General features: G+C 60.0%; 51 protein-coding genes and 1 pseudogene. 12 read left to right on the top strand and 40 right to left on the bottom strand.

Translation table 11 applies throughout. The annotated features are described in order from the left end of the window. Nucleotides 1-147: 147 nt before the first annotated feature. From DBR00_RS21425 to DBR00_RS08330, 6 genes and pseudogenes are all read right to left on the bottom strand, one after another. Nucleotides 148-654, bottom strand: a pseudogene (locus DBR00_RS21425) (DDE-type integrase/transposase/recombinase); the annotation flags it as partial. A 168-nt stretch (nucleotides 655-822) separates the two neighbouring features. Next, nucleotides 823-939, bottom strand: a complete 117-nt coding sequence (locus DBR00_RS21420) for a transposase (RefSeq protein WP_371920626.1) — start codon at nucleotides 937-939, stop codon at nucleotides 823-825. Between the two features lie 9 nt (nucleotides 940-948). After that, nucleotides 949-1260: a hypothetical protein gene (locus DBR00_RS08345; protein ID WP_108486728.1), complete on the bottom strand. Its 312-nt coding sequence runs from the start codon at nucleotides 1258-1260 to the stop codon at nucleotides 949-951. A 317-nt stretch (nucleotides 1261-1577) separates the two neighbouring features. Further along, a complete protein-coding gene (locus DBR00_RS08340; RefSeq protein ID WP_108486727.1) occupies nucleotides 1578-3017 on the bottom strand; it encodes a sodium:solute symporter family protein in 1440 nt (479 codons plus the stop codon). A gap of 360 nt (nucleotides 3018-3377) precedes the next feature. Continuing rightward, complete coding sequence (locus DBR00_RS08335) at nucleotides 3378-6458, bottom strand: efflux RND transporter permease subunit (RefSeq protein ID WP_108486726.1); 3081 nt, start codon at nucleotides 6456-6458, stop codon at nucleotides 3378-3380. Nucleotides 6459-6463: 5 nt separating this feature from the next. Continuing rightward, nucleotides 6464-7585: an efflux RND transporter periplasmic adaptor subunit gene (locus DBR00_RS08330; RefSeq protein ID WP_108486725.1), complete on the bottom strand. Its 1122-nt coding sequence runs from the start codon at nucleotides 7583-7585 to the stop codon at nucleotides 6464-6466. Nucleotides 7586-7675: 90 nt separating this feature from the next. Between DBR00_RS08330 and DBR00_RS08325 the strand changes: the two genes are divergently transcribed. Next, complete coding sequence (locus DBR00_RS08325) at nucleotides 7676-8314, top strand: TetR/AcrR family transcriptional regulator (protein WP_108486724.1); 639 nt, start codon at nucleotides 7676-7678, stop codon at nucleotides 8312-8314. An 18-nt stretch (nucleotides 8315-8332) separates the two neighbouring features. Here the strand turns inward: DBR00_RS08325 and DBR00_RS08320 are convergent, their stop codons facing one another. Further along, a complete protein-coding gene (locus tag DBR00_RS08320) occupies nucleotides 8333-9121 on the bottom strand; it encodes a class I SAM-dependent methyltransferase (RefSeq protein ID WP_108486723.1) in 789 nt (262 codons plus the stop codon). 106 nt (nucleotides 9122-9227) lie between these two features. On the opposite strand from DBR00_RS08320, the gene DBR00_RS08315 reads away from it, so the two are divergent. Beyond that, on the top strand, nucleotides 9228-9992 hold the full coding sequence (locus DBR00_RS08315; protein WP_146180676.1) for a hypothetical protein: 765 nt from the start codon (nucleotides 9228-9230) through the stop codon (nucleotides 9990-9992). A gap of 32 nt (nucleotides 9993-10024) precedes the next feature. Here the strand turns inward: DBR00_RS08315 and DBR00_RS08310 are convergent, their stop codons facing one another. The 6 genes from DBR00_RS08310 to ppc all read right to left on the bottom strand — a co-directional run bounded on the left by DBR00_RS08310 (nucleotide 10025) and on the right by ppc (nucleotide 16855). Next, nucleotides 10025-10885: a DUF72 domain-containing protein gene (locus DBR00_RS08310; RefSeq protein ID WP_108486721.1), complete on the bottom strand. Its 861-nt coding sequence runs from the start codon at nucleotides 10883-10885 to the stop codon at nucleotides 10025-10027. Between the two features lie 148 nt (nucleotides 10886-11033). After that, entirely contained in the window at nucleotides 11034-11375 is a 342-nt protein-coding gene (locus DBR00_RS08305; protein WP_108486720.1) for a hypothetical protein, read from the bottom strand. Between the two features lie 130 nt (nucleotides 11376-11505). After that, on the bottom strand, nucleotides 11506-12186 hold the full coding sequence (tsaB, locus tag DBR00_RS08300) for a tRNA (adenosine(37)-N6)-threonylcarbamoyltransferase complex dimerization subunit type 1 TsaB (RefSeq protein WP_108486732.1): 681 nt from the start codon (nucleotides 12184-12186) through the stop codon (nucleotides 11506-11508). Between the two features lie 160 nt (nucleotides 12187-12346). After that, nucleotides 12347-13132 (bottom strand): 5'-nucleotidase, lipoprotein e(P4) family, encoded by a 786-nt coding sequence (locus DBR00_RS08295; RefSeq protein ID WP_108486719.1) that lies wholly within the window; start codon nucleotides 13130-13132, stop codon nucleotides 12347-12349. 191 nt (nucleotides 13133-13323) lie between these two features. Beyond that, a complete protein-coding gene (adk, locus tag DBR00_RS08290; protein WP_108486718.1) occupies nucleotides 13324-13971 on the bottom strand; it encodes an adenylate kinase in 648 nt (215 codons plus the stop codon). A gap of 247 nt (nucleotides 13972-14218) precedes the next feature. Beyond that, nucleotides 14219-16855, bottom strand: coding sequence for a phosphoenolpyruvate carboxylase (ppc, locus tag DBR00_RS08285; RefSeq protein ID WP_108486717.1), 2637 nt, complete (start codon nucleotides 16853-16855; stop codon nucleotides 14219-14221). A 160-nt stretch (nucleotides 16856-17015) separates the two neighbouring features. On the opposite strand from ppc, the gene DBR00_RS08280 reads away from it, so the two are divergent. Further along, nucleotides 17016-17357 (top strand): pilin assembly protein, encoded by a 342-nt coding sequence (locus tag DBR00_RS08280; protein ID WP_108486716.1) that lies wholly within the window; start codon nucleotides 17016-17018, stop codon nucleotides 17355-17357. Between the two features lie 3 nt (nucleotides 17358-17360). Here DBR00_RS08280 and DBR00_RS08275 read toward each other — a convergent pair whose 3' ends face one another. The 7 genes from DBR00_RS08275 to prfB form a co-directional block, all read right to left on the bottom strand. After that, on the bottom strand, nucleotides 17361-17666 hold the full coding sequence (locus DBR00_RS08275; protein WP_108486715.1) for a hypothetical protein: 306 nt from the start codon (nucleotides 17664-17666) through the stop codon (nucleotides 17361-17363). Nucleotides 17667-17759: 93 nt separating this feature from the next. Continuing rightward, a complete protein-coding gene (locus DBR00_RS08270; protein WP_108486714.1) occupies nucleotides 17760-18506 on the bottom strand; it encodes a TIGR00266 family protein in 747 nt (248 codons plus the stop codon). 138 nt (nucleotides 18507-18644) lie between these two features. Then, the gene (locus tag DBR00_RS08265) at nucleotides 18645-19940 is read right to left on the bottom strand and encodes a flavohemoglobin expression-modulating QEGLA motif protein (protein WP_108486713.1); all 1296 of its coding nucleotides are present in this window, start codon (nucleotides 19938-19940) and stop codon (nucleotides 18645-18647) included. A gap of 2 nt (nucleotides 19941-19942) precedes the next feature. After that, nucleotides 19943-20494 carry a hypothetical protein gene (locus DBR00_RS08260; protein WP_108486712.1) on the bottom strand — a complete coding sequence of 184 codons (552 nt, stop codon included), beginning with the start codon at nucleotides 20492-20494 and terminating at the stop codon, nucleotides 19943-19945. A 42-nt stretch (nucleotides 20495-20536) separates the two neighbouring features. After that, nucleotides 20537-21250, bottom strand: a complete 714-nt coding sequence (locus tag DBR00_RS08255; RefSeq protein WP_108486711.1) for a TetR/AcrR family transcriptional regulator — start codon at nucleotides 21248-21250, stop codon at nucleotides 20537-20539. Between the two features lie 126 nt (nucleotides 21251-21376). After that, entirely contained in the window at nucleotides 21377-22894 is a 1518-nt protein-coding gene (gene lysS / locus DBR00_RS08250) for a lysine--tRNA ligase (RefSeq protein ID WP_108486731.1), read from the bottom strand. A gap of 62 nt (nucleotides 22895-22956) precedes the next feature. After that, a protein-coding gene (gene prfB, locus DBR00_RS08245) for a peptide chain release factor 2 (RefSeq protein WP_108486710.1) occupies nucleotides 22957-24052 on the bottom strand; the annotation gives its coding sequence in 2 pieces (ribosomal slippage) (nucleotides 22957-23979 and nucleotides 23981-24052; 1095 coding nt in all). Nucleotides 24053-24228: 176 nt separating this feature from the next. Here prfB and DBR00_RS08240 point away from each other — a divergent pair. Further along, complete coding sequence (locus tag DBR00_RS08240) at nucleotides 24229-24489, top strand: hypothetical protein (RefSeq protein WP_108486709.1); 261 nt, start codon at nucleotides 24229-24231, stop codon at nucleotides 24487-24489. 193 nt (nucleotides 24490-24682) lie between these two features. Here DBR00_RS08240 and DBR00_RS08230 read toward each other — a convergent pair whose 3' ends face one another. Together DBR00_RS08230 and DBR00_RS08225 are read right to left on the bottom strand one after the other, a co-directional pair. After that, nucleotides 24683-25441: a hypothetical protein gene (locus DBR00_RS08230; RefSeq protein WP_146180675.1), complete on the bottom strand. Its 759-nt coding sequence runs from the start codon at nucleotides 25439-25441 to the stop codon at nucleotides 24683-24685. A gap of 134 nt (nucleotides 25442-25575) precedes the next feature. After that, nucleotides 25576-26301, bottom strand: coding sequence for a tellurite resistance TerB family protein (locus DBR00_RS08225; RefSeq protein WP_108486706.1), 726 nt, complete (start codon nucleotides 26299-26301; stop codon nucleotides 25576-25578). A 264-nt stretch (nucleotides 26302-26565) separates the two neighbouring features. Here DBR00_RS08225 and DBR00_RS08220 point away from each other — a divergent pair, with 264 nt between their 5' ends. Next, the gene (locus tag DBR00_RS08220; protein ID WP_108486705.1) at nucleotides 26566-27237 is read left to right on the top strand and encodes a transglutaminase-like cysteine peptidase; all 672 of its coding nucleotides are present in this window, start codon (nucleotides 26566-26568) and stop codon (nucleotides 27235-27237) included. A 5-nt stretch (nucleotides 27238-27242) separates the two neighbouring features. Here DBR00_RS08220 and recJ read toward each other — a convergent pair whose 3' ends face one another. Both recJ and DBR00_RS08210 read right to left on the bottom strand, forming a co-directional pair. Continuing rightward, nucleotides 27243-28955 (bottom strand): single-stranded-DNA-specific exonuclease RecJ, encoded by a 1713-nt coding sequence (gene recJ / locus DBR00_RS08215; RefSeq protein ID WP_108486704.1) that lies wholly within the window; start codon nucleotides 28953-28955, stop codon nucleotides 27243-27245. Nucleotides 28956-29156: 201 nt separating this feature from the next. After that, nucleotides 29157-29696 carry a YaeQ family protein gene (locus tag DBR00_RS08210; protein WP_108486703.1) on the bottom strand — a complete coding sequence of 180 codons (540 nt, stop codon included), beginning with the start codon at nucleotides 29694-29696 and terminating at the stop codon, nucleotides 29157-29159. 98 nt (nucleotides 29697-29794) lie between these two features. Here DBR00_RS08210 and DBR00_RS08205 point away from each other — a divergent pair, with 98 nt between their 5' ends. Then, nucleotides 29795-30994: a CaiB/BaiF CoA-transferase family protein gene (locus tag DBR00_RS08205; RefSeq protein WP_108486702.1), complete on the top strand. Its 1200-nt coding sequence runs from the start codon at nucleotides 29795-29797 to the stop codon at nucleotides 30992-30994. Nucleotides 30995-30997: 3 nt separating this feature from the next. Next, the gene (locus DBR00_RS08200) at nucleotides 30998-31636 is read left to right on the top strand and encodes a 2'-5' RNA ligase family protein (RefSeq protein ID WP_108486701.1); all 639 of its coding nucleotides are present in this window, start codon (nucleotides 30998-31000) and stop codon (nucleotides 31634-31636) included. A 57-nt stretch (nucleotides 31637-31693) separates the two neighbouring features. Here the strand turns inward: DBR00_RS08200 and thrC are convergent, their stop codons facing one another. The 4 genes from thrC to xerD form a co-directional block, all read right to left on the bottom strand. Beyond that, on the bottom strand, nucleotides 31694-33103 hold the full coding sequence (gene thrC / locus DBR00_RS08195) for a threonine synthase (protein ID WP_108486700.1): 1410 nt from the start codon (nucleotides 33101-33103) through the stop codon (nucleotides 31694-31696). A gap of 65 nt (nucleotides 33104-33168) precedes the next feature. After that, nucleotides 33169-34473 carry a homoserine dehydrogenase gene (locus DBR00_RS08190; protein WP_108486699.1) on the bottom strand — a complete coding sequence of 435 codons (1305 nt, stop codon included), beginning with the start codon at nucleotides 34471-34473 and terminating at the stop codon, nucleotides 33169-33171. A 113-nt stretch (nucleotides 34474-34586) separates the two neighbouring features. Beyond that, a complete protein-coding gene (gene dsbC / locus DBR00_RS08185; RefSeq protein WP_108486698.1) occupies nucleotides 34587-35312 on the bottom strand; it encodes a bifunctional protein-disulfide isomerase/oxidoreductase DsbC in 726 nt (241 codons plus the stop codon). 92 nt (nucleotides 35313-35404) lie between these two features. Further along, nucleotides 35405-36301 carry a site-specific tyrosine recombinase XerD gene (xerD, locus tag DBR00_RS08180; RefSeq protein WP_108486697.1) on the bottom strand — a complete coding sequence of 299 codons (897 nt, stop codon included), beginning with the start codon at nucleotides 36299-36301 and terminating at the stop codon, nucleotides 35405-35407. Nucleotides 36302-36513: 212 nt separating this feature from the next. On the opposite strand from xerD, the gene DBR00_RS08175 reads away from it, so the two are divergent. Then, nucleotides 36514-37191, top strand: coding sequence for a hypothetical protein (locus DBR00_RS08175; protein WP_108486696.1), 678 nt, complete (start codon nucleotides 36514-36516; stop codon nucleotides 37189-37191). 18 nt (nucleotides 37192-37209) lie between these two features. Here DBR00_RS08175 and DBR00_RS08170 read toward each other — a convergent pair whose 3' ends face one another. The 6 genes from DBR00_RS08170 to ffh all read right to left on the bottom strand — a co-directional run bounded on the left by DBR00_RS08170 (nucleotide 37210) and on the right by ffh (nucleotide 41292). After that, nucleotides 37210-37614, bottom strand: a complete 405-nt coding sequence (locus tag DBR00_RS08170; RefSeq protein WP_108486695.1) for an acyl-CoA thioesterase — start codon at nucleotides 37612-37614, stop codon at nucleotides 37210-37212. 171 nt (nucleotides 37615-37785) lie between these two features. Next, nucleotides 37786-38136 carry a 50S ribosomal protein L19 gene (rplS, locus tag DBR00_RS08165; RefSeq protein WP_108486694.1) on the bottom strand — a complete coding sequence of 117 codons (351 nt, stop codon included), beginning with the start codon at nucleotides 38134-38136 and terminating at the stop codon, nucleotides 37786-37788. Nucleotides 38137-38176: 40 nt separating this feature from the next. Continuing rightward, on the bottom strand, nucleotides 38177-38929 hold the full coding sequence (gene trmD / locus DBR00_RS08160) for a tRNA (guanosine(37)-N1)-methyltransferase TrmD (RefSeq protein WP_108486693.1): 753 nt from the start codon (nucleotides 38927-38929) through the stop codon (nucleotides 38177-38179). A gap of 5 nt (nucleotides 38930-38934) precedes the next feature. Next, the gene (gene rimM / locus DBR00_RS08155) at nucleotides 38935-39471 is read right to left on the bottom strand and encodes a ribosome maturation factor RimM (protein WP_108486692.1); all 537 of its coding nucleotides are present in this window, start codon (nucleotides 39469-39471) and stop codon (nucleotides 38935-38937) included. A gap of 5 nt (nucleotides 39472-39476) precedes the next feature. Beyond that, entirely contained in the window at nucleotides 39477-39728 is a 252-nt protein-coding gene (gene rpsP / locus DBR00_RS08150; protein WP_108486691.1) for a 30S ribosomal protein S16, read from the bottom strand. Nucleotides 39729-39918: 190 nt separating this feature from the next. Further along, nucleotides 39919-41292, bottom strand: a complete 1374-nt coding sequence (gene ffh, locus DBR00_RS08145) for a signal recognition particle protein (RefSeq protein ID WP_108486690.1) — start codon at nucleotides 41290-41292, stop codon at nucleotides 39919-39921. A gap of 178 nt (nucleotides 41293-41470) precedes the next feature. Between ffh and DBR00_RS08140 the strand changes: the two genes are divergently transcribed. Continuing rightward, nucleotides 41471-42271, top strand: a complete 801-nt coding sequence (locus DBR00_RS08140; protein WP_108486689.1) for an inner membrane protein YpjD — start codon at nucleotides 41471-41473, stop codon at nucleotides 42269-42271. A gap of 16 nt (nucleotides 42272-42287) precedes the next feature. After that, on the top strand, nucleotides 42288-43577 hold the full coding sequence (locus tag DBR00_RS08135; RefSeq protein ID WP_108486688.1) for an HlyC/CorC family transporter: 1290 nt from the start codon (nucleotides 42288-42290) through the stop codon (nucleotides 43575-43577). Here the strand turns inward: DBR00_RS08135 and DBR00_RS08130 are convergent. The 5 genes from DBR00_RS08130 to DBR00_RS08110 all read right to left on the bottom strand — a co-directional run bounded on the left by DBR00_RS08130 (nucleotide 43549) and on the right by DBR00_RS08110 (nucleotide 46968). Then, entirely contained in the window at nucleotides 43549-44283 is a 735-nt protein-coding gene (locus tag DBR00_RS08130) for an SGNH/GDSL hydrolase family protein (protein ID WP_256582952.1), read from the bottom strand. The two genes, DBR00_RS08135 and DBR00_RS08130, sit on opposite strands and share 29 nt — an antisense overlap. Continuing rightward, nucleotides 44280-45461, bottom strand: coding sequence for a formate-dependent phosphoribosylglycinamide formyltransferase (gene purT / locus DBR00_RS08125; protein ID WP_108486687.1), 1182 nt, complete (start codon nucleotides 45459-45461; stop codon nucleotides 44280-44282). Before purT ends, DBR00_RS08130 begins: the two co-directional genes overlap by 4 nt. 170 nt (nucleotides 45462-45631) lie before the next feature. Further along, nucleotides 45632-45820: a DUF1289 domain-containing protein gene (locus tag DBR00_RS08120; RefSeq protein WP_108486686.1), complete on the bottom strand. Its 189-nt coding sequence runs from the start codon at nucleotides 45818-45820 to the stop codon at nucleotides 45632-45634. Further along, nucleotides 45820-46344 carry a gamma carbonic anhydrase family protein gene (locus tag DBR00_RS08115; protein WP_108486685.1) on the bottom strand — a complete coding sequence of 175 codons (525 nt, stop codon included), beginning with the start codon at nucleotides 46342-46344 and terminating at the stop codon, nucleotides 45820-45822. The genes DBR00_RS08120 and DBR00_RS08115 overlap by 1 nt, the downstream gene beginning before the upstream one ends. Before the next feature lie 18 nt (nucleotides 46345-46362). Beyond that, nucleotides 46363-46968 (bottom strand): CoA pyrophosphatase, encoded by a 606-nt coding sequence (locus tag DBR00_RS08110; RefSeq protein ID WP_108486684.1) that lies wholly within the window; start codon nucleotides 46966-46968, stop codon nucleotides 46363-46365. 173 nt (nucleotides 46969-47141) lie between these two features. Here DBR00_RS08110 and DBR00_RS08105 point away from each other — a divergent pair, with 173 nt between their 5' ends. Both DBR00_RS08105 and DBR00_RS08100 read left to right on the top strand, forming a co-directional pair. Continuing rightward, the gene (locus DBR00_RS08105) at nucleotides 47142-47699 is read left to right on the top strand and encodes an NUDIX hydrolase (protein WP_108486683.1); all 558 of its coding nucleotides are present in this window, start codon (nucleotides 47142-47144) and stop codon (nucleotides 47697-47699) included. Between the two features lie 15 nt (nucleotides 47700-47714). Continuing rightward, the gene (locus tag DBR00_RS08100) at nucleotides 47715-48218 is read left to right on the top strand and encodes a murein L,D-transpeptidase family protein (RefSeq protein ID WP_108486682.1); all 504 of its coding nucleotides are present in this window, start codon (nucleotides 47715-47717) and stop codon (nucleotides 48216-48218) included. A gap of 43 nt (nucleotides 48219-48261) precedes the next feature. Here the strand turns inward: DBR00_RS08100 and DBR00_RS08095 are convergent. After that, nucleotides 48262-48505, bottom strand: a 244-nt coding sequence (locus DBR00_RS08095) for an NGG1p interacting factor NIF3 (protein WP_256582951.1), incomplete at its 5' end; no start/stop codon positions are given.

Here is a 48505-nt window from a genome sequence, read left to right as displayed (position 1 = left end):
CGGACTTCGTACTGGATGCCCTGGAGCAAGCCCTGTATGCCCGTCAGCCGCATCGCACGGGTGGCCTGATTCATCACAGTGACCGTGGCAGCCAGGGCTGCCTTGGTCTGAGTGAAACATCAGTTGCTGCGGGCAACCACGGGACTCAAACGCCACGCGCAAAGCGCGCGTCGTAAGTTGCGAGTCTGGTCGATTGGATAGCGCCCAGCCCACGATGCGGCGCGCATACAGATCCATCACCGCCGCCAGGTAGATCCAGCGATTACCCGCCCAGATGTAGGTCACGTCGCCGCACCACACTTGGTTAGGGCCGCTCACTGTGAACTGCCGATCTAGCTCATTCGCCGCGATAGCATTTTCACCATCAGCTCGGCGATAACGATGCTTGCGCGATTGCGAACTGAACAGCCGAGCCTCTTTCATCAGGCGTCCGGCAAGGAAACGACCCACAGCGACACCCTGTATCCGCAGCGCCGCTGACAATGTTCTTGCTCCAGCTGAGCCTCGACTTTGTAGATGAAGCTCAGTGGCCAGCTGACGCAATGCAATCCGCCGATGATCTATCCGGCGGCGTCGCTTGCAGGCGTCATAGACACTGCTGCGGTGTATGCCAAATACGCGGCACAGCTCGGCTCGTGGATACCGCTCGCCCAATGCCTCGATCAGGCTTATTGATCGAGGGAGTCCGACATCAAGAGAGCGGTAGCCTTTTTTAGGATCTCTTTCTCCCGCTCCAAACGCCGAACCTGGGCCTCAAGGTCTTGTATGCGTTTCTGCTCGGGAGTCATGGCCTTGCTGCGCGGCGGGGTTGTGCCACCACGCTCACTGCGCAGTTGCTCCACCCATCGACTTGCAAGCTTCGGGAATTGAATAGCCTTGATCCAGAACCAGGCCGGCTGCTTCGAGTTTGAAATCTGTACTGAATGATCTTCTGGTCACGTAAGCACCTCATTGCTGGGCGAAGCTTAACGCCCTATCGGGGTGTCCAGAATCATTGAGCCACAACAGTTTGTTGTTGACCGGGTTGATGAGGAAGCCGACCGAGGTTTTCACTTGATCGACTACGCCGGTCGGGGGGCTGGTTTCAGCCTGGGCGTTCGCGGCAGCTTGCTCGGTCTGTTTGCCAGTTTCGTAGCGTTCGTAGGCGCGGTAGACCATGAAGACAGCATCGGCGATGACTAGCACAGCCAGAATGAACTTGGTCGGTAGCTTGGTCTGGAAATGGTGCTGAGCCGTCTCATCATTCGGCCAATGAAACAATCAAACGACCGCATGGGTATCGCTCTGCTTCACACGCCCTACAAGGTCCTTGCTTGGCCTTTTTGTCACTTACCCACAATCTCGCAGACGACACCAAACGCCCATCAGGAGTCCGAACTACAGCTAGCAGGCTGGCCTGCAGGGCGAGCGATGCGTGCCAACCGTTCGCCCAATCAACAATTAAGCGATGCAAACAAAGCCCAGCCCAAAAACAGCAAAGCTCGCGCCAACACCACTACAACGGACTGACAGCCCTCGTCAGACCCGGAAAACAAAACCCCGCCAATCAGCGGGGTTTTGTCAGCAAAATGCCAGGCTTATTCCGCCTGCGCCACCAGCGTGCCGTTGTGATTACGGCTCCACTGTGGCAGCAGCGTACCAATCAGCATACCGGCCATGCTGAACAGCAGGCCTGCCAGTTGCGGCGGCCAGAAGGCGGCTTCAGTCCAGGTGTATTCCAGGTAGATCCACGACACCAGGCCAAAGGCGATGGCAACCAGCGCACCCTGGGTGGTCGCACGCTTCCAGAACAACCCGGCAAACAACGGGACTACAGCCGCCACCAGGGTCACCTTGTAGGCATTGCCGACCATCTCGTAGATGCTCGCATCCGAATACAGGGCAAAGCTCAGGGTCGACGCCGCACAGAACACGATGGTGACACGCATCAGCAGCAGGAACTGCTTGTCGTTAAGCACCGGCAAAAAGCGCTTGAGCACGTTCTCGGTCAAGGTCACCGACGGTGCAAGCAAAGTGCCGGATGCGGTGGACATGATCGCCGAAAGCAGCGCACCGAAGAACATGATCTGGGCGAACAGCGGCGTCTTGTCGAGGATCAGCAGCGGAAGAATCATCTGCGAGTCTTCGGTCAGCCACTTCTCGACCAGCGCCGGGTCGATCATCGAGGCGGCGTACACCAAGAAGATCGGCAGCATGCAGAAGCCCAGATAGAACACTGCGCCGGCCATCGAGGCACGCGCCGCAATGTTCTCGCTCTTGGCCGACATCACGCGCTGGTACACGTCCTGCTGCGGGATGGAGCCGAGCATCATGGTCACCGCCGCACCGATAAAGGCAACGATGTCCTTGGGCTCGAAGGCATGCATAAAGGTGAATTTGCCATCGCTGGCGGCCTTGCTGATCACCAGATCGGCGCCACCGGCCATGTCGCTGAACAGCCAGACCAGGTAGATCAAGCCGACCACGATGATGATCATCTGGAAAAAGTCGGTCAGAGCAATCGACCACATGCCCCCGAACAGGGTGTACAGCAGCACGATAAAGGTGCCGAGGAACATGCCCTGGGTGGTACTGATGCTGCCGTCGGAGATGACGTTGAACACCAGGCCCAGCGCAATCAGCTGCGCGGCGATCCAGCCCAGATAGGACATGACGATGACCAGGCTGATGATCAGTTCAACCTGCGAGCCGTAGCGCTTCTTGAAGTAGTCGCCGATGGTCAGCAGGTTCATCCGGTACAGCGGGCGAGCGATGATCAGGCCGACCAGGAACAGGCAGCCGAAGGAGCCGAACGGATCTTCGACAATGCCGGCAAAGCCTTCTTCAAGAAAGGTGGCGGGGATACCCAGTACCGCCTCGGAGCCGAACCAGGTGGCGAAAACCATGGCAGCGACGATGGGGAAGCCCATGCTACGGCCACCGGAGGCGAAATCGCGGGTGTTGTGCACCCGGGTGGAGGCATAGAAACCGATGGCGACAGTCACCAGCAGGTAGAGCGCAACGAACCAGATCAGCATGCTTTCCCGTTCCAAAGACGTCAGCCCACCGCATGCATGGCCCGCACAGACTGCGCAGGACGGAACGATGGGCTACAGGTTTTTGTTATGACCATTCATGACGGGTAGCGCACGCGCCCATCAAGGTCGCGCAGTCTGGCAAATACGTAAAATATGTCAAACAAAAACGACGAAACGTAAGCAGATAATTCGACGAAACGCTCTACACACCTCTGCAACAGACTGTAATCGAAGTAAAAACCAGCCTCACCACACCATTGGCAGTTGTATATTTTTGACAGCAGACCGGCAAACGACTGATCCGAACGACATAAAAAAGCCAGGCACTGGGCCTGGCTTTTCACATCGTCTGCCGCCGAATCAGGCTGGTTTCGCTTCCACTTCCTTGACTCGGAACCATGCCGCATACAATGCCGGCAGGAACAGCAGGGTCAGCGCGGTAGCAACGATCAGCCCCCCCATGATGGCGACGGCCATCGGCCCAAAGAACACACTGCGCGACAGCGGAATCATTGCCAGTACCGCCGCCAGAGCGGTCAGCACGATAGGCCGGAAGCGCCGCACGGTGGCTTCGATGATCGCGTGCCAACGATCCATGCCGGCTGCGATGTCCTGCTCGATTTGATCAACCAGAATCACCGAGTTACGCATGATCATCCCCGACAGGGCGATAGTACCGAGCATGGCGACGAAGCCGAACGGCTGACGGAAGATCAGCAAGAACAGGGTCACGCCGATCAGCCCCAGCGGCGCGGTGAGAAACACCATGGCCGAACGTGAGAAGCTCTTCAGCTGCAGCATCAACAGGGTCAGCACCACCACGATAAACAGCGGGACACCTGCGTTGACTGACTTCTGCCCGCGGCTGGAATCCTCCACGGTGCCGCCGACGTCCAACTGGTAGCCGTCCGGCAATTGTGCACGCACCGGTTCAAGGGTTGGCAGAATCTGTTTGACCAGGCTGGCCGGCTGTTCCTGGCCGTAAACGTCGGCGCGTACGGTGACCGTTGGCAGGCGGTTGCGGTGCCAGATGATGCCTTCCTCGAAGCCGTACTCCAGGGTGGCGATCTGCGACAGCGGCACGCTGCGGCCATTGTCGGTCGGCACCGCCAGACTTGGCAGCAGGCTGAGCTCCTGACGTTCGCTCACAGTGCCACGCAGGAGGATTTCGATCAGCTCGTTGCCTTCGCGGTACTGACTGACCGGCGAGCCGGTCAGTGAGCTTTGCAGGAAGCGCGACAGATCCGCGGTACTCACACCAAGGGCGCGGGCACGTTCCTGATCGATGTTCAGGCGCACCACCTTGCTGGGCTCTTCCCAGTCCAGGTGCACGTTGGTCACGTGGCTGTTTTCACGCACTTTGTCGGCCACCTGACGAGCCAGCTGACGCACCTCATCGATATGCTCACCAGAAACGCGGAACTGCACCGGATAGCCCACGGGCGGGCCGTTCTCCAGACGCGAGATACGGGTGCGCAGGGTCGGGAACTCTTCTCGCAGCACGTCAATCAGCCAGGTGCGGATCTTCTCGCGGTCGTCGATGCTTTTCGCCAATACCACAAACTGGGCAAAGCTGGCGGCCGGCAGTTGCTGGTCCAGCGGCAGGTAGAAGCGCGGCGAGCCGGTACCAACGTAGGCAACGAAGTTGTCGATGCCTTCATGGCCACTGAGCAACTTCTCCAAACGCTTGGCCTGCTCTTCGGTGGCGGCTAGGGAGGCGCCCTCGCTGAGCTTGAGGTCGACCATCAGTTCCAGGCGGCCGGAGGCCGGGAAGAACTGCTGCGGCACAAAGCGGAACAGCACAATGGAGCCGACAAACAGCGCGATAGTCAGCACGATCACGGTTTTACGGCGGCGTACGCACCACTCTACCGCCGTGCGCACGCGGCGATAGAACGGCGTGCCATAGGGATCGTGCCCGTCGGCGCTGCCGCCATGCTTGGCCGCATGCAGCTTGGCCAGATCGGGCAGCAGCTTGGCCCCGAGGTACGGCACAAACACCACGGCAGCGATCCACGAGACCAGCAAGGCAATCGCCACCACCTGGAAAATCGAGCGGGTGTATTCGCCGGTGCCAGACTGCGCGGTGGCAATCGGCAGGAAGCCGGCGGCGGTAATCAGGGTGCCGGTGAGCATGGGGAAGGCGGTGCTGCTCCAAGCATAACTGGCCGCCTTGATGCGGTCGTAGCCCTGCTCCATCTTGATCGCCATCATTTCCACAGCAATGATCGCGTCATCCACCATCAGGCCCAGCGCCAGCACCAGTGCGCCAAGGGAAATCTTGTGTAGGCCAATGCCGAGGTAGTACATGGCGGCAAAGGTCATCGCCAACACCAGCGGAATCGACAGCGCCACCACCAGACCGGTGCGCAGGCCAAGAGAGAAGAAGCTCACCAGCAGCACGATGATCACCGCTTCGGTGAGCACGCGAACGAACTCGCCGACCCCGGTTTTCACCGCTGCGGGCTGGTCGGAGACCTTGCTCAGCTGCATGCCGGCCGGCAGGGTTTCCTGCAGGCGCGCGAACTCGCCTTCCAGCGCCTCACCCAGCACCAGAATGTCGCCACCGGCTTTCATCGATACAGCCAGGCCAATGGCGTCTTCGCCCATGTAGCGCATGCGCGGTGCGGGGGGATCATTAAAACCGCGTTTAACCTCGGCCACATCGGCGATACGGAAGGTACGGTCGGCCACGCGAATCGGGAAATTGCGGATTTCTTCGACCGTTTCAAAACGCCCGGTGACGCGCAGTTGTACGCGATCAGAGGTCGTTTCAAAGAAGCCCGCCGCCGCTACCGCGTTCTGCTCTTCCAGCGCCTGTTGCACCGCGGCCAGCGGCAGGCCGAGGGTGGCCAGCTTGGTGTTGGACAGTTCGATCCACACCTTCTCGTCCTGCAGCCCGAGCAGGTCGACCTTGCCGACGTCCTTGACCCGCTGCAGCTGCAGCTGGATGCGGTCGGCATAGTCCTTGAGCACGGCGTAATCGAAACCCTCACCGGTCAGTGCGTAGATATTGCCGAAGGTCGTGCCGAACTCATCGTTGTAGAACGGACCCTGAATGCCCTGGGGCAAAGTATGGCGAATGTCGCTGACCTTCTTGCGCACCTGGTAGAACAGCTCGGGGATGTCCTTGGAGTGCATCGAATCACGGGCGATAAAGGTCACCTGGGACTCGCCGGGACGCGAGAACGAAACGATCTTGTCGTAGTCGCCGGTTTCCATCAGCTTCTTTTCGATGCGCTCAGTCACCTGGCGCGAGACTTCCTCGGCGCTCGCCCCCGGCCAGTTGGTGCGCACCACCATGGCCTTGAAAGTGAAGGGCGGGTCTTCGCTCTGGCCCAGCTTGGTGTAGGAAATAGCCCCCACCACAGCCAGCAACAGCATGAGATACAGGACGATCTGGCGGTTTCGCAACGCCCAGGCGGACAGGTTGAAATCCATCAGGCTTACTCCTCGACCGCCAGGTTGGCCTTGGCCGTCAGCTGGACAACCCGGTTATCGCGGTCAACCGGACGCACCTGCTGACCTTCGCGCAGCACCTGTCCTCCGGCCGCCACCACCCAATCAGTGGCCTGCAGGCCTTCGAGTACCGGCACGGTCTTTTCGCCATAAGCGCCGATGCGAACATCGGTGCGTTTGAGGGTTGAATCCTTCGGATCGACTACCCAGACGTAGGGCTGGCCCTTCTCCGCCGTCAGTGCCGACAGCGGCACGGCCAGCGGCACATCACCGTTGTGGGCAATAAACACACGGGCGCTCTGGCCCAGCTCCGCCGGCACCTTGCCTTCGACAAAGGCCACTCGAGCAGCGAAGGTGCGCGATTGCGGGTCGGCCGATGGCGACATCTCACGGATGCGCCCCGGGAAACGCTGATCCGGCTGCGACCACAGCTCAACCGCCACTTCCTGACCGACCTTGAAGCGTTCAAAGGCCTGCTCCGGCAGGTTGATCAACACTTCACGCTCGCCATCCGCGGCCAGGGTGAACACAGTCTGCCCAGCGGCGACCACCTGGCCGACCTCGACCATGCGCCGCGCCACCACGCCATCCTGGGAGGCGCGCAGCACGGCATAACCGGCTTGGTTGTTGGCCACATTGAATTCGGCCTTCACCTGTTTCAGGCGCGCCTCCCCGGAGCGGTAGGTATTTTCGGAATTGTCATACTGCGAGCGGCTGACCAAGTTGCGCGCCAGCAGGGTTTTGTAGCGGTCACGCTCGGCGCGCACCAGTTGCAAATTGGCTTCGGCCGCTGCCACCTGAGCACGGATGGCTTCCAGCTGCAGACGCACGTCTTGCGGGTCCAGCTCGGCCAAGGGCTGATCCTTCTTCACCCGCGAGCCGACATCGACCAGGCGCTTGGCCACCTTGCCACCAATGCGGAACGCCAGCTCCGGCTCCAGGCGCGCACGCACCTCACCGGGGTAGGCATCCATCAGGTCGCCAGCCAGTTGTGGCTGCACCACCATGGCCGGCCGCACGGCAACCGCAGCGGGCTCGCTATTGCCGCAGGCAGCGAGCAGCAGAATAAGACTGGCAGGCACAGCAACAGACAGGGCATGACGAAACATGATGACTAACCTTTGCGGAGGCTTTTGAATATTTATACTGCCGGGTATAGTAAAAATAGCAAACTCACTAGTCCAGTATTAAAACGACCAATGCCAAACAAAGTGTTGCCAACCAACGGCCCCGGTCGCCCGAAAGATCTGGCCAAGCGCAAAGCCATTCTGGAAGCGGCGAAAACCCTGTTTCTCAGCAATGGCTATGACGGTAGCAGTATGGATGCGATTGCCGCAGAAGCCGGGGTTTCCAAGCTCACGGTTTACAGCCACTTCACCGACAAGGAGAAGCTGTTTGCCGAAGCGGTGAAATCCAAGTGTGAGGAGCAATTGCCCGAACTGCTGTTCGAGCTGGACGACGAGGTGCCGTTGGCGCAGGCGTTGCTGAACATCGGCCGTGGCTTCAACCTGCTGATCAACAGCCGCGAGTCGGTGGAGCTGCATCGGGTGATGGTGAGCCTGGCCGCGCAGGATTCCAAGCTCTCGCGGGTGTTCTATGACGCCGGCCCACAGCGCGTGCTGCATGGCATGGAAGAACTGCTGCGTCAGGCCGACCAGAGCGGCAAATTGCGCGTACCCGACCCACTGAGCGCGGCGGACCAGTTCTTCTGCCTGATCAAGGGCGGCGCCAACTTCCGCCTGCTGATCGGCTGCGGTGAGGCGCTGCAAGGCGCCGAGGCCGAAGCGCATGTGCGCGATGCGGTCGAGGTATTCCTGCGTGCCTTCCGCGCCGACTAACGCAAGGCGGCGCCAGCGTTACTCGCTGGCGACTTGCAGCTTCTTCTTCGGGTAGATGTCGTAGCGGCTGGATTTACCTTCCAGGACATAGCCCGGCTTGGCGCCCTCAATCAGCGGCGCCTTACGCGGGCGCTTGACCACCACGCGATGGCTGGCCAGCGCCAACGCTGCGTCCAGCAGCGCCGGGGCATCCAGATCATCGCCGACAAACGGCCGGAACAAGCGCATCTCTTTCTTTACCAGCGCACTCTTGTCGCGGTGCGGGAACATCGGATCGAGGTAAATCACCTGCGGCGACTCGCCCTGCCAGGCGCGCATCAGTTCGATGGCATTGCCATTGAACAGCTGCATCTGCGCGGCAATCGGCGCCACATCGCGGTCCAGTGCAGCACGCGCCAGGCCATCTTCCAGCAGCGCAGCAATCAGCGGTTGACGCTCGATCAAGGTCATGCGGCAACCCAGACTGGCCAGCACAAAGGCATCTCGCCCCAGGCCAGCCGTGGCATCCAGCACCGTCGGGCGCACCCCGGCCTGCACCCCCACCGCCTTGGCGATCATCTGCCCGCTGCCACCACCGAATAACCGGCGATGCGCCACCGCACCTTCAACAAAATCCACTTTGACCGGCCCCGGCGCCTGCGGGCCCAGCGCCACCAGCTGCAAGCCGCCCTCGCCCAGCTGCATGGCGAACTCGCTGTCGCCGTCCAGCGGTAAACCCAGACGCGCGGCCCAGGCTTCAGCCGCCGCCTGCAGATGGGGAGCCAGGGCCTGCATACGAATTCTGGCTATTAGCCGCTCATCACTCATCAGAAAATGTGCTCAAAAATTACTCAATTGACCGTTGCAGCGGCCGACAACCTGCTTGAGCGGCATTTTGCCAGACCCGGCAGCATCCAGCCGCACCGAGTTCGTCATGTTCGATGTAATTTCCGCCCCACGCAGCGCCACGCCATCGGCCGCCAACACCAGCTCGATCAGCGAGACGCTGGATGAAGGCAAGCGCGCCTCGCTGGATTACCAGATTCTGCGGCGCACCCTGATGCCCGATGAGGTGGAGGCCGAAGCGCCTGCCAGCCGACCGGAAACGCCCAGCGAACCGCCCGCCATCACCGCCCAGGCCAGCGATTTTCAGGCACTGGCTGCCCAACGCGAACTGGAGCTGAACGTCAGTATCAACGCAGAACCGCAGAAAACCGACCCACTGGTGCTTGATCTGGCCGGCAACGGCTTCAGCACCAGCGGCATCAACCGCTCGGTGCGTTTCGACCTGGATGCCGACAGCACGCTCGACCAGATCAGCGTGCCCACCGGTGACGACGCCCTACTCGCCTATGACCGCAACGGCAACAGCCGCATTGATAATGGTCGTGAGTTGTTCGGCGACCAGAATGGGGCTGCCAACGGCTTTGCCGAACTGCGCAAATACGATGGCAACGGTGATGGCCGCATCGACAGCCAGGATGCGATCTTCGAGCGCCTGAGCTTGCTGCGTTTCGATGCTCAGGGCCGGCAGTCGAGCCTGTCGCTAAGTCAGGCCGGCGTCAGCGCCATCGACCTGCACGCACGCGACGTGAAGATAGCCCTGGGTGCCTACGACGAAATCGCCCAACTCGGCCGCTTCGAATTCGCCGACGGCCGCAGCGGTCAGGCTGCAGACCTGCTGCTCGCGCAACGCTGATCAGCGACCCGCAGCGATGTGTTTAAACCGGTTCAGAGCAGACCCAGCTGCTCGACCGACTCTTCTGCCTGCACTGCCGACAATGCAGGCAAGCCTGGCAAACGCCGCATCAGCTGCTGATGAAAACGCTGCGCCAGCTGTGGCGCTAGGCGGTTGTCCGAGGTGTGCAGAAAGACGTAGGGTGTACGCCCCTCTTCAATCCAGCTCGCCACCTTGTCCAACCAGGGTGCCATAAACGGATCATTGGCCAGCAGCTCGGGATGGCCAATAAAGCGCAGCTGCGGGGCCTGGCTAAAGGCCGTTGGCCGCAGCGGCAGGCGCGGCTTCTTGGCCTGCGCATGCAACACCGCCGGTGCCATGGACACACAGCTGAACAGCGCCCGCGAATCCAGGCAGATGCGCTCGATACCACGTCCATGTAGCAGACGATTGAGGCTACGCTCCTCCTCGCCCTTGGCAAAGAACGCTGAATGACGGACCTCGACAGCCAATTCCGCGCCCTGCCAGGGCTCGATAAAAGCACGCAGTTCAGCCAACCGCTGCGGACCGAAGCTTGCCGGCAGCTGCAGCCAGAACGGCGCAACCCGCTTACCCAGCGGAGCCAGCAAGCGGCGGAAATCCTCGGCGGCGCTCAGCTGGTCTCGCAGATCGCCGTTATGGCTGATCTCTCGCGGCAGCTTGGCGCAAAAACGCAGATGCGCTGGCATGCGCTCGGCCCAACGCGCCACAGTCTCAACAGAAGGCGCGGCGTAGAAGGTGGTGTTGCCCTCAACAGCATTGAACACCTGCGCATACAACGGCAGAAAATCGGTATTGCGACTGCCCTCTGGATACAAGGAGCCGCGCCAGGCGGGCTCGCTCCATGACGGGCAACCGAGGTAGTAAGGCAACATTAGTTTGCAGACCGTTGGCAAAGGTAGCGAACGAAGACCAGGCAAGGCGAGATCGGCTGAGGGAGCGCAGTGTACGAGTGGTGCATGAGCACGACGAGACTGATATCAACGCGGCGTGGCCAAGTGCAGTAGTTTCGCAAGGGGCTTCTTAGGCGTAGAAGTCGAGGCCCATAACCTGCTGGGCATCCGTCTCGCTGGCGAAACTGGCGGTGGTGCTGTAGCTGGCCAAGGCCTGGGCGGCGCGGTTGTTCAGCGGCGGCTGGTACAGCTGGTCTTGCAAGCGCGATGGCAGGTTGTCGCTGCTGGCATTGCTGGCCTCAACCCGGCGCGGTTGAGCAATGGTTTCTAGGCCCTGGGTGCTGGCGGGTGCCGTTGGCTGCTCACGACGCTCCTCAACTTCGCGCTGCGCTTCGCGAAATGGCGTAACCGCAGAGCCCGGGCGGGCACTGCGGTCTGGCGAATAGGAGGAAGTAAAACCGTCGATACGCATCAATTACTGCTCGGCTACTTGGCCAATGATGGACATAGGTGATGGCAATTTAGCCCCAGCCGGGCAGCTTGGCAATCAAGCAACCGCCACGCGGCAATAAGCACGACAGAAGGCGCCGCCGAGGCCAGCCTCAGACCGCCGTTTTCGGCGTGGCCACCTGATCACGCAGGTAAACAGGCTGTGCCTGATCTGCGCCCACTGCTTCACCACGGGCCCAGGCAAAGCGCGCCAGACTGAGCAGGTCTTCGGCGTGTGGCAGCATGGCTGCATCCTGCCCACTGACTGCAACCGGGAGGCGTGCAGCAAAGGTTCCCCAGCCCGTACCCGCACCGAACCAGTCGCCCGCCGCATCACGCGGCAGTCCGGCCCGCTCGGGTGCCACTACGGCTTCGATACCGGCTAGGCGCATTTCGCCCTGCTCCGCGCGGTAGCAACCCCAATAGACTTCATCCATGCGCGCATCGATGGCTGCAGCCACCTGCTGGACGCCGTGTTCACGCAGGCTGCGCTGCGCCAGCACGGCCAGGTTGGACACCGGCAGCACCGGGCGCTCCAACGCAAAGGCCAGGCCCTGCACCACACCAATGGCAATCCGCACACCGGTAAAGGCGCCCGGACCACGGCCAAAGGCAATCGCATCGAGCGCTGAAAGCGATACCTCAGCATCCGCCAGCAGCTGCTTGATCATCGGCAGTAGACGCTGAGCATGCAGGCGCGGAATGACTTCGTAATGACTGAGCACCTGGCCGTTATGCAGCAGCGCAACAGAGCAGGCTTCGGTGGCGGTATCCAGGGCCAGGAGAGTGGTCATTGCATTCGGACAGGTGACAAAATGGACGGGCATTAGACCGGCTTGAGGCATTTTTTTCCAGCGCAATCACTGCCGCTCGCGCCTGTAATACCGTCAAAATGTTTGCGCCAAGCGGCTGCAGCGAGCCGGATCCGGCCCGCTGCAGCCTGAACAGCCGGACTTACCAGGCCTCGATCACGGTCTTGGCGTCCCAACCCTGTAGCGGCGCCTTGGACCAGGTACCGTAGCTGGCATTAGGGAAGACGATCCACTCGGTGCCCCACTTACCGGCTTCAGCAGCGACAGTGGCACGCTGATCGGCCAGTGGCGTCTTGCGGAAACGCGCATCGAAGTCATGCAGGGTGTCGCCCAGCAGCAGCACGATCTGATGATCAGCACTGACGATAGCGCGACGCTCCACCTTGGGTGGACCCAGCAGTAGCACGCTGTCTTCGGAAATCTGCGGCAACCCCAGCTTGCTCAGCGTGGCCAGGGTGTACTTCTTCTGCTTATCGGCGCGATCGGAGATGTAGCGAATGGTCACCCCAAGCTTGTCGGCATGCTCAAGAAATTGCTTCGCCCCCGGAATCAGCGCGGGGGTACCGTCACGCTCCCAAGGCAGCCAGGTGTCCCAGGCGTCATAGGTGTGACAGTTGGCCAGATCACGCGCCAGCAGCGCGCTGTTATCAATGACGGTTTCATCCAAGTCGGTGACAATGGCCAGCTTGGACGGATCTTTCGCCGCCGCCACCGCCGCATCCAATTTCAGGGTAGCGATGTTGTAGGCCTGTAACTGCAGGGCCTGAACTTCCGCCGATTGCTGCTGGAAACGCAGGCCCATGGTGAACTCGGCAACACTGCAATCGGTCTTGGGCTTCACTGCAGAGTCGGCAAAAGCTGCAGGACTCCCCACCAGTGCTAATGCAAGGCCCAACCAGATGGCACTCTTTGCTGTTTTCTCGGTCATTGGACGCGCTCTCTTCCTTAGTTTGAGTCAAGGCTTGATGTCTACCCCTTCAGCCTGGTATAGACCAATCGGATGCTAACTCAGGCGAGCAAGGTTACTGTTCTATGAACGACGCTCAGCGAGTCCCGCGCGCCAAGCGCAGAAACGACAACGGCCCGCATAAGCGGGCCGTTGACTGACTGCAGCAAGGCTTAACTGAGCGCAGCGAGCACCTTAGCAGTGATCTCGTCGACCGACCCAACGCCAGCGATGGCACTGTACTTCGGCGTGCCTTCAGCGGCGGCGAGTTTCTGGTAGAAATCTACCAGCGGCTTGGTCTGCGAATGGTAGACAGACAGGCGATGACGCACGGTTTCTTCGGTGTCGTCCTTGCGCTGCACCAGATCTTCGCCGGTCGCATCGTCCTTGCCTTCGACTTTCGGCGGGTTGTAGACGATGTGGTAGACGCGACCGCTGGCCTCGTGCACACGGCGACCAGCAATGCGACCGACAATTTCTTCGTCGTCAACAGCGATCTCAACCACATTGTCGATGACCACGCCCGCTTCTTTCAGGGCTTCAGCCTGAGGAATGGTGCGTGGAAAGCCGTCGAAGAGAAAGCCGTTAACGCAATCTGCTTGAGCAATGCGCTCTTTGACCAGGTTGATGATCAGGTCATCAGACACCAGGCCACCGCTGTCCATCACGCTTTTGGCTTTGAGGCCAAGCTCGGTGCCCGCTTTCACGGCCGCACGCAGCATGTCACCCGTGGAGATTTGCGGAATGCCAAATTTCTTGGTGATGAAACCAGCTTGGGTACCTTTACCGGCACCGGGCGCCCCCAGCAGAATCACGCGCATCGATGTGCTCCTCAAGATTTAAGTAAAAATCGTCGGACTCGCCTCGTGGGGCCAATCTCAGAATTGTCCGGGCAACGCTGCCAGCATGGGCCAGAGTGCCGAAAGGCCGCTCAAGATACACAGCACACCCATAGCGCACAAGCCACCGAAAGTCGGATACGCCCATGAGCAAGGTAAGCCCCAGGCAGCGCTGCCAGTGACTTGCCGGGCCTGCTGCGCCACACGCTGGCATGCCCGGCTATGCGCCTCAACCCGTGTTGCGCAACCCAGCCGCGATACCCGCCACACTGACCAGCAGAGCCTGTTCCAGAGGGCTGTCAGCCTGATTATCACGTGACCGTGAACGCGCCAGCAGTTCGGCCTGGAGCAGGTGCAACGGATCCAGGTAGGTGTTGCGCACACTGATCGACTCCAGGGTTTCCGGACTGTGCGCCAGCAGCTGCGACTGACCGGTCAGCCCCAGCACCGCGACCACTGCCTGCGACAATAGGCCGCGCAGATGCGCCCCCAGCGGCTGCAGGGCCGACTCGACCAGGCGCTGGTCATACAGCAAGGCGATGGACTCGTCGGCCTTGGCCAGCACCATCTCGAGCATGTCGATACGGGTGCGGAAGAACGGCCAGTGCTCACGCATTTGCCCGAGCAACTCGCCTTCGCCGCGCTGAAAAGCGTTGCCCAGCGCCGCCTCCCAACCCAGCCAGGCAGGCAGCATCAGGCGCGTTTGCGTCCAGGCGAAAATCCATGGAATCGCCCGTAGGCTCTCGACACCGCCCTCACGGCGCTTGGCCGGACGGCTACCCAGCGGCAATCGACCCAGCTCCTGCTCCGGCGTTGCCTGGCGGAAATAGGCGACAAACTGCGGATGCTCGCGCACCACCGCGCGGTAGGCACTGACGCCATCGCTGGCCAGTTTGTCCATCAGCTCGCGCCAGGCCGGCTCCGGACTGGGCGGCGGCAACAAGGTGGCTTCCAGCACCGCCGCTAGATAAAGATTGAGGTTCTGTTCGGCGATATCCGGCAGGCCGAATTTGAAACGAATCATTTCACCCTGCTCGGTGGTGCGGAAACGCCCCATCACCGAGCCCGGCGGCTGCGACAGAATCGCCGCATGGGCCGGACCACCGCCGCGCCCCACCGTGCCGCCGCGGCCGTGGAACAACAGTAACTCGACATCCTGCTCGCGGCACGCCTGCACCAGGGTCTCCTGGGCACGGTACTGCGCCCAGGCTGCTGCGGTGGTGCCGGCGTCCTTGGCCGAGTCGGAGTAACCGATCATCACCTCCTGCGGCCCATGCAAGCGCGCACGATAGCCATGCAGCGCCAGCAACCGGCTGATCACCGGGCCGGCGTTGTCCAGATCGGCCAGGGTTTCGAACAATGGCACCACGCGCATCGGCCGTTGCAACCCGGCTTCCTTGAGCAACAGCTGCACCGCCAGCACATCGGAAGCCGCACCGGCCATGGAAATCACGTAGGAACCCAGTGATGCCGCCGGCGCCCGCGCTACTTCACGACAGGTGGCCAGCACCTCCTCAGTTTCCCCGCTAGGTTTGAAATGCCCCGGCAGCAGCGGCCGGCGGTTCTCCAGCTCTTTCAGCAAAAACACCAGGCGCGCCTCTTCATCCCACTCGGCGTAGCGCCCCAGACCGAGGTAATCGGTGATTTCGCTCATGGCGGCGGCGTGGCGGCTGGAGTCCTGCCGCACATCCAGACGCGCCAGGAACAGGCCAAAGGTCGCCGCGCGGCGCAAGCAATCGAGCAGCGGGCCATCAGCAATCACGCCCATGCCGCATTCATGCAGCGACTGGTAGCACAGGGTCAGTGGCTCCAGCAGCTCACGGTTGTCCTGCAACACGGCTGCAGGTGCTGGGATCTGCTCATGCAGAGCCGCCTGAGCCCAGCTGCGGGTGGTGCGCAGGCGCTCACGCAGTTGCTTGAGCAGGCTGCGATAGGGCTCGGCGCTCTCGCCTACCCGCGCCAATAATGCCGGGCTGGCCTGTTGCATGGACAACTCGGCAGCCAGATTATCGACATCGCGCAAATACAAATCCGCCGCCATCCAGCGCGCCAGCAGCAGCACTTCGCGGGTGACAGCGGACGTGACATTCGGGTTGCCGTCACGGTCACCGCCCATCCAGGAGGCAAAACGAATCGGCGCAGCATCCAGCGGCAGGTGCAACCCAGTGGCGCTGTGCAGCACCTGATCGGCCTTGCGCAGCACATTAGGGATGGCATGCCAGAGCGAATGCTCGATCACCGCAAAGCCCCATTTGGCTTCATCCACCGGACTCGGCCGGCTGCGGCGGATTTCCTCGGTATGCCAGGCTTCGGCAATCAGCCGTTGCAGGCGCTGTTTGACCTGCTCACGCTCGCCTGCCGAGAGGTCGCTGTGGTCGCCGGCGGCCAGCTGTTCGGCCATCGCATCGTATTTCTGGATCAGCGTGCGCCGCGCCACTTCGGTGGGGTGCGCGGTCAGCACCAGCTCAATATCCAGGCGACCAAACTGGCGAGCCAGCGCCTCGCCCTTGTGGCCGTTGCTGGATAGCCGCTGCAGCAGTTCTGCGAGGATATTGTCCTCAAACGGCTCCGGCTCACCCGGCGCGCGGCGCCGCACGCGATGGTACTGCTCGGCAATATTGGCCAGATTAAGGAACTGGTTGAATGCCCGCGCCACTGGCAGCAGTTCGTCATCATCCAGCTGGTTCAGGGTTGCACTGAGTTGCTCAGCGCCCTGTGAGGAGCCGCGGCGCGAGGCCTTGGCGCCCTTGCGAATACGCTCAATCTTGTCGAGAAAAGCTGCACCGTGTTGCAGGCTGATGGTGTTACCCAGGAGCTCGCCGAGTTGGTGAACGTCCTCGCGCAGGCGCGCGTCGATTTCTGCCATGACTATTGCCTCCACTGATCCTGCATTCAGAGTGCCCAGCGCGCCAACTTCTTACAAGTGCGCGACGCTTTTGCCGCACGGACCGGAGCAGGCACTAGTCTCAGTTAAGCAAGCCTGGCCCAGACTTACTGGGCGAATACGGAACAGAGATGAGGTCATCATGAAGATTCGCGAGCTTGTTCAGCACTGGCAGGAAAACGCCCGCGGGCGCCTGAGCGTCACGCCCTATCAAATACGACTCGACCTGGAAACCGCTGCACGCCTGGCAGCATTGCAGGAGATGTACCCCAAACATCACGTGGAGGAACTGCTCGGAGAGTTACTGGGTGCCGCACTGGACGAGCTGGAAGCCAGCCTGCCCTACGTCAGGGGCAGTAAAGTGGTGGCCACCGATGAACACGGTGATCCGTTGTATGAAGACATCGGCCTGACACCACGCTTCCTCGCGCTGTCGCGCCGGCATCTGCAGCGCCTCAACGAACAGCAGAGCCGCGCGAGCTAAGCGTTACTGAGCCGGGTTGCAGCGCACAGCCTGTTTGCGCTGATCGACCAGTACACCACTAAGGCCCTTCTGCTCCAGATCAAACAGCACCAGCACGCCATCGATGCACTGGGCGACCTGGCTAGCGGGTTTGACCGAGACCTTGTAGTCCTCGCCCGGTACGGTCTTGAGCATGGTGAACTCGGCCAGCAGCAGGGCATCTTCCGGCTTGGCCACATGCAGGTAGCCGTAGTAACCGAGCACAGCCACCGTGGCGCAGATGCTGCCAATAGCGGTGAGGATCAGCGGGATAGGATTTACTTCACTCATGACGGGCTCTCGGAGTTATCGGTTGGCGGGCTGAGCAACAGGCGGCGCAGCTTGCTACAAACCCATGCGCCTGCAAAGCCCCAGATTGCCGCATCACTTGCCGCCGGCGCGGACTTCTTCGCGGGCCTTGAACGTGGCCTCATAGATGCGCTCGGCCAGCCGCGAGAACGGCAGGCTCTGCACCCATACGGTGCCCGTGCCCTTGAGCGTGGCCAGCAGGATACCTTCGCCACCGAACAGCATGCTTTTCAGGCCACCGGCCAGGGCAATGTCATATTCAATGCCCTGGGTAAAGGCCACCAGGCAGCCAGTGTCCAGACGCAAAGTTTCGTTGTTCAGTTGCTTGCGAATCACCGTGCCGCCGGCATGCACAAAGGCCAGGCCGTCGCCTTCGAGCTTTTGCAGGATAAAGCCTTCGCCGCCAAAGAAACCGGCCCCCAGACGCTTGTTGAAACTGATGCCCACCGCCGTGCCGTAGGCGGCGCAGAGAAAGGCGTCTTTCTGGCAAATCAGCGTACCGCCATGCTCAGCCAACTGAATCGGCACCACGGTGCCGGGATAAGGCGCGGCAAACGCCACCCGCGCCTGGGTTTTACCGGCATTGGAGAAGTGCGTCATAAACAGCGACTCCCCAGTGAGCATGCGTTTTCCGGCACTCCACAATTTACCCAGCACGCCGCTGGCGGCACCATCACCCATGCGCGTTTCAAAGCGAATGCCGTCAGTCATGTAGTTCATCACTCCGGCTTCGGCGATCACCGTTTCGCCCGGATCGAGAATGACCTCCACGCTCTGCGCGCTGGCGCCGAGGATTTCGTAATCGAGTTGATGGCTGGGCATATTGGCTCCTGGCAATTAGGCGACGACTCGGTGAAGGCTCCCCGGACTTCATCCGGGCTACGAATCGTCTATTTAAAGGGTTAGGCGCGTCACGAGCGAAGGTCGTGCGCAACGCTGCATACCCGAGCGCAGTAGCGCCTAGAGGATGTTGGCGTAGTCGGCTTCGATCCGATCAAGACTCAGATGATTGAGGAAGTTGGAGAAGCACATCCAGGCCGACAGCGAGTTGAGGTCACTGAACTGCGGTGGCAGGTACTTGGGCGCAACAACCAGCCCTTCATCCACCAGTTTGCGCAGGGTGCGCATGTCTTCCAGGGTGGTCTTGCCACAGAACAGCAGCGGGATCTGTTCCAGTTTGCCTTTGCGCACGGCCAACTGGATGTAGTTGTAAATCATGATAAAGCCTTTCAGGTAGGACAGGTCCTTGGTGAAAGGCAAGCCATTGGGGGTCGAACCGCGAAACACCCGGTTGGCGTTGCTGTAGCTGTCTTCCTGGGTAAAACCCTGCTCGCGGTAGAAATCGAAGACCTGCAGGAAATCTGCGCCCTCCTCGGCCATATGGATGGCACGGGTGCGGTTGGTCAGTTTGCGCAAACGGGTTGGATAAGAGGCGAAGGTGATCACTTCCATCAAAATCGCCAGCCCCTCCTGGGTCACGGTGGATGAGGGCGGGCCCTTAGCCAGAAAGGTGCAGATCGGCTGATTCAGCCCATTTAGGGTGGTAGCCACATGCACCAGGCCCTCATGCACTTCCAGGGCGCGCACATCGCGCTCGTTAAACATCGCGTCGCTGCGAATCTTGATGTAGTCAGCACCGGCGGCAGCGTCAGCGAGGATACCGTCGGACTCGAACACGCGAATGGTGCTCTCCGCCTCACCAAACACCTTGTTCAGGCGCTGCTGCAGCAGGTTGACCGCATCTTTGGCGCTGAGGTTCTTGGCCTCGTCCTTGAGGTCGCCACGTTTGTCGATGTTGTTGAGAAAGTCGGAAAACATCATGCCCAGGTCGGCCAGTGTCGGGTCGCCGGCATGGAAGGCATCGGAAGCCGCGCCATACAGTTCCTGGCTGATCATGCCGAAATCCTCGGTGCCGCGTGCCTCGAGCATGCGGATAACCATGCGGTACTCGCGACACATACGCCGCATGATCTGCCCGACCGGATTGAACTGACCGAGCTGGCGAGTGATATCCCGCTCGATGTTCTGGAACTCCAGTTTCTTTGCGGCAGCATCGAACGCCAGGGGCCGACTGGCGTAATAACCACGCTCTACTTTGGGCAGCTGCTTGCCCTTGTGCTTGAGAAACTCACTGCGGATCGAGTCGTCCCACTTCACCGCATCAAGGACACGGATGGGCGTCTGCGCCTCAACAATCCGGTCAGACAGAGCACGTACGATTAGTTGATAGCCGTCCAAACCGGTATGGCTGTTCATCATTAATCACCCGCGCGCTGATAACGCGCCACTTCGATAAAAACATCCGAGTTGGCCTGATCATCGAGGTAACCGAACACCTGCTCCAGCGGGCTGCTGATCAACACACCATCGCCTTCCGCGGCCGCAATCACTTCGCCCTCAAGCGTGCCCAGCTCCAACTCCTGGAGAATCCGGTCGACATCCAGGTTGTAAATAACCAGTTCATTACCGGTGGTCAGCTCAAAGCCGGCGATAGCAAAGTTGGCCCCCATACGTTTCGGCAGACCGGCTGACAGATACCAGCGGCGACCATGATGAGCCACGGTAAAACCATATTCCTCAACGCTGTCGAGGTTATCCAGGCTGTCGACATAGGCCCGCGCCTTGTACACGTTGGAACCGGCGCGGGTGATCTGCAGGTAAAGCTGCTCACCCCACTCGTTCTTACGCGACCACTCGCCAAGCAGGGGGATTGGGGCTGCTTCATTGGCCGGTATCGGGTCCTTGAAGGTCACCAGACAGCCACCCAGTAACAGAAAGGACACGGCAAGCAGCGCGCGCCAGGCGTTCATTCAGCTCTCCTTGTGAACGGATTGAGCGGGCCGACAAGTCTGTCAGAGGCCCAGTACCAGATGCATATAACGTTTAAGCATGGCCAACATATCTTCACTGTCCAGATGGTCGATACCATCGAGCAGCCCCTGATACTCCATGCGCACAATAATCGCCGTCAATAGCTTGGCATCCTGTTCGGCCTGCTGCGAGCCCAGCACCTCGAAGAAGTGCGTCACGCCTTGCAGCAGAATCTGCCGATGAGCCCGCAGCAAACCATGCAATCGCGGGTTGAGCAGTGCTTCCTGCTGGAAGGCCTGTTCGGCCAGCAGATACTCGCGTCGCGTAAGTAATTGTTGGCGCACATATTCCACGGCCAAGCGGGCGATTTCATTGGCCAGGCGACGACGCGCCTCGGCGCTACCATCCAGACGGCTTACCTGCTCGCGCAGCAAGCCTTCGGTACCACTCCAGAACTGCCCCATGTGCGCAGCACTGCGCTCGACAAACTGGGCAAAGGTGTCAGTGATCAGGTCGTTGATGTCTTTGAAGTAGTAGGTCGTCGCCGACAAGGGCACATCGGCCTCCGCCGCCACTGCACGGTGACGAACGGCACGCACACCGTCACGCACAATAATACGCATGGCAGCATCGAGAATGGCCTGGCGCCGTTGCTCACTGCCCTGACGGCTGGCTTTGCGCCCCTGATACTGCACGCTCTCGACTACAGCATTGGCAATCAGGGTGGCACTCTCTGGCGCGGGTTTGGCTGTCACAACAAGACAATCCTCTGTCGATTCATCACGTTACTTATCACTTAGTCAGTCAGCGGGGAAAATAATCCACTGGCTGATCATAAAAAACCAGGCAATAAAAAGCCGCCCGGAGGCGGCTTGTAGGTATCAGGCCTGCGGGCGCATGTGCGGGAACAAGATCACATCACGAATCGATGGTGAATTGGTCAGCAGCATCACCAAACGGTCGATCCCGATGCCCTCACCCGCTGTCGGCGGCATGCCGTACTCCAGGGCACGGACGAAGTCGGCGTCGTAGTGCATGGCTTCATCGTCACCAGCGTCCTTGTCAGCCACCTGCTGCATAAAGCGCTCGGCCTGGTCTTCCGCATCGTTCAGCTCGGAGTAGGCGTTGGCGATTTCACGGCCACCGATAAACAACTCGAAACGGTCGGTCACGCTCGGATCATCGTCACTGCGACGCGCCAGTGGCGAGACTTCGAACGGGTAACGGGTGATGAAGTGTGGCTGCTCCAGCTTGTGCTCGACCAGCTCTTCGAAAATCATCACCTGCAGTTTGCCCAGGCCTTCAAAGCCGAGCACCTTGGCACCGGCTTTTTTGGCGATGGCGCGAGCGGTGTCGAGGTCGTTGAGGTCGGCCGCGCTGATGTCCGGGTTGTACTTGAGGATCGAGTCGAACACCGACAAGCGCACAAACGGCTCGCCGAAGTGGAACACCTTGTCGCCGTATGGCACGTCGGTGGTGCCCAGCACCAGCATGGCCAACTCACGGAACAGTTCTTCGGTCAGGTCCATGTTGTCTTCGTAATCGGCGTAGGCCTGGTAGAACTCGAGCATGGTGAACTCGGGGTTGTGCCGGGTCGAAACACCTTCGTTACGGAAGTTGCGGTTGATCTCGAAGACCTTCTCAAAACCACCGACCACCAACCGCTTGAGGTACAGCTCCGGGGCGATGCGCAGGAACATCTGCATGTCCAGGGCGTTGTGGTGCGTCTCGAACGGTTTGGCGGCTGCACCACCGGGGATGGTTTGCAGCATTGGCGTTTCCACTTCAAGGAAATCGCGTTTCATCAGGAAGCTGCGGATGTGCGCAATCACTTGCGAACGCACGCGGAAGGTGTGGCGTGTTTCCTCGTTGACCATCAGGTCGACGTAGCGCTGGCGATAGCGCTGTTCGGTGTCGGTCAGGCCGTGGTGTTTGTCCGGCAGTGGGCGCAGCGACTTGGTCAGCAGGCGCACGTCGGTCATTTCCACGTACAGGTCACCCTTGCCGGAACGGGCCAGGGTGCCAACCGCGGAGATAATGTCGCCCAGGTCCCAATGCTTGATCGCTTCCAGGGTTTCGGCCGGCAGAGTCTTGCGGTTAACGTAGACTTGGATACGCCCGGTCATGTCCTGCATCACCATGAACGAGCCACGGTTGAGCATGATGCGCCCCGCCACCTTGACGGGAATGGCCGCCTCAGCCAGCTCTTCCTTGGTTTTCTCGGCGTACTGCTTTTGCAGATCAGCACAGTAGTGCTCACGACGGAAATCGTTCGGGAAGGCGTTGCCCTGCTCACGGATAGCGGCAAGCTTTTCCTTGCGCTGGGCAATCAGCTTGTTTTCTTCGTGCTGCCCGTCTTCGTGGGAAGAGGCGTGCGGGTCAAGTTGTTGGTCGCTCATGGTCATCGGTTTCCGTCACAGGGTCGTTGCCGCCCTCTGCTGGAGGGCGGAATCGAAAGGTATTACAGGCCTTGTTTGAGGCTGGCCTCAAGGTACTGGTCGAGGTCGCCATCGAGAACCTTCTGGCAGTCGCTGCGTTCAACGCCGGTACGCAGATCCTTGATGCGCGAGTCATCAAGCACGTAGGATCGAATCTGATGGCCCCAGCCGATATCCGACTTGGAGTCTTCCAGCGCCTGGGACGCCGCGTTGCGTTTCATCATTTCCAGCTCGTACAACTTGGCCCGCAGCATCTTCATGGCGGTGTCCTTGTTGGCGTGCTGCGAGCGCTCGTTCTGGCACGCCACCACGGTATTGGTCGGTACGTGGGTGATACGTACCGCCGAGTCGGTGGTGTTGACGTGCTGACCACCCGCGCCGGAGGAGCGGTAGGTGTCGATGCGCAGGTCGGACGGGTTGATCTCGATCTCAACCTTGTCGTCGATCTCAGGCGACACGAACACCGCCGAGAACGAGGTGTGGCGACGCGCGCCAGAGTCGAAGGGGCTCTTGCGCACCAACCGATGCACGCCAATCTCGGTGCGCAGCCAGCCGAAGGCGTACTCGCCCTTGATGTGCACGGTGGCACCTTTGATACCGGCCACTTCGCCTTCAGAAAGCTCGACGATCTCGGCGCTGAAGCCGCGCTTATCAGCCCAGCGCAGGTACATACGCAGCAGGATGTTGGCCCAGTCTTGCGCCTCGGTGCCGCCGGAACCGGCCTGGATATCCAGGTAGCAGTTGTTCGGGTCCATCTCGTGGCTGAACATGCGGCGGAATTCCAGCTTCTCAAGAATTTCGCGCAGGCGTTCGATTTCGGCAGCGACGTCGTCGACCGCGCCCTGATCGTCTTCTTCGACGGCCATGTCGAGCAGATCGCGCGAATCGGCCAGGCTGCCGGTCAGATCATCGATAGTTTCGACGATCTGCGCCAGCGTGGCGCGCTCACGGCCCAGGCTCTGGGCGTATTCGGGCTTGTTCCAGACGTTCGGGTCTTCGAGTTCGCGGTTTACTTCGACCAGACGATCATGCTTGTGATCGTAGTCAAAGATACCCCCGAATAGTCTGGGTGCGCTCGGACAGGTCCTTGATGCTATTAAGGATCGGGTTGATTTCCATGGCTGGCAGCACTCGTAGGTCAAACTTTCGGAAAAGCCGGTGAGTATAACGCAGTCACTAGACACCTGGCAGCCCGCAATCGCCTGCCTCACACCGCGGCACAGACCAACGGCGCTCTATACACAACACCAACCACAGCTAAGCCTTTTGCCGCAGGAGTCGTCTCATCGCAGAGCATGCGCAGCCGATTTGCCATTCTGATTGCACTGCTGGTCGCAGGGCTGAGCTGGCTGCAGGGCACCTTGATCGGGTATGACACCAGCCAACGCAGCCGCCAGGAAGTGGGACTGCACCTGGCCGAAATCTCCTACATGGTGATTGCGCGCCTGGATCATGATGTACAAAGCCGAGCGGCCAGGCTGCAGGTCATTGGCCACCTGCGCGTTCTCAGGCAGCCCTACAATGTGGCCGATGGCGTCCATTTCTGGAGCGCTTGAAGAGCGAGTTGCCCAGCATCGCCTGGAGCGGATTCAAGGCCCCACAGGGTGCAGTGATTGCCTCCAGCAACGGTGGCGCCCCGTGGCCGCCGGACAGCAGCAATCTGGCTGAAGCTCTGGAACAGGTAGATCAAGCCCTTTACCGTACCCAACACGCCCGCAAGAACTGCGCAGTTTTGCATGGCGCCTAAGGTTATTGCGCGTGCAAGCGCTGTAGTTGGCCAGCCAATTCAGCCGCGTGCCGCTCGATAACCAGCGGCACCAGGTTTTCACTGTAATCCAGCAGACGTGGGTAGATGAATTTCCAACGTGTCGTAGCACGTTGCAGCCGCTGACGCGCTGGCTCATCGGCCAGTTCACCATTCAAGCTGAGCAGCTCGGCTTCGACTTGCTTGGCCAGCACGTCAATATCCTGATTCAGGTAGTGCTGCTGTTGCTCCGGCAGAGTTTCTATATCACCGACATAGGCACGAGCGGTGTAGCGCGCAGCCAGGTATTGCACCTTGGCCGGCAGACTCTGCAAGCGCTGGTCGGCAGCCGATAGTGGCTGCGCCAGACCTTTGAGCAATTGCTGCTCGAGTGATTCCAGAGCCGCAATCAGTTCACGCTGAGCCTTGCTGTACTGAAAGTTGAATTCCCACGGCAGGTCCGGTTCGCCGGGCTTGTAGGCCAAGGTCTGCTCGACCAGAGCGGTAAAGGCCGCCAGAGGTGCCTGCAGCTGCTCCATAGCCAACCGAGCCGAATCGGACTGGGCCTGCGCCTGCAGGGTAGCCAGGCTTTCGCGCAGCTTGCCCAGATCAGCCTGCACCTTGGCCGCCAGTTCGGCATGCCCACCCTCACCGCGATGAATGAACAGGTCCGTACTGGTGCGGAATACCTGCACCTGGGCCTGCTGCACCTGGACCAACGCCACGCCGGGCGAAGCCTGCAACATCGAACTGAAGAGAACCATCGCCAGGCTCAGCAGACAATTTGTGTAGGTGCAGCGCATCGGGCATCCATCCATTGCGGGGAAAACGCCGATTATAGGGGGGGCCGCAGGGCAGCGGCCAGAACCCTTAACCCAGGTGTACAGGCTTCACAGACTCAGCCTTGTACCAGTTCCTGGCGCACCTGTGCCTCGAGTTCGCTCTTGAGCGCTGGATCCAGCTTGAGCTGACGAGCCAGCTCTTCCAGGTAGGCACGCTCCATAAAGTGCTCTTCATCCACCATCAGCACGCTGGCCACATACATTTCCGCAGCCATTTCCGGCGTACTCGCCGCCCGGGCAATGTCAGCCGGGTCCAGCGGCTTGTTCAACTCAGCCTGCAACCAATGCTGCACATCAACATCATGGGTAAGTTTGATGAGCTCACCTTCGATTAACTCGCGCTCACGGGCATCCACATGGCCGTCAGCCTTGGCTGCGCCGACCAGCGCCTTGAGAATGGCCTGGCTGTGCAACTCGACCTGCGGTGCTGGCAGACGATCCAGGGTTTGCGGCTCGGCCTGAGGCGCGCTGGCCTGCTGCGCCTGCCAGTTGCTATAGGCCTTGTAGGCCACCACGCCAAGCGCCGCCAACCCACCATAGGTGAGGGCTTTACCGCCCATCTTGCGCGCACTCTTGTTACCCAGCAGCAGTCCCAATGCACCTGCCGCCAACGCACCACCACCTGCTCCTTTGAGCAAGGTGCCGAGATCGCCGCCTTGCCCGCCTTTGGCCACCCCACCCAACAGACCGCCCAGGCCGCCAGGGGAGGCACCACCGGACTTCTGCTGCAGCAGGTCCTGGCCCGATTTCAGCAACTGATCAAGCAATCCACGGGTATTCATCACGCGCTCTCCATCAACATGGTGTGGCAAGACAGACCGATTCTAGAGAGCAAGGTTTCCGCCCACCTAACGCCAGATTGCTTCGAAAGATTGCCAAACGCTGACAAAAGCGACTGTTCGTCGGTTAGTCGTCACAAACCTGTCAAAGAGTGGTCGTGATCACACTTTCACCGTAGTCGTTCTATATTTGACGCCGATAGGATGGCACTTCAGAAAAACGCTACGGTAAAAGGCTATCAAGAGCCTACGCCAGAGACTTCGCCCATGGCGCATGCCACATCTCAGCCCGCGCATCGCCTGCTGCTCAGCCTGCTCGCTTGTTGCTGGCTGTACAGCCCGTTTCTGATTGCCGACGCAAGTGCGCCCCCACACAGCGCCTTGGCAACAGCGCTCAGCGACACGCGCCTGGCCAGCTGGCTCAACCTTCTCGACAACTCAGCCAGCGATAATGACCGCGCACAGCTGGAGCGGGTCAACCACTTCATCAACCGCTCAGTGAGTTTTGTCAGTGACCAGCAAGCCTGGGGAGCCGACGATTACTGGGCCACGCCGGCGCAGACGCTAAGCCTGGGCAAAGGCGATTGCGAAGATTTCGCCATCGCCAAATACTTCAGCCTGGTGCGTATGGGTGTGCCAAGCGAGAAGCTGCGCCTGACCTTCGTCAAGGCCATCCAGCAGAACCAGGCGCATATGGTGCTGGCCTATTACCCATCGGCCAGCGCAGAACCACTGATTCTCGACAACCTCGACCCGCGCATCCGCCCGGCCAGTGAGCGCAACGATCTATTGCCGGTGTATTCCTTTAATAATCACGGCGTGTTCCTGGCGAAAAACCCGCAGCGCGTTAGCCAGCCGCCGGAATTTCTCGCACGCTGGAATGAGCTGAGCGAGCGGGCACTGGCCGATGGCTCGGCCACCCCCGCAGCAAAGAGCTAAACCAATCAGCGCGGGCGGATATGAGCGATCAGCAACTGCACGCTTTCCTGCCCGCGGTATTCATTGACGTCCAGTTTGTAGGCCAGCTCGACCCAACGCACGGTCGGGTTCGGCCAGATTTCACGATCCACGCCAAACGCAATGCCATCGAGTTGCACGCTGCCGCACTCACTTTTCAGCACCACTTTAAGGTGGCGTTCGCCGACCACGCGCTGCTGCATCAACTGAAACACGCCATGAAACAGCGGCTCCGGGAAGTGCTGCCCCCACGGCCCGGCATTGCGCAACTCCTTGGCCAGCGGCAGGTGGAACTCTTCGATGGACAAGGTGCCGTCAGACAGCAAACGACCGGTCAGGTCGTCCTCACACAGCTGACGACGTACCTCGGCGTCGAAGGCCGCCGCAAAGGCCGCAAAATTCGCCTGCGGCAGCGACAACCCAGCGGCCATGGCGTGCCCACCGAACTTGCTGATCAGCGCAGGATGTTTAGCAGCCACCGCATCCAGCGCATCGCGGATATGAAACCCCGGCACCGAACGCGCCGAACCCTTCAGCACACCATCACCCGCATCGGCGAAGGCAATGGTCGGGCGGTGATAACGCTCTTTCATCCGCGAGGCGAGAATGCCGATGACGCCCTGATGCCAGTCCGGCTCGAACAGGCACAGACCAAAGGGCATGTCCTCCAGGGGCAGGTCCTTGAGCTGGGCCAGCGCCTCGCGCTGCATGCCCTGTTCAATGGCCTTGCGGTCCTGATTGAGCTGATCCAACTGCACGGCCATGTCACGGGCCAGCGCTTCGTCTTCACAGAGCAGGCACTCAATGCCCAGCGCCATGTCGTCCAGTCGCCCCGCAGCATTCAAGCGTGGACCGAGGATAAAACCGAGGTCGGTGGAGGTGATACGCCGATGATCACGCCCGGCCACTTCCAGAATCGCGCGCAAACCCGGCCGCGCACGCCCGGCACGAATGCGCGCCAAACCCTGGTGCACCAGAATGCGGTTGTTGGCATCCAACGGCACAACATCCGCCACGCTGCCGAGCGCGACCAAATCCAGCAACTCGCCGAGATTCGGCTCGGGGCGCTGCGCGGTAAACCAGCCCATGTCACGCAAGCGCGCACGCAACGCCAGCAACACATAGAACATCACCCCAACCCCGGCCAGCGCCTTGCTGGGGAACGCGCAGCCCGGCTGATTGGGATTGACGATGGCATCCGCCGCCGGCAACTCAACACCGGGCAAGTGGTGATCGGTGACCAGTACGGTCAACCCTGCGGCCTTGGCAGCCGCCACGCCCTCAACGCTGGAAATGCCGTTATCCACGGTGATCAACAACTGCGGCGCACGCTCAAGTGCCACGGCAACAATCTCCGGGGTCAGGCCGTAGCCATATTCGAAGCGATTGGGCACCAGGTAATCGACGTGCGCGGCTCCCAACATGCGCAGCCCCAGCACACCCACCGTACTGGCAGTGGCGCCATCGGCATCGAAGTCGCCGACGATCAACATGCGCTGACCTTGCTGAAGCCCCTGCACCAGCAAATCGACCGCCGCGTCCATACCCTTGAGCTGCTGATACGGAATCAGCCGCGCCAGGCCTTTATCCAATTCAGCAGCGGATTGTACGCCGCGGGCAGCATAAAGACGGGTCAGCAACGGCGGCAGAGCGCCCAGGTCAGGAAGGGTTTCAGGCAGCGGGCGGGATTCGATACGCATGGTGGTTTTATCTTGTAGGGCGGGGGCAACCCGCCGAAATCAAAACGGGGCGGGTGCTGCCCGCACTACGACTAGCTGTAAATGAGCACTACTCGCTTCGCTCGCCCTTCGGGCTGCGCTAAAGCGCGTTAGCCGCAAGCGGCTTGCCGAGCCTGTTTTTAACGCAGCAGGGCCGACGCGCAGCAGATCGTAAATAGGTTCTTAGCGCTCGCCAGCCAACCACTCAATGGGCAGCTCATGCTGGCCGCGCTCATCGGTGATAAACAGTTCGCCGTCGCTGATCATCACACTCCAGTTCAACGAACGCGGCAGGTCCAGCGCCAGCTTGGCCAGAGCCTCTTGGTCGAGGGCAACGACGTTGATGTTCTTCAGGCTGCGCACCGGATCGAGCGCTTTGGTCTGCCACACACGCAGGTTGCCATAGGCGACCAGGCTGAACTTCTCGGTGCGCCGCGAGCACCAGGTGATGCGCTCACTGTCCGGCTGGCCGACTTCAATCCAGTGCAGCACACGGTCATCCAGGCTCTTTTCCCACAACGCCGGCTCATCCACGTCCGACAGGCCACGGCCGAACGCCAGGTGCTCGTGATAGAACAAGGCATACGCCACCAACCGCGCCGCCAGACGTTCTTCGGTTTCCGAAGGATGGCGGGCGACCGTGAAACGTAGGTTTTCATAGACGCTGCGGTCCATGTCGGTGAGGTTCAGCTCGATTTTGTAAGTGGTAGACGGCAGGGCCATGGACGGGGCTTCTTGACTGGTCGAATAAGCCGGCAAGTCTACCCGATGCCGCCCGCTCACGTTAGAGTCGTGCACTCAGTCAGATGGATGGAAACCCGATGCAGCTGCCCAGCAAACCCCTCGCCGGCCTGACAGTGATCGAACTCGGCACCCTGATCGCCGGCCCGTTTGCCTCGCGTATTTGCGCCGAGTTTGGTGCCGAGGTGATCAAGGTCGAGTCGCCCGACGGCGGTGACCCACTGCGCAAGTGGCGCAAGCTCTATGAGGGCACGTCGCTGTGGTGGTTTGTACAGGCACGTAACAAACAGTCGATCACCCTTAACCTCAAACATGAGGCCGGACGCGAGGTGTTGAAAAAGCTGCTCAGCGAGGCGGACATCCTCATTGAGAACTTCCGCCCCGGCGTGCTGGAGAAACTCGGCCTGGGCTGGGACGTGCTGCATGCACTCAACCCCAAATTAGTGATGGTGCGCCTGTCTGGCTTTGGCCAAACCGGGCCCATGAAGGATCAACCCGGTTTCGGTGCAGTGGGCGAATCCATGGGCGGGCTGCGTTACATCACCGGTTTCGAGGATCGCCCGCCGGTGCGCACCGGCATCAGCATTGGCGATTCGATTGCCGCGCTGTGGGGCGTGATCGGCGCGCTGATGGCACTGCGTCACCGCGAAGTGAACGGCGGCAGCGGCCAGGTGGTGGACGTAGCGCTGTATGAAGCGATCTTCGCCATGATGGAGTCCATGGTGCCGGAGTTCGATGTGTTCGGGTTTATTCGCGAGCGCACTGGCAACATCATGCCCGGCATCACGCCCTCCTCCATCCACACCAGCGCCGACGGCAAACATGTCCAGATCGGCGCCAACGGTGATGCGATCTTCAAACGCTTTATGCAGGCCATCGGCCGCCCGGACCTGGCCGACGACGCGACCTTGGCCAGCAATGACGGCCGCGATGCGCGGCGCGATGAACTGTATGGCGTGATCGACCGCTGGGTTGGCTCACTGCCGCTGGCGCAGGTGCTGGCCTCCCTGAATCAGGCCGACGTGCCGGCCAGCCGCATTTTCAGTGCCGAAGACATGTTCCACGACCCGCAGTTTCTCGCCCGCGAAATGCTGCTCGCGGCCAAGCTACCGGACGGTAAAGCCTTCAAGATGCCCGGCATCGTACCCAAACTCAGCGACACACCCGGCGCGGTGCAATGGGTCGGCCCCACCCTCGGAGAACACAACCAAATCGTGCTGCTCGCACTGGGCTACAGCGAGGCGCAAATCGCCGAGCTGAAACGCCAAGGCGCGATTTAAGCCGTGCTGATCTCCAATCCACTCACCGGCCCCACGCACAGCCTGATCACGGAGCAGCGCGATTACCCGGAGTGGCACCTGGGGCGAAGCCGTTATGCCGCCTGGGTACTGCCCGTGCAATGCCCGCACCTGCTGGCGCATATCGCCTGCCTGCAACATGCGTTTAGCGACTGGCTGCACCCGCCCGGGCGCCGCCAGGCGCACATCACGGTGTTTGTCTGCGGTTTTATCAGTGGCCAGGCGCGGCACAATGATGACGTCAGCAAGCGGCAACGTCAGCAGCAATTCAAGGCGATCGGACGCGCTTCTCGGCAACCACTGACACTAGAGATTGGCCAGCCTGACAGCTTTGCCAGCGCCGCCTTCTTGCCGGTCAGCGACCCCTCGGGCCAGTTGCAGCATTGGCGCACCTTACTGAGCGAACACAGCCAAGAGGTGCGGCAAAGCCCCTATCACGCGCACATCACTCTCGGCCTGTATCGCCAGCGTGTAGACGCCCCCCTGATTCGCGCACGGCTGATCGAATTGGCAGAAGAGCACCCACGTAAGCTGCCGGTCAACAGCCTGCAATATGTTCACTACCGGGCACGCCAGTTGTTCAGCCCCTTGTGCGTGCGCCAGTCTTTCAGCCTCGGCACCTAAGCTGCGCCCATAAAAAACGGCACCTCGCGGGTGCCGTTTTTCCGAGCACTGTGACCGTTACAACGGCTTGCCGCGGTTACCATGCTGCGCCACAAAGGCCTGAACGGTTTTCAGGTCATTGGCCAGTACGGTGCAACGCTCTTCACGCTCAAACAGGTCTGCCAAATGCGCCGGCAGCGCCGGTGCCTGACCCACATCCGCTTTCTCGACGGCTTCCGGGAATTTGACCGGGTGCGCCGTGCCGAGGATGACCATCGGTGTTCCCAGGCTGCGGCGGCACTCGCGGGCGGCGCGCACGCCGATCGCCGTGTGCGGGTCGAGCAACTCACCACAGGCGTTGAACACCTCAGTGATGGTGGCGCATGTCTGTTCATCATCCACCGCCAGCGAATCAAACAGCTTGCGCGCTTCGGTCCAGCGGTCTTCCTCAACGCTGAAGCCGCCGCCCTGCTTGAAGTTGACCATCAACTCGGCAATCGCCGCACCGTTACGGCCGTGCAGGTCAAACAGCAGGCGCTCGAAGTTCGACGACACCATGATGTCCATGGACGGCGACAACGTCGGGTGCAGGGTTTCTTTGACGTACTGATTACCGCTCATAAAGCGGTGCAGGATGTCGTTGCGGTTGGTGGCGACGATCAGCTGGCTGATCGGCAGGCCCATGTTGCGCGCCAGGTAGCCGGCGAAGATGTCACCGAAGTTACCAGTCGGCACCGAGAACGCGATAGAGCGCGCCGGGCCGCCGAGCTGCAGGGCCGCATGGAAGTAGTACACGATCTGAGCCATGATCCGCGCCCAGTTGATCGAGTTGACTGCCACCAGACGGGTGCCCTTGAGGAAGCCCTGGTCAGCGAAACTGTCCTTGACCATTTCCTGGCAGTCATCGAAGTTGCCTTCGATGGCGATGTTATGAATGTTGTCGCCGAGGATGGTGGTCATCTGCCGGCGCTGCACCTCGGACACACGGTTGTGTGGGTGCATGATGAAAATGTCGACGTTCTCGCAGGCCTTACAGCCCTCAATGGCGGCCGAACCGGTATCACCGGAGGTCGCGCCCATGATCACCACGCGCTCATTGCGTTTGGCCAGCACGTAATCGAGCAAACGGCCGAGCAGTTGCAGCGCAAAGTCTTTGAACGCCAGGGTCGGGCCATGGAACAGCTCCAACACCCACTCATTGCCATTCAGCTGACGCAGTGGCGCGACGGCGCTATGGGCAAACACGCCATAAGTGTCTTCAAGAATCTTTTTGAAATCCGCATCCGGAATGCTGCCGGTGACGAACGGGCGCATCACGCGGAAGGCCAGTTCGTGATACGGCAAACCGGCCCAGGAGGCGATTTCTTCCTGAGTAAAGCGCGGCAGGTTTTCCGGTACATACAGGCCGCCATCGCTGGCCAAGCCGGCGAGCAGCACGTCTTCGAAATTCAGGGCCGGTGCCTGGCCACGGGTACTGATATAGCGCATAGGGGCAAACCTTCGGTTGAATCTTCAAGAGCCGCCGCAGCCTGGCTGCGGCGGCCAAAAGCGGATTAGTTCAGCTGCTCGACGCGGATACGCACAACGCTGCCGACCACATCGGTCAAGGCTTCAAGGGCGCTGATGGCCTCGTTGATTTGCGCCTCACGCACACGATGGGTAACCAGGATCATCGGCACCAAGCCGTCTTGCTCCTCAGCTTCCTTCTGCATGATCGACTCAATGTTGATGCCACGCGCCGACAGGATGCTCGCCACCTGAGCCAGCACGCCCGGATGATCCTTGGCCTGAATGCGCAAGTAATAGGCGCTCTCGCAGGCTTCGATCGGCAGAATCGGGTGATCGGAAAGCGCGTCGGGCTGGAAAGCCAGATGCGGCACGCGGTTGGTCGGATCCGCCGTCAGGGCGCGGACCACGTCAACCAGATCAGCGATCACCGAGGACGCCGTCGGCTCCATGCCCGCACCCGCGCCGTAGAACAAGGTGCTACCCGCCGCATCGCCATTGACCATGACGGCGTTCATCACACCATTGACGTTGGCGATCAGGCGATCCGCCGGAATCAGCGTCGGGTGCACGCGCAATTCGATACCCGCCTCGGTACGACGGGCCACGCCCAGGTGTTTGATGCGGTAGCCCAGCGCCTCAGCGTAATTCACATCCGCAGTGGTCAGTTTGGTGATGCCTTCGGTGTAGGCCTTATCGAACTGCAGCGGGATGCCAAAAGCGATAGAAGCCAGAATCGTCAGTTTGTGCGCGGCATCGATGCCTTCGACGTCGAAGGTCGGGTCGGCTTCGGCATACCCCAGTGCCTGCGCCTCGGCCAGTACATCCTCAAAGGTGCGGCCTTTCTCGCGCATTTCGCTGAGGATGAAGTTACCGGTGCCATTGATGATACCGGCCAGCCAGTTGATCCGGTTGGCCGCCAGGCCTTCACGAATCGCCTTGATCACCGGAATGCCACCGGCTACGGCGGCTTCAAAGGCGACGATCACGCCTTTTTCACGCGCTTTTGCGAAGATTTCATTGCCGTGTACGGCGATCAGCGCTTTGTTCGCGGTGACCACATGCTTGCCGTTTTCGATGGCTTTGAGCACCAGGTCTTTGGCCAGGGTGTAACCGCCTATCAGCTCGATAACAATGTCGATCTCAGGGTTGTTCACCAGCTCGAAGACATCGCTGGTCAGGCTAATACCGGTTGTGTCGTACTGCGGCTTGGGCGAGCGAATGGCAATTTGGGCAACTTCAATACCACGCCCTGCACGCCGGGTAATTTCCTCGGCATTTCGCTTGAGCACATTCAACGTACCGCCACCGACGGTTCCCAGCCCACAGATGCCTACTTTCACCGGTTTCACACTGAACTCCCCATCTGCACTGCGTAAAACGGCCGGAGCAAGCCCCGGCCGTGGAAAAAGAGCCGCACCATACGAAGCGGCTGTTTAATAGTCAATCAGGTGCAAGCCTCAGGTCACTTGGATTCCAGAGCTATTTTCGCCAGCTGAGGCGCTGGCTGATAGCCGGGAATGATTTTGCCATTGGCCAGCACGATGGCCGGCGTGCCGCTGACGCCGATCATCTGACCGAGGGCGTACTGCTTGGCAACCGGGCTGTCGCACTGCGCATCTGCAACGCTCTGACGAGTTTTCGCACGGTTCATCGCATCCTGACGATCCTTGGCGCACCAGACATTCGACAGTTCCTGGGCTGCCGGACTTTCCAGGCCCTGGCGCGGGAAGGCCAGGTAACGCACCTCGACGCCCAGACGATTGAGCTCAGGCACTTCGCTGTGCAGCTTCTGGCAATAGCCGCAATCGGTGTCGGTAAATACGGTGATATGGGTTTTCGGCTGCTTGGGCGCAAACACCACCATTTCCGAGGCTGGAATGGCATCCAGCAGCTTGACCACGCCCTTGCTTTCGGCGGCTTCGGTCAGGTTGACAGGCTTGCCATCCTTGACCTGGAACAGGTAGCCCTGCAGCAGGAACTGGCCATCTTCACTGGCATACAGCTGGCGACCGCCTTGCAGTTGCACCTGGTACAAGCCGGTCATCGGGCTCTCGGCAATGGCCTCGATCGGCAGCTCAGGGTCAATCACTTTTAGGGTATTACGGATGGCCTGATCAGGATCGGCAGCAACGCCAATAGTGCTGGTCAGGCTCAAGGCCAACGCGACAACAATGCGGTTGAAACGCATACAAACTCCTGCCGATAGACGCTCTGAATAAAGTCGACACAGCCTACCATAGAAGCCCGAACAGACCGATCACGGCAGGCCAGACGGCGTTCTCAGCCTCGCGGATGGTGCTGCGCATGCAGCTCCTGCAGGCGCGCGCGGGCAATGTGCGTATAGATTTGCGTGGTCGACAGGTCGCTGTGCCCAAGAAGCATCTGTACCACGCGCAGATCGGCACCATGATTGAGCAAATGGGTGGCGAAGGCGTGGCGCAGGGTGTGCGGCGACAGACTCTTGGCGATCCCCGCCACCTTGGCCTGGTGCTTGATCCGGTACCAGAAGGCCTGCCGGGTCATCTGTTCGCCACGCAAGCTAGGAAACAGCACATCGCTGGGCTTGCCATCCAGCAGAAACGGCCGCGCGTCCTTGCTATAACGCTCAATCCAGGAGATCGCCTCCTCGCCCAGCGGCACCAGGCGCTCCTTGCTGCCCTTGCCGAAGACGCGCAGTACACCTTGGCGCAGATTGACCTGCTCCAGCGTCAAGCCAATCAACTCACTGACGCGCAGACCACAGGCATACAGCACCTCAAGCATTGCCCGGTCGCGCAAGCCAATCGGGTCATCCAGATCAGGCGCACTCAGCAACGCCTCAACATCGGCCTCGGACAACGACTTAGGTAAAGGACGACCTAACTGTGGCAACTCAACCTGCAGCGTCGGATCTCGACTGATCAGCTGTTCACGCACTAAAAAACGATAAAAACCCCGCAACCCCGAGAGCAAACGCGCCGTGGAACGCGCCTTGTAACCCTCACTCAAGCGCCAGGCCAAGTGATCGAGAATCAGCTCGCGGCCAGCATCCGGCAACTGCACATCACGTACCTGCAGCCAGCCATTGAACAACGCAAGATCACTGCGATAGGCGGCCTGGGTGTGTGCGGACAGCCCCTTCTCCAACCATAACGACTCAAGAAAACGATCAATCAAAGGGTGATCAATAGCGGGCATCAAATAACCTCGTTGAACAGTGTGAGTAATGTTCACGAGCATGACACCCTCGACCGGTCTCATGCACCGCATCAACTCACAGAGAGGCAGGCGACCAACGGTCGGTGAGGCCAGCCTTAAAAGCCGGCGTCACCCTATCTTTGGGTGGGTGACAGACAGCAATTTGCAGGCCATGATTGCATCACGCCACTACAGCACAATGGGCCCACGCGATGTCCAGCCAACAGCACTCACGTCTTGGTCAGATTCTGATCAACAAGGGACTGATTAATCGCGGTCAGCTGGATGCTGCCATCAAACTGCAACTCACCAGCCAAAAACGCCTGGGTGAAATCCTTATTGAACAGGGCTGGCTGAGTGAGCGCCAGCTTAAAAAGGCCCTGAACAAACAGAGCAACCTACGCCTCGCTGCCACCCTGGTCGCCGCCCTGCTCAGCCCTTTCCAAATCGCCAGCGCCGACGCACCGCGCTCGCAAGTCAGCGCCGTCAGCCAGGAACAGACACCACGCGGCCTGCGCCCCTTGAGCGACCTGGAGATGAGCAATGTCAGCGCCCAAGGCCTCGACGATGTACTGCAGGGGTTGTTTCTCCAGGCCGGTAGCGGCGATGGTTTGGGCACTGTAGGGCAATTAAGTAAACTCGTCATGCCGGTGCTGAACAGCCTTGAGGCAGAAACCTCGATGAAGGACGTCCTGTACGACACCAGCAAACTAACCTCGGTGATCAACGCTGACGGCTCCGTCAATGTGCGCCTACCCAGTTCGATCGGTGAACTGCGCTTCGATAATATTCGCGTCGCCGGCGCCCCCCAAGGCCAGAGCATGGGCAGCCTGAGCCTGCACGACATCGACTTGTCGCAGGCCTCCCTGAAGATCAGCCTGCATCAGTAGATACCCTGGCCTGCCAGCTCAGCCTGACAGCACGGGCACTGGCTTCTGTTGCTCATCGATTGCAACAAAGCTGAACACACCACTGATTGCCCGCACGCGGGCATCACTGCTCATGCTTTCCACAAACACCTCGACCTCAACCTTGAGGCTGGTGGTGCCCACCTTGATCACCCGTCCGACCAACTCCACAATTGAGCCGGCAGGTATGGCGTGCTTGAAATCGATGCGATCCGACGAAACCGTCACCAGCGGCAATCGACAGAATCGCGTAGCTGCGATAAACGACACCTCGTCCATCCAGGCCAGTGCGGTGCCACCAAACAAGGTGTTGTGGTGATTGGTGGTTGGCGGAAACACCGCCTTGGTCACACGGGTTTCCGATAACTCGGTGCGCCGCTGAATTTCCTGCTCTCTCGACGTCATGCCATTACTGCCAGATTCAATCGGATGTGGTTGCCACAGTGCTGCGGGCGATTCTTATGATTATTGGCACGCAACCACGCGGGTAGAACTGAAGCCGGAAAACTCACCAGTCACCGGCCCAGAAACGAAAAAAGCAGCCCGAAGGCTGCTTTTTTATGGAAAGACCGAGACTTAGCCCAGTTTTTCCTTGATGCGAGCTGCCTTACCAGACAGGTCACGGAGGTAGTACAGCTTGGCTTTACGCACGTCACCGCGACGCTTAACAGCCAGGCTGTCAACCAGCGGGCTGTAGGTCTGGAAAGTACGCTCAACGCCCACACCGTTGGAGATCTTACGAACAGTGAAAGCACTGTTCAGACCACGGTTACGCTTGGCAATGACAACGCCTTCGAACGCCTGCAGACGCTGACGGTCACCTTCTTTCACTTTAACCTGGACGACTACGGTGTCACCCGGTGCGAAAGTTGGGATTTCTTTGCCCATTTGCTCAGCTTCAAGCTGCTGAATAATCTTGTTGGTCATGCTGCGCTCCTAAGACAGGCCTCGGCCGGTCATCGATACATTAACTATCGTCCCGCTGGCGGACGTATTCCTCCAGCAGCTTTTTCTCTTCTCCAGAAAGCGAGCGGCTTTCCAGAAGATCGGCGCGTCGTTCGTAGGTCCGACCAAGGGACTGCTGCAAACGCCAGCGCCGGATGTGTTCGTGGTTGCCACTCAGCAACACGTCGGGAACACGTTTATCCGCATACACCTCCGGACGGGTGTAGTGCGGGCAGTCGAGCAAGCCATCCGTAAAGGAGTCTTCTTCGGCCGAATTTGCATGACCCAATGCACCAGGCAATAGGCGCGTTACCGCGTCGATCAGCACCATGGCCGGCAGCTCACCGCCAGACAGGACGTAATCCCCAATCGACCATTCTTCATCGACATGCGCTTCAATAAAGCGCTCATCAATGCCTTCATAGCGCCCGGCAATTAGGATTAAGGCACCCTCATTAGCCAGTTCGCGAACTGCTGACTGCGTCAGCTGGCGACCTTGCGGCGACAGGTAAATCACCTTGGCCGCGCCACCTGCAGCATGCTTGGCATCAACCAAAGCATCTTCAAGCGGCTTGATCTTCATCACCATGCCAGGGCCACCACCGAAAGGCCGATCATCAACCGTGTGATGACGATCCGTGGTGTAGCTACGCGGATTCCAGCAGGTCAATTGCAACATGCCCTGCTTCACCGCTCGGCTGGTGATGCCATATTCACTGATGGCGGCAAACATTTCAGGGAACAGCGTAATGACTTCAACGCGCAGATTTGGCATCAGGCTTAAAAGTCCGCATCCCAGTCGACCCGCATTTCGCCAGCACTCAGATCAATCGACAACACGCATTGCTCGGTATACGGCAAAAGACGTTCGCGACCATCCAGGCTGTCGGTACAGGGTTTAACCACCATCACATCGTTGGCACCGGTCTCAAACAGATGATCAACCTTGCCGAGCAATTGCCCTGCCTGATCAATAACCTTGAGGCCTTCCAACTCGTACCAGTAGTAGTCGCCGTCGCTTAGTTCCGGGAGCAAGTTACGGGGTACACAAATGTCAAAACCCGCGAAGGTACGAGCCACTTCGCGATCATCCAGCCCTTTCAACTTGGCTACCAGGACTTTGCCTTGCAAACGTCCACCGGCCACTTCAACTTGCTTAACCTCGCCGTCACGCTTTAGCGTCCAGTGAGGGTAATTGAGCACGTTGGTCAAAGGTTCAGTAAAGGAATAGACCTTCACATCACCTTTTACGCCATGCACCGAGACAATCTTGCCGAGGACGATAAGATCCTCAGCGGGAGCTGGCGTCATGCTCATAATGCTTAGGCTGCAGCCTTAGCAGCTTCCTTGAGCAGCTGAGCGACACGCTCAGACGGCTGTGCACCTTGACCGAGCCAGTAAGCGGCACGCTCTTGGTCAACAGACAGTTTGATTTCAGCGCCCGATGCAACCGGGTTGAAGAAACCAATACGCTCAACGAAGCGACCATCGCGCGCATTGCGGCTGTTGGTCACGGTCAGGTGGTAGAACGGGCGCTTTTTGGAGCCGCCACGGGCAAGACGGATGGTTACCATTGAACTTCTTTCCTGTAGTCGGTGCTGCAAAACTGAAATGCAAGCATAGGGCACTAGGCCCGAAAGGCCGCATATTCTAAGGATTATCCGGCTTTTTGCAAATCTCTTTTTCAAGCCGCCGGTCGGTGCTGGCTGCGAGCCAAGCTGGCAAACGGTATTGCCAGCCCAATTGCAGCCGTTATTACTGCTATTACAACTTCGGCAGACCGCCCGGCATCATCCCACCCATGCCACGCATCATCTTGGCCATACCGCCTTTCGCAGTGAATTTCTTCATCATTTTCTGCATCTGCTTGTGCTGCTTGATCAAGCGCCCAATGTCCTGCACCTGAGTACCGGAACCCATGGCAATACGACGCTTGCGCGAACCGCTGATGATCTCGGGGTCGCGACGCTCGGCCGGCGTCATCGAATTAATGATGGCTTCCATCTGTTTGAACTGTTTCTCGGCAGCACCCTGAGCATTGCCCATCTGCGCCAGATTGACACCACCCATCTGCGGCAGCTTGTCCATCAGGCCGCCGAGGCCACCCATATTCTTCATCTGCTGCAACTGATCACGGAAGTCTTCAAGATCGAAGCCTTTGCCCTTCTTCAGCTTCTTGGTAAGTTTCTCGGCCTTCTCGCGATCCAGAGTCTGCTCGGCCTGCTCAATCAGACTGAGCACATCACCCATACCGAGAATGCGCGAGGCAATACGGTCCGGGTGGAACGGCTCCAGCGCCTCGGTCTTTTCCCCCATACCGATAAACTTGATCGGCTTACCGGTAATGTGCCGCACCGACAACGCCGCACCGCCGCGCGCATCACCGTCGACCTTGGTCAGCACCACACCAGTCAGCGGCAGCGCATCATTAAAGGCCTTGGCAGTATTGGCGGCATCTTGGCCGGTCATGGCGTCGACCACGAACAGAGTCTCGACCGGCCTGATCGCCGCATGCAGCGCCTGGATCTCCGCCATCATCTCGGCATCGATGGCCAGACGACCGGCGGTATCCACCAGCACGACATCAATGAATTTGAGCCTAGCTTCCTTGATCGCTGCCTCGGCAATCGCTACCGGCTTCTGGCTGATGTCGGAAGGAAAGAAGGTCACGCCAATGTCATTGGCCAGGGTTTCCAGTTGTTTAATCGCGGCCGGACGGTAAACGTCAGCCGACACCACCATCACGGTTTTCTTTTTGCGTTCTTTAAGGAAGCGCGCCAACTTGCCAACGGTAGTGGTCTTGCCCGCCCCCTGCAGACCTGCCATCAGCACCACGGCTGGCGGCACCGCATTCAGCGCGAGGTCTTCGTTGGCCGCGCCCATCAGCTCTTCCAACTCGGCACGCACGATCTTCACAAAGGCCTGGCCTGGAGTCAGGCTCTTCGAGACTTCAGTGCCGACCGCACGATCCTTGACCTTATTAACGAAGTCCTTGACCACAGGCAGGGCCACGTCGGCTTCCAACAAGGCCATGCGCACTTCACGCAGGGTGTCCTTGATGTTGTCTTCGCTCAGCTTGGCTTTGCCAGTGACATTGCGCAGGGTCTGCGAGAGGCGGTCAGTCAGATTTTCAAACATGCTCGTTCCTTTCAGGCTCAACTGAGCCGAGGGTAGGCTTGTAACAGGCGGCGGATTATAGCGAAGACTAATCGGCTCTGTTGGCGTTTCATCGCAACTGAGCCTGACCCAGACGCTTTCGTGGCGCAGCGGTTGTATGCCACACTGCGCGTCTTCCGGGTTTGCCTGACAAGGATTTATGCACCCTCTGCTACCCAGCCTTGCTGCCGCCTGCCTCTACGCGGCAGCCGCTTCCTACCAGGGCCTGCGCCTGCAACAGCGCAGCACTACCAATAAGCGCCTGCTGGTTGTGCTCGGTGTCTTCGCCCTGCTCTTTCATACCAGCAGTCTGTTCATGCAGATGTACAGTCCGACGGGTCTGTCGCTGGACTTTTTCAACGCCGCCAGCCTGATTGCCGCCTCGGTCATTCTGCTGACCCTGCTGGCCTGCGCGCGCATCCCCGTGGAAAACCTGCTGATTCTGCTGTTTCCACTGGGCTTTCTGACCGTCCTGCTGGCGCAGTTCATGCCCAGCGGCACAAGCCGGCCGATTGATGAAGCGCCCGGTATCCTGGCGCACATCCTGCTCTCCGTAACGGCTTACGGCATGCTGACCATTGCCGTATTCCAGTCGCTGCTCCTGCTGCTGCAGGACCATCAGCTCAAGCACAAACACCCCTCCGGGCTGATCAAGAACTTCCCACCCCTACAGACCATGGAAAGCCTGCTGTTCGGCTTCCTGTGGGCGGGCTGGGCATTGCTATCGCTGTCGTTGCTGTCCGGCGCGCTGTTTATCAATGACCTGTTTGCCCAGCACCTGGCGCACAAGACCTTCCTGTCATTTTTCGCCTGGGTGGTATTTGCCGTGCTGCTGTGGGGCCGCCACCAACTCGGCTGGCGCGGTCATAAAGCGATTCGCTGGACCTTGGCGGGCTTTTGTCTGCTGATGTTGGCCTATTTCGGCAGCAAGCTGGTTCGCGAATTCATCCTACACATCTGACGCCCAGGTTCACTGCGTGGACAACATACCCCCCAGTTTCCTCTTCGGCCTGCTGATCTTCCTGCTGCTCTGCTCAGCATTTTTCTCCAGCTCGGAGACTGGCATCCTCAGCCTCAACCGCTACCGCCTCAAGCACTTGGCGAAAGAAGGTCACCGCGGCGCCAAGCGCGTCAGCACCATGCTCAGCCATCCGGATCGCCTGCTGGGCACCATCCTGATCGGCAACAACTTCGTCAACATCCTTGCCTCGTCCATCGCCACGGTTCTGGCCCTGCAGTTCTGGGGCGAAGCCGGGATCGCGATTGCCATCATTGGCCTGACCCTGATTCTGCTGGTGTTCGGTGAAATCACGCCCAAGACCCTGGCCGCCCTTCGCCCGGAAGCAGTGGCCTACCCGTTCAGCCTGCCGCTGTTGCTACTGCTCAAGCTGTTCTACCCACTGGTCATTCTGCTGAGCTGGATCAGCAATGGCCTGCTCCGACTGATGGGCGTCGACCCCACCAGCAAGAGCAGCGACAGCCTGACCACCGAGGAATTGCGCAGCGTGGTGCGCGAGTCCGGCCATGAGCTACCGAAAAATCGCCAGAACATGCTGCTCGGCATTCTCGACCTGGAACGGGTGACGGTGGATGACATCATGATCCCGCGCAACGAAGTCACCGGGATCAACCTGGACGATGACATCGACAGCATTATTCACCAGCTGACCAACACCGCCCACACCCGACTGCCGGTGTTCCGCACGGACATCAATCAGATCGAAGGCATCGTGCACATGCGCCAGATTGCTCGCCTGCTGACGCACAACCAAATCAGCAAGGAAGCACTGCTGGCTGCCTGCAACAAGCCCTACTTCGTGCCGGAAGGCACACCGCTGTCGACCCAACTGATCAATTTCCAGAAGCAGAAGCGGCGCATCGGCATCGTGGTGGACGAATATGGCGATGTCATCGGCATCGTCACCCTGGAAGACATCCTCGAAGAAATCGTCGGCGACTTCAGCAACCAGGACACCCTGCGCAGCCCTGACATTCACCCTCAGGAAGACGGCACCCAAATGATCGACGGCGCTGCTTATATCCGCGAAATCAACAAGGCGCTGGAATGGCACCTGCCCAGCGACGGCCCGAAGACCCTCAACGGCCTGATCACTGAAGCCCTAGAAAGCATTCCCGATAGCGCGGTGTGCCTGAAAATCGGTCCTTATCGCCTGGAAATCCTGCAAGCAGCCGAGAACCGGGTAAAAAGCGTGCGCATCTGGCAGGCCAAAGCCAAACTTAAGGCCGCGCCGCCGGCAGCAGACTGAGGGCCAGCCCCTCGGCCCATACGCGATACCCCAGCGCTGACGGATGATAACCATCACGCGCCAGGTACTCAGCGGAAAACTCCAGCTCAACCGTGTGATGCCCCACCCCATGACGCGCAGCCAGCAGACGCAGGCGCGCATCCAGCAGGCCGGCACGCATGCCGAGCAAACGCCGCAACAGCCAGGGCAGGGCCGTAAAATGCTGCAACGGCGGCACACTGCTAAAGGCCACCCGGGCGCCGCGAGCTAACAACGCTTCAGCCATACCGCCAAGCGCTGCCTCCCAACGCGGCAGTGAAGTCAGATGAGTGGTGTCATTGACGCCGAACACCAGCAGCGCCAGATCAAAGGGCTGATCGAGCACCTGCGGCAACAGCCGCTCATGGGCCTGTGCGGCGGTAATGCCATTTTCACCGCATGCACGCCAGACAACCGGACGACCGCTGCGCGCAGCCAGCGCCGCTGCCAACTGCCCGACCAGCGCAGAGCTAAGCTCATCCACTCCCACGCCGACCACGGTCGACTCGCCCAGCACCAGCAGATGCAATGGCTCGCCCGGTAAGTCCGCACCTGCCACGCCGCTAAACAGCCCTGCAGCTGGCGGCAAACGCAGCGTGTTACGGCGCGTGCGCAGGGCCAGCGGCAAGGCAATCGGCGCCAACAGCGCCAATCCCAGCCACCAGGCATAAGCGCGCAACGCACTCACAGTTCGACCTTGACCGCCTGCGCCGCACGCGTGGCCTTGGCCCGCGCCGCCTGCAATGATTCATCCCGCGCCAGTGCCACACCCATACGGCGCTGACCACTGACTTCCGGTTTGCCGAACAGACGCAAAGCGGTATCCGGCTCAGCCAGCACCGCTGCCAGATTACCGAAGCTGACCTGCTGCGACTCACCCTCGACCAGCACCACGGCAGAGGCCGATGGGCCGAACTGTCGAATGGTGGGAATAGGCAGCCCCAGAATGGCCCGCGCATGCAGGGCAAACTCGGACAGATCCTGAGAAATCAGGGTGACCAGGCCGGTGTCATGCGGGCGCGGCGAGATTTCGCAGAACCACACCTGATCCCCTTTGACGAACAGTTCAACGCCAAATAGCCCACGCCCGCCCAGCGAGCCGGTCACCGCCAGCGCAATACGTTCGGCTTCGGCCTGCGCTTTGGCACTCATCGGTTGCGGCTGCCAGGACTCTTGGTAATCACCCTTGACCTGACGATGCCCCACCGGCGCACAGAACGTCGTGCCACCGCTGTGACGCACAGTCAGCAAGGCAATTTCATAGTCGAAGTCGATAAACCCCTCGACAATCACCCGGCCCTTGCCAGCGCGCCCACCAGCTTGGGCGTAATCCCAGGCGACGTGCAGATCATCCAGGCTTTTCAACACCGACTGGCCCTTGCCGGAAGAACTCATGATCGGCTTGATCAGACAGGGAAAACCAATCGCTTCAACCGCAGCGCGGCACTCTTCAAAGGAATCGGCAAAGCGGTAAGGCGAGGTTGGCAGGCCCAGCTCTTCGGCAGCCAGACGGCGAATACCTTCACGGTTCATGGTCAGCTGCGCCGCGCGGGCGCTGGGGATGACGGTGAAACCTTCATTCTCCAACTCAACCAGGGTCGCGGTGGCAATCGCTTCAATTTCCGGGACGATGAAATGCGGCTGCTCCAGCTCGATCACCGCGCGCAGGGCTGCGCCATCGAGCATGTTGATCACATGGCTGCGGTGCGCCACCTGCATGGCCGGCGCATTGGCGTAGCGATCCACCGCAATAACCTCAACACCGAGCCGCTGCAGTTCGATCAGCACTTCCTTGCCCAGCTCGCCAGAGCCACACAACAGCACACGGGTCGCGCTCGGCGACAAAGGGGTTCCGATACGGGGCATGGGGAGTCCTCAAACTGATCTAGAAAGTTAAAACCTGTTCACGATCTCGCGAGCTAGAGCACTGCAAGGCAAAAACAGGCGAGGAAGCGGAGTTTACGAGCTGTAAATGAGCATTCCGAGCCTGTTTTTAACACCGCAGGGCCGACGCGCAGCAGATCGTGATCCGGTTCTTACAGCAGAATGCCTTTGGCTTTGGCCCGCTCATGACAGCGCATCAGCACCTCACGGCGCTCACTGTTCTCCATCAGGCCCCAGCGGGTAATTTCGGCAACCGTACGCTGGCAGCCAATGCAGATATCTTCATCGTCCAGCGCGCACACATGCACACAGGGCGAGACAACGGGACGTTCGTTGCTCATCAGTTGTCCTGCACGGCCAGGTCACGGGCATAGCGCTGAGCGTTGTGCACGTAGTGTGCAGCGCTGGCTTCGAGCATCTTTTTCTGGGGTTCGGTCAGTTCGCGCACCACTTTTCCGGGCGACCCCATAACCAGCGAGCCGTCGGGAATTTCCTTGCCTTCACCGATCAGGCTGTTGGCACCAATGATGCAGTTCTTACCGATTTTCGCCCCATTGAGAATGACGGCATTAATGCCGATCAGGCTGTAATCGCCCACCGTGCAGCCGTGCAACATGGCGTTATGGCCAATGGTCACACCCTTGCCCAGGGTCAGCGGAAAGCCCATGTCGGTGTGCATCACCGTGCCGTCCTGCACGTTGCTGTTCTCGCCGATATGAATCAGCTCGTTGTCGCCACGCAGCACAGCGTTGAACCACACGCTGGCACCGGCCTCCAGCTTGACCTTACCGACCAGAGTGGCATTTGGTGCAACCCAGCTGTCGGCATGGGCTTCGACGTGGGACGAACCCAAGCGGTATTTCATGGATGCTTCCTCATAGGTTCAGGTGAGCTTGGTGAAATGCTCAGGCGGCTGGTGCATGTCGATCTGCACATCATCGAACACCAGGTTGACCAACTCGACCAGCATGATCGCCGTCAGCCCCCAGATCTTGTATTCGCCATAGCGGTAACTCGGCACATACCAGCTGCGCCCGAGGTAATCGATGCGGTGCGTGGTTTCCCGCGGATCCTCGCGAAAGAACGCCAGAGGCACGGCAAAAACAGCGGCAATTTCGCCGTCATTGGGCCGGTATTCGACAAAATCTGGCACCAGCCCTACGTAGGGGGTGACCTTGATGCCGTGGCGCGACACCAGGGTACTGAGCGGCCCGATCACCTCGACCAGACCCGGCGGCAGCCCGATCTCTTCCTCGGCCTCGCGCAGGGCGGTCTGTACCAGATCAACATCCTCAGGGTCGCGCCGACCACCGGGAAAAGCCACCTCACCACTGTGGGTGGACAAACCACTGGCACGCAGGGTTAGCACCACTTCCGGTTCGTCACTGCGGGTGATGGGCACCAGCACTGCGGCTTCAGGGTAGTGTTTGTCGATCTGCAAACTGAGCGGGCTATAGCCGCGCATGCGATGGAGCAACTCGTCCAGCATGGGGATTCTCGGTCTTTTATTCTGCCGTCGATCATGGCACGAAAGCGGCGCACGGCCCAAGCCCCGGACCGCTACCAGGCATCATTCAGATGCTCGATAAGCCAAGCGTTCAGGTCGCTTGCCGAGTACCCGGCGCGCACGCCAAGATAGCCGACACGCAGCGAGGACCTGGCATGAAGTTCTGTAGCAACTGTGGCGGCCCGATCAACCACATCATCCCGCAGGGCGACAACCGCCTGCGCCACGTCTGTGCGCAGTGCCAGACCGTGCACTACCAGAACCCGCGCATCATTGCCGGTTGCCTGCCAGTGTGGGGCGAGCAGGTGCTGCTGTGTCGCCGCGCCATCGAGCCACGACGTGGCTACTGGACCCTGCCTGCCGGTTTTATGGAAAACGGCGAAACCCTGGAGCAGGCCGCCGCCCGCGAAACCCATGAAGAAGCCTGCGCACGGGTACGCAGCCTGAGCCTGTATACCCTGTTCGATCTGCCGCATATCAATCAGGTGTACATGCTGTTTCGCGCCGAGTTGGTCGACCTGGACTTTGCCCCTGGCGAGGAAAGCCTTGACGTACAGCTATTCCATGAACAGGACATCCCCTGGTCAGAGCTGGCTTTCCCGACCATTGGACGTACCTTAGAATGCTACTTCGCAGACCGCCTGCAGCAGCATTACCCGGTCCGCAACGAGCCGCTCGAAGCCTTGCGCGCACACTACAAGAAAACCTTCTGATCCATGGAAATCACAATGCGCTGGTTGCTCGCCCTACTCTGCATGACCGTTGCCCTCACTGGCCACGCCAGCACCACCCCAACCCTGAGCGGCAAGACCATCGACAAAGTGCTGGTGGTCAAATCCGAACGCAAACTGCACCTCATCAGCCGTGGTAACACCCTCAAGTCCTACCGCGTATCGCTGGGCAAACAACCTGAAGGAGCCAAGCAACGTGAAGGCGATCTGCGCACCCCAGAAGGTTTCTACTGGATCGACTGGCGCAAGACCAGTGACAAGTACAACCTGTCCATGCACATCTCCTACCCCAACGCCCGCGACCAGGCGCAAGCCCGCGCCAAGGGCGTACCGGCAGGCGGCATGATCATGATCCACGGCACGCCGCTGGATGAGGAATACCCCGAATGGTTCTTCCATACCCTGGACTGGACCGAAGGCTGTATCGCCATGAAGAACATCGACATGCGTGAAGTCTGGTCACTGGTCAAAGACGGCACACTGATCGAAATCAGGCCCTGATCGGCCGACACAAAAAAGGCGCCTTAGAGGCGCCTTTTTTGAATTAGAACTGAATATCCGACAGTCGCCACACGTCAAAAGCCGGCGTCTCATAGGGGTGCTGCTTCTTCATGGCCTTGACCGCATCGTGGATCAATTCGTCGGCCACCACCATCTCGACCTTCCACTCCGCTACGTGCTCAAGTTGCCCCAGTTGTCCGAGAAAAGGCTGACTGCCCTCCTGCGCCCTGAACTGCCCCTGCCCCAAGACCTGCCAACAGCACTGATCATAACGACCGACACGCCCA

The sequence above is a fragment of the Pseudomonas sp. HMWF032 genome (assembly GCF_003060885.1).
In the GTDB taxonomy this organism is placed as follows: domain Bacteria; phylum Pseudomonadota; class Gammaproteobacteria; order Pseudomonadales; family Pseudomonadaceae; genus Aquipseudomonas.
The sequence above is the reverse complement of the archived record's forward strand: the minus strand, read 5'-3'. Positions and strand labels throughout refer to the sequence as shown.

Bases quoted from the DNA above. Each gene is read 5' to 3' on its own strand.
- DBR00_RS08340 (WP_108486727.1), bottom strand. From the start codon at position 3,017: ATGCTGATCTGGTTCGTTGCGCTCTACCTGCTGGTGACTGTCGCCATC.
- DBR00_RS08335 (WP_108486726.1), bottom strand. From the start codon at position 6,458: ATGGATTTCAACCTGTCCGCCTGGGCGTTGCGAAACCGCCAGATCGTC.
- DBR00_RS08330 (WP_108486725.1), bottom strand. From the start codon at position 7,585: ATGTTTCGTCATGCCCTGTCTGTTGCTGTGCCTGCCAGTCTTATTCTG.
- DBR00_RS08325 (WP_108486724.1), top strand. From the start codon at position 7,676: ATGCCAAACAAAGTGTTGCCAACCAACGGCCCCGGTCGCCCGAAAGAT.
- DBR00_RS08320 (WP_108486723.1), bottom strand. From the start codon at position 9,121: ATGAGTGATGAGCGGCTAATAGCCAGAATTCGTATGCAGGCCCTGGCT.
- DBR00_RS08315 (WP_146180676.1), top strand. From the start codon at position 9,228: ATGTTCGATGTAATTTCCGCCCCACGCAGCGCCACGCCATCGGCCGCC.
- DBR00_RS08310 (WP_108486721.1), bottom strand. From the start codon at position 10,885: ATGTTGCCTTACTACCTCGGTTGCCCGTCATGGAGCGAGCCCGCCTGG.
- DBR00_RS08305 (WP_108486720.1), bottom strand. From the start codon at position 11,375: ATGCGTATCGACGGTTTTACTTCCTCCTATTCGCCAGACCGCAGTGCC.
- tsaB (WP_108486732.1), bottom strand. From the start codon at position 12,186: ATGACCACTCTCCTGGCCCTGGATACCGCCACCGAAGCCTGCTCTGTT.
- DBR00_RS08295 (WP_108486719.1), bottom strand. From the start codon at position 13,132: ATGACCGAGAAAACAGCAAAGAGTGCCATCTGGTTGGGCCTTGCATTA.
- adk (WP_108486718.1), bottom strand. From the start codon at position 13,971: ATGCGCGTGATTCTGCTGGGGGCGCCCGGTGCCGGTAAAGGTACCCAA.
- ppc (WP_108486717.1), bottom strand. From the start codon at position 16,855: ATGGCAGAAATCGACGCGCGCCTGCGCGAGGACGTTCACCAACTCGGC.
- DBR00_RS08280 (WP_108486716.1), top strand. From the start codon at position 17,016: ATGAAGATTCGCGAGCTTGTTCAGCACTGGCAGGAAAACGCCCGCGGG.
- DBR00_RS08275 (WP_108486715.1), bottom strand. From the start codon at position 17,666: ATGAGTGAAGTAAATCCTATCCCGCTGATCCTCACCGCTATTGGCAGC.
- DBR00_RS08270 (WP_108486714.1), bottom strand. From the start codon at position 18,506: ATGCCCAGCCATCAACTCGATTACGAAATCCTCGGCGCCAGCGCGCAG.
- DBR00_RS08265 (WP_108486713.1), bottom strand. From the start codon at position 19,940: ATGAACAGCCATACCGGTTTGGACGGCTATCAACTAATCGTACGTGCT.
- DBR00_RS08260 (WP_108486712.1), bottom strand. From the start codon at position 20,494: ATGAACGCCTGGCGCGCGCTGCTTGCCGTGTCCTTTCTGTTACTGGGT.
- lysS (WP_108486731.1), bottom strand. From the start codon at position 22,894: ATGAGCGACCAACAACTTGACCCGCACGCCTCTTCCCACGAAGACGGG.
- DBR00_RS08240 (WP_108486709.1), top strand. From the start codon at position 24,229: ATGCGCAGCCGATTTGCCATTCTGATTGCACTGCTGGTCGCAGGGCTG.
- DBR00_RS08230 (WP_146180675.1), bottom strand. From the start codon at position 25,441: ATGGTTCTCTTCAGTTCGATGTTGCAGGCTTCGCCCGGCGTGGCGTTG.
- DBR00_RS08225 (WP_108486706.1), bottom strand. From the start codon at position 26,301: ATGAATACCCGTGGATTGCTTGATCAGTTGCTGAAATCGGGCCAGGAC.
- DBR00_RS08220 (WP_108486705.1), top strand. From the start codon at position 26,566: ATGGCGCATGCCACATCTCAGCCCGCGCATCGCCTGCTGCTCAGCCTG.
- recJ (WP_108486704.1), bottom strand. From the start codon at position 28,955: ATGCGTATCGAATCCCGCCCGCTGCCTGAAACCCTTCCTGACCTGGGC.
- DBR00_RS08210 (WP_108486703.1), bottom strand. From the start codon at position 29,696: ATGGCCCTGCCGTCTACCACTTACAAAATCGAGCTGAACCTCACCGAC.
- DBR00_RS08205 (WP_108486702.1), top strand. From the start codon at position 29,795: ATGCAGCTGCCCAGCAAACCCCTCGCCGGCCTGACAGTGATCGAACTC.
- thrC (WP_108486700.1), bottom strand. From the start codon at position 33,103: ATGCGCTATATCAGTACCCGTGGCCAGGCACCGGCCCTGAATTTCGAA.
- dsbC (WP_108486698.1), bottom strand. From the start codon at position 35,312: ATGCGTTTCAACCGCATTGTTGTCGCGTTGGCCTTGAGCCTGACCAGC.
- xerD (WP_108486697.1), bottom strand. From the start codon at position 36,301: ATGCCCGCTATTGATCACCCTTTGATTGATCGTTTTCTTGAGTCGTTA.
- DBR00_RS08175 (WP_108486696.1), top strand. From the start codon at position 36,514: ATGTCCAGCCAACAGCACTCACGTCTTGGTCAGATTCTGATCAACAAG.
- DBR00_RS08170 (WP_108486695.1), bottom strand. From the start codon at position 37,614: ATGACGTCGAGAGAGCAGGAAATTCAGCGGCGCACCGAGTTATCGGAA.
- rplS (WP_108486694.1), bottom strand. From the start codon at position 38,136: ATGACCAACAAGATTATTCAGCAGCTTGAAGCTGAGCAAATGGGCAAA.
- trmD (WP_108486693.1), bottom strand. From the start codon at position 38,929: ATGCCAAATCTGCGCGTTGAAGTCATTACGCTGTTCCCTGAAATGTTT.
- rimM (WP_108486692.1), bottom strand. From the start codon at position 39,471: ATGAGCATGACGCCAGCTCCCGCTGAGGATCTTATCGTCCTCGGCAAG.
- rpsP (WP_108486691.1), bottom strand. From the start codon at position 39,728: ATGGTAACCATCCGTCTTGCCCGTGGCGGCTCCAAAAAGCGCCCGTTC.
- ffh (WP_108486690.1), bottom strand. From the start codon at position 41,292: ATGTTTGAAAATCTGACTGACCGCCTCTCGCAGACCCTGCGCAATGTC.
- DBR00_RS08140 (WP_108486689.1), top strand. From the start codon at position 41,471: ATGCACCCTCTGCTACCCAGCCTTGCTGCCGCCTGCCTCTACGCGGCA.
- purT (WP_108486687.1), bottom strand. From the start codon at position 45,461: ATGCCCCGTATCGGAACCCCTTTGTCGCCGAGCGCGACCCGTGTGCTG.
- DBR00_RS08120 (WP_108486686.1), bottom strand. From the start codon at position 45,820: ATGAGCAACGAACGTCCCGTTGTCTCGCCCTGTGTGCATGTGTGCGCG.
- DBR00_RS08115 (WP_108486685.1), bottom strand. From the start codon at position 46,344: ATGAAATACCGCTTGGGTTCGTCCCACGTCGAAGCCCATGCCGACAGC.
- DBR00_RS08110 (WP_108486684.1), bottom strand. From the start codon at position 46,968: ATGCTGGACGAGTTGCTCCATCGCATGCGCGGCTATAGCCCGCTCAGT.
- DBR00_RS08105 (WP_108486683.1), top strand. From the start codon at position 47,142: ATGAAGTTCTGTAGCAACTGTGGCGGCCCGATCAACCACATCATCCCG.
- DBR00_RS08100 (WP_108486682.1), top strand. From the start codon at position 47,715: ATGCGCTGGTTGCTCGCCCTACTCTGCATGACCGTTGCCCTCACTGGC.